At 38.0% G+C, this 57,671-nt stretch carries 55 protein-coding genes and 1 pseudogene (2 of these 56 cut by a window edge); 13 read left to right on the top strand and 43 right to left on the bottom strand.

Features of this window, described 5'->3' with window-relative positions:
- The 19 genes from ACEVFT_RS11085 to hemW form a co-directional block, all read right to left on the bottom strand.
- Positions 1-424, bottom strand: partial view of a PhoH family protein gene (locus ACEVFT_RS11085; RefSeq protein WP_205444466.1) — the 5' end (the start) only. The gene continues 533 nt to the left of window position 1, outside the view; only the first 424 of its 957 coding nucleotides appear in the window; the start codon lies at positions 422-424; the stop codon falls past the left edge of the window.
- A 2-nt stretch (positions 425-426) separates the two neighbouring features.
- Positions 427-1,539, bottom strand: coding sequence for a sporulation protein YqfD (locus ACEVFT_RS11080; protein WP_393949751.1), 1,113 nt, complete (start codon positions 1,537-1,539; stop codon positions 427-429).
- 1 nt (position 1,540) lies between these two features.
- Positions 1,541-1,789, bottom strand: a complete 249-nt coding sequence (locus ACEVFT_RS11075) for a hypothetical protein (RefSeq protein WP_393949749.1) — start codon at positions 1,787-1,789, stop codon at positions 1,541-1,543.
- 54 nt (positions 1,790-1,843) lie between these two features.
- Positions 1,844-2,320 (bottom strand): hypothetical protein, encoded by a 477-nt coding sequence (locus ACEVFT_RS11070; RefSeq protein ID WP_393949748.1) that lies wholly within the window; start codon positions 2,318-2,320, stop codon positions 1,844-1,846.
- Between the two features lie 25 nt (positions 2,321-2,345).
- Complete coding sequence (gene floA / locus ACEVFT_RS11065; RefSeq protein WP_342441012.1) at positions 2,346-3,350, bottom strand: flotillin-like protein FloA; 1,005 nt, start codon at positions 3,348-3,350, stop codon at positions 2,346-2,348.
- A gap of 3 nt (positions 3,351-3,353) precedes the next feature.
- Complete coding sequence (locus ACEVFT_RS11060; protein WP_393949746.1) at positions 3,354-4,682, bottom strand: NfeD family protein; 1,329 nt, start codon at positions 4,680-4,682, stop codon at positions 3,354-3,356.
- Between the two features lie 313 nt (positions 4,683-4,995).
- Positions 4,996-5,169: a 30S ribosomal protein S21 gene (gene rpsU, locus ACEVFT_RS11055; RefSeq protein WP_004227078.1), complete on the bottom strand. Its 174-nt coding sequence runs from the start codon at positions 5,167-5,169 to the stop codon at positions 4,996-4,998.
- Between the two features lie 263 nt (positions 5,170-5,432).
- Positions 5,433-6,002 (bottom strand): manganese catalase family protein, encoded by a 570-nt coding sequence (locus ACEVFT_RS11050; RefSeq protein WP_342441014.1) that lies wholly within the window; start codon positions 6,000-6,002, stop codon positions 5,433-5,435.
- A gap of 24 nt (positions 6,003-6,026) precedes the next feature.
- Positions 6,027-6,290 carry a spore coat protein CotJB gene (locus ACEVFT_RS11045; protein WP_393949745.1) on the bottom strand — a complete coding sequence of 88 codons (264 nt, stop codon included), beginning with the start codon at positions 6,288-6,290 and terminating at the stop codon, positions 6,027-6,029.
- On the bottom strand, positions 6,287-6,511 hold the full coding sequence (locus ACEVFT_RS24740; protein WP_205444478.1) for a spore coat associated protein CotJA: 225 nt from the start codon (positions 6,509-6,511) through the stop codon (positions 6,287-6,289). Before ACEVFT_RS24740 ends, ACEVFT_RS11045 begins: the two co-directional genes overlap by 4 nt.
- Before the next feature lie 137 nt (positions 6,512-6,648).
- On the bottom strand, positions 6,649-7,320 hold the full coding sequence (gene deoC, locus ACEVFT_RS11035; RefSeq protein WP_205444479.1) for a deoxyribose-phosphate aldolase: 672 nt from the start codon (positions 7,318-7,320) through the stop codon (positions 6,649-6,651).
- A gap of 198 nt (positions 7,321-7,518) precedes the next feature.
- Complete coding sequence (gene mtaB, locus ACEVFT_RS11030; RefSeq protein ID WP_393949744.1) at positions 7,519-8,853, bottom strand: tRNA (N(6)-L-threonylcarbamoyladenosine(37)-C(2))-methylthiotransferase MtaB; 1,335 nt, start codon at positions 8,851-8,853, stop codon at positions 7,519-7,521.
- Positions 8,854-8,868: 15 nt separating this feature from the next.
- On the bottom strand, positions 8,869-9,606 hold the full coding sequence (locus ACEVFT_RS11025; RefSeq protein ID WP_393949742.1) for a 16S rRNA (uracil(1498)-N(3))-methyltransferase: 738 nt from the start codon (positions 9,604-9,606) through the stop codon (positions 8,869-8,871).
- 81 nt (positions 9,607-9,687) lie between these two features.
- Positions 9,688-10,629 (bottom strand): 50S ribosomal protein L11 methyltransferase, encoded by a 942-nt coding sequence (gene prmA, locus ACEVFT_RS11020; protein WP_205444483.1) that lies wholly within the window; start codon positions 10,627-10,629, stop codon positions 9,688-9,690.
- A 21-nt stretch (positions 10,630-10,650) separates the two neighbouring features.
- Positions 10,651-11,769: a molecular chaperone DnaJ gene (gene dnaJ / locus ACEVFT_RS11015; protein ID WP_205444485.1), complete on the bottom strand. Its 1,119-nt coding sequence runs from the start codon at positions 11,767-11,769 to the stop codon at positions 10,651-10,653.
- A gap of 236 nt (positions 11,770-12,005) precedes the next feature.
- Complete coding sequence (gene dnaK, locus ACEVFT_RS11010; RefSeq protein ID WP_342441019.1) at positions 12,006-13,847, bottom strand: molecular chaperone DnaK; 1,842 nt, start codon at positions 13,845-13,847, stop codon at positions 12,006-12,008.
- Between the two features lie 75 nt (positions 13,848-13,922).
- The gene (grpE, locus tag ACEVFT_RS11005; protein WP_393949741.1) at positions 13,923-14,495 is read right to left on the bottom strand and encodes a nucleotide exchange factor GrpE; all 573 of its coding nucleotides are present in this window, start codon (positions 14,493-14,495) and stop codon (positions 13,923-13,925) included.
- A 17-nt stretch (positions 14,496-14,512) separates the two neighbouring features.
- Positions 14,513-15,541 carry a heat-inducible transcriptional repressor HrcA gene (gene hrcA / locus ACEVFT_RS11000; protein WP_205444489.1) on the bottom strand — a complete coding sequence of 343 codons (1,029 nt, stop codon included), beginning with the start codon at positions 15,539-15,541 and terminating at the stop codon, positions 14,513-14,515.
- Between the two features lie 89 nt (positions 15,542-15,630).
- Complete coding sequence (hemW, locus tag ACEVFT_RS10995; RefSeq protein WP_393949740.1) at positions 15,631-16,776, bottom strand: radical SAM family heme chaperone HemW; 1,146 nt, start codon at positions 16,774-16,776, stop codon at positions 15,631-15,633.
- A 184-nt stretch (positions 16,777-16,960) separates the two neighbouring features.
- Between hemW and rpoN the strand changes: the two genes are divergently transcribed.
- Positions 16,961-18,220, top strand: coding sequence for an RNA polymerase factor sigma-54 (rpoN, locus tag ACEVFT_RS10990; RefSeq protein ID WP_393949759.1), 1,260 nt, complete (start codon positions 16,961-16,963; stop codon positions 18,218-18,220).
- Positions 18,221-18,320: 100 nt separating this feature from the next.
- Here rpoN and hutH read toward each other — a convergent pair whose 3' ends face one another.
- From hutH to hutU, 6 genes are all read right to left on the bottom strand, one after another.
- Positions 18,321-19,826 (bottom strand): histidine ammonia-lyase, encoded by a 1,506-nt coding sequence (gene hutH, locus ACEVFT_RS10985; protein ID WP_393949739.1) that lies wholly within the window; start codon positions 19,824-19,826, stop codon positions 18,321-18,323.
- A gap of 29 nt (positions 19,827-19,855) precedes the next feature.
- Positions 19,856-21,172 (bottom strand): Na+/H+ antiporter family protein, encoded by a 1,317-nt coding sequence (locus ACEVFT_RS10980; RefSeq protein ID WP_393949738.1) that lies wholly within the window; start codon positions 21,170-21,172, stop codon positions 19,856-19,858.
- A gap of 339 nt (positions 21,173-21,511) precedes the next feature.
- Positions 21,512-22,675, bottom strand: coding sequence for a M20/M25/M40 family metallo-hydrolase (locus tag ACEVFT_RS10975; protein ID WP_393949735.1), 1,164 nt, complete (start codon positions 22,673-22,675; stop codon positions 21,512-21,514).
- A gap of 15 nt (positions 22,676-22,690) precedes the next feature.
- Entirely contained in the window at positions 22,691-23,956 is a 1,266-nt protein-coding gene (gene hutI, locus ACEVFT_RS10970) for an imidazolonepropionase (protein WP_393949733.1), read from the bottom strand.
- 12 nt (positions 23,957-23,968) lie between these two features.
- Complete coding sequence (locus ACEVFT_RS10965; protein ID WP_393949731.1) at positions 23,969-25,321, bottom strand: YjiH family protein; 1,353 nt, start codon at positions 25,319-25,321, stop codon at positions 23,969-23,971.
- A 76-nt stretch (positions 25,322-25,397) separates the two neighbouring features.
- Positions 25,398-27,113 carry a urocanate hydratase gene (hutU, locus tag ACEVFT_RS10960; RefSeq protein ID WP_393949730.1) on the bottom strand — a complete coding sequence of 572 codons (1,716 nt, stop codon included), beginning with the start codon at positions 27,111-27,113 and terminating at the stop codon, positions 25,398-25,400.
- Positions 27,114-27,403: 290 nt separating this feature from the next.
- On the opposite strand from hutU, the gene ACEVFT_RS10955 reads away from it, so the two are divergent.
- On the top strand, positions 27,404-29,086 hold the full coding sequence (locus ACEVFT_RS10955; protein WP_393949728.1) for a sigma-54 interaction domain-containing protein: 1,683 nt from the start codon (positions 27,404-27,406) through the stop codon (positions 29,084-29,086).
- Between the two features lie 53 nt (positions 29,087-29,139).
- On the opposite strand, the gene chrA is transcribed toward ACEVFT_RS10955, so the two are convergent.
- The 3 genes from chrA to ACEVFT_RS10940 form a co-directional block, all read right to left on the bottom strand.
- The gene (gene chrA, locus ACEVFT_RS10950) at positions 29,140-30,333 is read right to left on the bottom strand and encodes a chromate efflux transporter (protein ID WP_393949725.1); all 1,194 of its coding nucleotides are present in this window, start codon (positions 30,331-30,333) and stop codon (positions 29,140-29,142) included.
- Between the two features lie 55 nt (positions 30,334-30,388).
- Complete coding sequence (locus ACEVFT_RS10945; RefSeq protein WP_393949722.1) at positions 30,389-31,234, bottom strand: DUF4179 domain-containing protein; 846 nt, start codon at positions 31,232-31,234, stop codon at positions 30,389-30,391.
- A gap of 112 nt (positions 31,235-31,346) precedes the next feature.
- Entirely contained in the window at positions 31,347-32,546 is a 1,200-nt protein-coding gene (locus ACEVFT_RS10940; protein ID WP_393949721.1) for a DHH family phosphoesterase, read from the bottom strand.
- A 141-nt stretch (positions 32,547-32,687) separates the two neighbouring features.
- Between ACEVFT_RS10940 and ACEVFT_RS10935 the strand changes: the two genes are divergently transcribed.
- The 3 genes from ACEVFT_RS10935 to ACEVFT_RS10925 all read left to right on the top strand — a co-directional run bounded on the left by ACEVFT_RS10935 (position 32,688) and on the right by ACEVFT_RS10925 (position 37,063).
- Complete coding sequence (locus ACEVFT_RS10935; protein ID WP_205444497.1) at positions 32,688-33,392, top strand: polysaccharide deacetylase family protein; 705 nt, start codon at positions 32,688-32,690, stop codon at positions 33,390-33,392.
- Positions 33,393-33,738: 346 nt separating this feature from the next.
- Entirely contained in the window at positions 33,739-35,382 is a 1,644-nt protein-coding gene (locus tag ACEVFT_RS10930; protein WP_393949720.1) for a pyridoxal phosphate-dependent decarboxylase family protein, read from the top strand.
- Positions 35,366-37,063 (top strand): methyl-accepting chemotaxis protein, encoded by a 1,698-nt coding sequence (locus tag ACEVFT_RS10925; RefSeq protein ID WP_393949717.1) that lies wholly within the window; start codon positions 35,366-35,368, stop codon positions 37,061-37,063. Before ACEVFT_RS10930 ends, ACEVFT_RS10925 begins: the two co-directional genes overlap by 17 nt.
- A 112-nt stretch (positions 37,064-37,175) precedes the next feature.
- Here the strand turns inward: ACEVFT_RS10925 and ACEVFT_RS10920 are convergent, their stop codons facing one another.
- The 6 genes from ACEVFT_RS10920 to ACEVFT_RS10895 form a co-directional block, all read right to left on the bottom strand.
- Positions 37,176-37,604, bottom strand: coding sequence for a GatB/YqeY domain-containing protein (locus tag ACEVFT_RS10920; RefSeq protein WP_205444501.1), 429 nt, complete (start codon positions 37,602-37,604; stop codon positions 37,176-37,178).
- A 67-nt stretch (positions 37,605-37,671) separates the two neighbouring features.
- Complete coding sequence (locus ACEVFT_RS10915) at positions 37,672-38,679, bottom strand: DUF1835 domain-containing protein (RefSeq protein ID WP_393949714.1); 1,008 nt, start codon at positions 38,677-38,679, stop codon at positions 37,672-37,674.
- 153 nt (positions 38,680-38,832) lie between these two features.
- Positions 38,833-39,273: a hypothetical protein gene (locus ACEVFT_RS10910; RefSeq protein ID WP_393949711.1), complete on the bottom strand. Its 441-nt coding sequence runs from the start codon at positions 39,271-39,273 to the stop codon at positions 38,833-38,835.
- A gap of 213 nt (positions 39,274-39,486) precedes the next feature.
- Entirely contained in the window at positions 39,487-40,476 is a 990-nt protein-coding gene (locus tag ACEVFT_RS10905) for a zinc-dependent alcohol dehydrogenase family protein (protein WP_393949709.1), read from the bottom strand.
- A gap of 21 nt (positions 40,477-40,497) precedes the next feature.
- Positions 40,498-40,905, bottom strand: a complete 408-nt coding sequence (locus ACEVFT_RS10900) for a GNAT family N-acetyltransferase (protein WP_393949707.1) — start codon at positions 40,903-40,905, stop codon at positions 40,498-40,500.
- 70 nt (positions 40,906-40,975) lie between these two features.
- Entirely contained in the window at positions 40,976-41,659 is a 684-nt protein-coding gene (locus ACEVFT_RS10895) for a VOC family protein (protein WP_393949705.1), read from the bottom strand.
- A gap of 409 nt (positions 41,660-42,068) precedes the next feature.
- On the opposite strand from ACEVFT_RS10895, the gene ACEVFT_RS10890 reads away from it, so the two are divergent.
- Positions 42,069-43,802, top strand: a complete 1,734-nt coding sequence (locus ACEVFT_RS10890; protein WP_393949704.1) for a methyl-accepting chemotaxis protein — start codon at positions 42,069-42,071, stop codon at positions 43,800-43,802.
- Between the two features lie 47 nt (positions 43,803-43,849).
- Here ACEVFT_RS10890 and ACEVFT_RS10885 read toward each other — a convergent pair whose 3' ends face one another.
- Complete coding sequence (locus ACEVFT_RS10885; RefSeq protein WP_393949702.1) at positions 43,850-44,602, bottom strand: SMI1/KNR4 family protein; 753 nt, start codon at positions 44,600-44,602, stop codon at positions 43,850-43,852.
- Positions 44,603-44,752: 150 nt separating this feature from the next.
- Here ACEVFT_RS10885 and ACEVFT_RS10880 point away from each other — a divergent pair, with 150 nt between their 5' ends.
- From ACEVFT_RS10880 to ACEVFT_RS10865, 4 genes and pseudogenes are all read left to right on the top strand, one after another.
- The gene (locus ACEVFT_RS10880) at positions 44,753-45,091 is read left to right on the top strand and encodes a hypothetical protein (protein ID WP_393949699.1); all 339 of its coding nucleotides are present in this window, start codon (positions 44,753-44,755) and stop codon (positions 45,089-45,091) included.
- Positions 45,092-45,104: 13 nt separating this feature from the next.
- Positions 45,105-45,656 carry a GNAT family N-acetyltransferase gene (locus ACEVFT_RS10875; RefSeq protein ID WP_393949697.1) on the top strand — a complete coding sequence of 184 codons (552 nt, stop codon included), beginning with the start codon at positions 45,105-45,107 and terminating at the stop codon, positions 45,654-45,656.
- A 3-nt stretch (positions 45,657-45,659) separates the two neighbouring features.
- A pseudogene (locus ACEVFT_RS10870) lies at positions 45,660-45,986 on the top strand (GNAT family N-acetyltransferase).
- Between the two features lie 114 nt (positions 45,987-46,100).
- Complete coding sequence (locus ACEVFT_RS10865; RefSeq protein ID WP_342533015.1) at positions 46,101-46,235, top strand: hypothetical protein; 135 nt, start codon at positions 46,101-46,103, stop codon at positions 46,233-46,235.
- A gap of 403 nt (positions 46,236-46,638) precedes the next feature.
- Here the strand turns inward: ACEVFT_RS10865 and ACEVFT_RS10860 are convergent, their stop codons facing one another.
- The 3 genes from ACEVFT_RS10860 to lepA all read right to left on the bottom strand — a co-directional run bounded on the left by ACEVFT_RS10860 (position 46,639) and on the right by lepA (position 50,003).
- Positions 46,639-46,980: a DUF2834 domain-containing protein gene (locus tag ACEVFT_RS10860; protein ID WP_393949694.1), complete on the bottom strand. Its 342-nt coding sequence runs from the start codon at positions 46,978-46,980 to the stop codon at positions 46,639-46,641.
- A gap of 111 nt (positions 46,981-47,091) precedes the next feature.
- Entirely contained in the window at positions 47,092-47,370 is a 279-nt protein-coding gene (locus ACEVFT_RS10855; protein WP_393949691.1) for a hypothetical protein, read from the bottom strand.
- An 806-nt stretch (positions 47,371-48,176) separates the two neighbouring features.
- Positions 48,177-50,003 carry a translation elongation factor 4 gene (gene lepA, locus ACEVFT_RS10850; RefSeq protein WP_205444516.1) on the bottom strand — a complete coding sequence of 609 codons (1,827 nt, stop codon included), beginning with the start codon at positions 50,001-50,003 and terminating at the stop codon, positions 48,177-48,179.
- Between the two features lie 225 nt (positions 50,004-50,228).
- Here lepA and ACEVFT_RS10845 point away from each other — a divergent pair, with 225 nt between their 5' ends.
- Complete coding sequence (locus tag ACEVFT_RS10845) at positions 50,229-50,732, top strand: DUF3221 domain-containing protein (RefSeq protein WP_393949690.1); 504 nt, start codon at positions 50,229-50,231, stop codon at positions 50,730-50,732.
- 125 nt (positions 50,733-50,857) lie between these two features.
- Here the strand turns inward: ACEVFT_RS10845 and ACEVFT_RS10840 are convergent, their stop codons facing one another.
- The 3 genes from ACEVFT_RS10840 to gpr all read right to left on the bottom strand — a co-directional run bounded on the left by ACEVFT_RS10840 (position 50,858) and on the right by gpr (position 55,346).
- Entirely contained in the window at positions 50,858-52,753 is a 1,896-nt protein-coding gene (locus ACEVFT_RS10840) for an acyltransferase family protein (RefSeq protein ID WP_393949688.1), read from the bottom strand.
- 601 nt (positions 52,754-53,354) lie between these two features.
- Complete coding sequence (gene spoIIP / locus ACEVFT_RS10835; RefSeq protein ID WP_243456267.1) at positions 53,355-54,209, bottom strand: stage II sporulation protein P; 855 nt, start codon at positions 54,207-54,209, stop codon at positions 53,355-53,357.
- A 120-nt stretch (positions 54,210-54,329) separates the two neighbouring features.
- Positions 54,330-55,346: a GPR endopeptidase gene (gene gpr, locus ACEVFT_RS10830; RefSeq protein ID WP_393949685.1), complete on the bottom strand. Its 1,017-nt coding sequence runs from the start codon at positions 55,344-55,346 to the stop codon at positions 54,330-54,332.
- A 163-nt stretch (positions 55,347-55,509) separates the two neighbouring features.
- Between gpr and rpsT the strand changes: the two genes are divergently transcribed.
- Positions 55,510-55,758: a 30S ribosomal protein S20 gene (gene rpsT, locus ACEVFT_RS10825; RefSeq protein ID WP_004226906.1), complete on the top strand. Its 249-nt coding sequence runs from the start codon at positions 55,510-55,512 to the stop codon at positions 55,756-55,758.
- 95 nt (positions 55,759-55,853) lie between these two features.
- Here the strand turns inward: rpsT and holA are convergent, their stop codons facing one another.
- Positions 55,854-56,864: a DNA polymerase III subunit delta gene (gene holA / locus ACEVFT_RS10820; RefSeq protein WP_342533020.1), complete on the bottom strand. Its 1,011-nt coding sequence runs from the start codon at positions 56,862-56,864 to the stop codon at positions 55,854-55,856.
- Between the two features lie 165 nt (positions 56,865-57,029).
- On the opposite strand from holA, the gene ACEVFT_RS10815 reads away from it, so the two are divergent.
- The gene (locus ACEVFT_RS10815) at positions 57,030-57,167 is read left to right on the top strand and encodes a YqzM family protein (RefSeq protein ID WP_036121877.1); all 138 of its coding nucleotides are present in this window, start codon (positions 57,030-57,032) and stop codon (positions 57,165-57,167) included.
- Positions 57,168-57,214: 47 nt separating this feature from the next.
- Here the strand turns inward: ACEVFT_RS10815 and ACEVFT_RS10810 are convergent, their stop codons facing one another.
- A protein-coding gene (locus ACEVFT_RS10810; RefSeq protein ID WP_393949682.1) for a DNA internalization-related competence protein ComEC/Rec2 crosses the window boundary here: on the bottom strand, positions 57,215-57,671 show its end. The gene runs 1,799 nt beyond the window's last position; only the last 457 of its 2,256 coding nucleotides appear in the window; the start codon falls outside the window, past its right edge; its stop codon occupies positions 57,215-57,217.

The following is a 57,671-nucleotide window of genomic DNA, read 5'->3' as shown; positions in this document are numbered from 1 at the left end:
TTTTCCCAGTACCAGCTGGACCAATACCGAAAACAACGTCTTTATGACGGATTGCTTGTATGTATTCTCGTTGACCAATTGTTTTTGCACGAATCGGTTTGCCTTTCGTCGTGCGTGCTATTTCTTCATCATACAGTTCTGCAAAATATTCAATCGTTCCTTTTTGTGTCATTTCAATCGCAGTTGAGACATCACGTTGATCAATATTAATTCCTTTGCGAATGACCTTCAATAAAGCATGTAAAAGATAGGTTGCCTGTTCCTTAGCATTTTCTTCACCCGCCAGTTGAATTTGTTCACCACGCGTAATGATATGAACTTTGAGTGCTTCTTCAACTAATTTCATATTTGCATCGGAAATACCGAGTAGCATAACCGCTTCATTTGGATTATCCACCTGTAATACAGTTAACTGTTCTGACATAATCATTCTCCTTGTAGGCCTTGTATTGGACTTGCAATGTTTTCATTGACTAAAAATAGAACTTTCCCTTCAACTGTACCATTCCCCCACTTTGCCTGTAAAAGGTTTTCTTTCTTAATAATTGTTTTTGCAGGTAACGAACGCAATACTTTTTCATGCAATAAAGGAATCAACAATGACTCAATTTTCGATTCATCCAACTCCACTTGCATGGTTTTCGTCTGTTGCTCCTCCACAATCGAAACATAGGGGGCTAGCCAATTCGGTAAATCCTTCTTTTGTACATAATCTACCTTTTCCTGATGTATACCCTTTACCAATACCCGCCATTGTTTTTGTTGCAACGTTTCCACCGTAATTTTTGTTGGAATTTTAAACGAACATTCAAGCCAATAATCTGCAAAAACCTCACCCTTTGCCCCAACAAAAACTTGATCTTTACCACTTTCTAATACACCACTAACGAGGACATCCCCCTCATAGGCTGTGTCATTTACTGAAATTTTTCGCTCGCCATGTTGTATATTAAAGTGGGTAATGACACCACTTTTTGTGGCTACTATATGAGAGGCTAATTTGTCATTTGTTTGCTCTGTTTGTTTCGGTGATTCTTGTGGTCTCAGAATTACTCGTCCGCCGTGTTTATCAATATGCACCCATGATAGCTCTCGGTGTTGCTCTAACAGCTTTTGTCGTATGACCGTATTTGAAGGTAATTTTTTTTTTGATAGCGGGGTTTCTAGTTGAAAGGTATCTTGAAAGGTCTTGCCTAAACGCTGCTCCAGCTCTGGTGTCGCTGCTTCGATGTCCACTCGCCAAATGATTTGTGCACAGAGGATCGGAATAGCAATCATTAAGGCTAAGCCCAACAAAGTCCAAATTTGCGCTCGAAAAACTTGAAGCTCATCTGCATAAAAAACAGCCATTTTCAAACGAAAACGTCTTCGCACACGGCGAATTTTTGGTAGATAATGCATCGTCGTTTCAAAAGAAACTTCCTGCTCACGAAAGACTACACGCTTTAATGGAACATGTTGAGCGTGCAATGCTTGAATAAAAGGATGAACATTTTCATGGCGCTTTATACGTATAATAATAGGCCGATTATTCCACATTTTAGCTCACACCCATATTCTTTGTCATTTTCATATGAAGTTCCTGTAGATTGTCAACAGATAGATGTAGCATCTCTTTTTTGAGCGCATTGATTGTCACTGAATCCGCATTGACAGTAATATGATAATCTGCATAGACAAACGAACAGGTCGTAGCATCTGCATGAATAAAACGGTAGGGTCCAATAATTTTTAATGATTCGTATTCTAACAACTCAAGTAGTGGCGTTAATTGAAATAATTTTTTCATAAAAAATGCCTCCTTCTTCGGCAATATATGCATCGAAAAAGGAGGACATGCTAGTTATTTTCTTTTTGATTTCGGTGGCCCTAATATTTCAGCCATCACGATTGCTTGCACAAGATCATTTTTAGATTGAGGTAGTTGTATAGTCGAATGAGTGCCAACTGATTGCACTTCTTTTTTTCCAGCAGCTAAACGTCCTCGACTTTCTCGATTCGAAGTACGGCGAGGGACATCTGCTGGAGTGACTGTTGGGGCAATATAGCTTGGCATTTCCTTTTGCACTTTTTCTTCGACAAATTTTTTAGGCTCCTCGACTTTTTCATTTTCTGGAATCCAATCACCTATAAATTCTCGTGCAAAATCTTCAAAACTTTGTGCTTTCCCTGTACGATGTGGTGCTTTCTCCATAACTGGAGGCTCTGCCACTGTGTCTTTATTAAAAGGAGGCATCTGTTTCTGAGGCTTTTTATTTTTTGATTTTCCGAAAATAGAGCTGACTATGGCAATTATGGCAAAGAGTATTAACTGTTCCATATGTTAGTTCTGCTCCTTTCCGTTATTAAGCATTGGGTTCATTTTTTTCAGGCTTATCATTACTTACTTTTGAAATTGAGTCGCGCATTGCTGTATCCGCTTGGATATTACGATAGTTCATATAATCCATAATACCAAGATTACCAGAACGTAAGGCTTCAGCCATCGCTTGTGGTACTTCTGCCTCTGCTTCTACTACTTTCGCCTTCATCTCTTGAACACGTGCAATCATTTCTTGCTCATTTGCTACAGCCATTGCACGACGTTCCTCAGCTTTTGCTTGCGCAATGTTTTTATCCGCTTGTGCTTGTTCAATTTGTAATTCGGCCCCGATGTTTTTACCGATATCTACATCGGCAATATCAATGGATAAGATTTCAAAGGCTGTCCCTGAATCTAAACCTTTAGATAATACGGTTTGCGAAATCATATCCGGATTTTCTAATACTTCCGTATGACTAGTAGCGGAACCAATTGTAGAAACGATCCCTTCCCCTACACGTGCAATTACCGTTTCTTCACCAGCACCACCGACTAAACGCTCGATGTTGGCACGCACAGTAATACGGGCTTTTGCTTTAACCTCAATCCCGTTCATTGCTACACCTGAAATGAATGGTGTTTCAATAACCTTTGGATTAACAGACATTTGAACAGCTTCTAACACATCACGCCCAGCTAAATCAATTGCTGCACAACGTTCAAACGATAACTCAATATTAGCACGGTGAGCCGCAATTAAGGCATTCACGACGCGGTCGACATTACCACCTGCTAAATAGTGACTCTCTAACTGGTTTATCGTAACAGGTAAACCTGCTTTATGTGCTTTAATCAACGGATTAACAATTCGTGAAGGGATTACACGACGTAAGCGCATCCCAATTAATGTGAAAATACTCACACGTACACCTGCTGCTAATGCAGAAATCCACAGTGCTACGGGTACAAAGGTAAAGAATACCGCAAGAACAATGAATAAAATAACTAGTCCGGCAATAGGACCAATCAAACCTAAATCAAGACCCATTTTCTATTCCTCCATCTCTTTATCTGTTTGTCTCACAACAATGCGTGAGCCTTCAACTTTAATAATTTCTACATGTTGGTTGGCATCGATATAGCCACCTTCCGATACAATATCAATGCGTTCACTACCCAGTACCATTGTTCCAGATGGACGTAATGGCGTAAGCGTTTTCCCTATTTTCCCTAACAGTTCTGTGCGATTCACATTAGATACATACCCTTCTTCTGTCGTGGTTGCATCCATTAACACAAGCCTGTTTAAGACATGCAGTTTTTTTCCGAAAAATTTCATCAGAATCACCATTCCTATCATCGCTATCACAAGCGCAATGAGAATTGCTACTATCATTTGCATCATATTTGCACCTGCCAGTATCAGACTTAGTACTATTAATACACCACCTAAAATACCAACAATACCACCGGGGACAAAAAACTCTGCAATTAAAAGGGCTAAACCAATAATAAATAACAACAATGTTTCATATCCCGCAAAGCCCGCAACCATATGTCCAAAGAAAAATAAACCAAGTGCTGATAAACCCATTATACCTGGAACGCCGAATCCTGGCGAATAAAGCTCCATTACAAGTCCTAAACTTGCGATAGACAATAGAATAGGTACAATGATGGGATTTGTAATAAAACGAGCCAGTTTTTCAGAAAAGGTTGGTTCAATGGAAACAACATCACTACCATTTAGGTTAGTTACCTCTAAAAGCTCCTGAAAATTCCTAACCGTCCCCTCAGAGTACTTAACCTTTAATGCCTCTGAGGCTGATAAGGTTAACAAATTCTTTTCGCCAGCACGGTATTCTGGTAGTTCATAGTTGGTATCTGCCATGGCTAATGCATACTTAGGGTCGCGACCTGACGTTTCTGCCGCTGCTTTCATTTGAGCAAGCCAAGCACTATTGGCCTTTAAGTCGGCTGCATTCCCTGCTGAATCGATAACTGCCGCTGCACCGATTGTTCCATTTGGAACCATGTAGATCTTTTCCGCATGTAAGGCTAAAAAAGCTCCTGCTGAGTGTGCATCCTTATTAATATAAGCAATCGTTTTTAAGTCCGTTGCATCCATAAGCATGGCGATATCACTTGCCGCATTCACGAAACCGCCAGGCGTATTTATTTCTAAGATAATCGCCTCTGCCTTGTTTTCTTCAGCCTCTTTAAAAGCTCGTTCTAAAAATGCATGAAGTCCTCGCTCTACTTCATTATGAATCGGAACATGATAAACCTTATTACTGGCAAAAGCCGAAGTTAATGGAAACGCTAACAAAAAAGTCATCCATATCACTAGTAAATAGCTGAGGATTCTACGTTTTCGCACCTTTTTCCCTCCCTTCTAACATGCTTCTCCTCTGTATATACGGTCAATCATGCGAAAAGTTTCACAAATCTTAAAAATTTATTAATTTATACATCATGATCTTGAATCAAAATTACCCACATCATGAGGGTTGTAAAAAAGCCGAATGAATCAATGTGATTTCATTCGGCTTTTTCATATGTACGTAAAGTTGAGCAATGTAAAATACCTGAAATTAATCAAAAATGAGATTAATTTCAGGTATAACTTTGTCTGCTCAGTGAATCATACAATTGCGTGTTATGAACGTAGGGATTTTTAATGGGAAATTAAATTACCACTTACGTTTACGTGCAGCTTCTGATTTCTTTTTACGTTTTACGCTAGGTTTTTCGTAGAACTCGCGCTTTCTAACTTCTTGAATTGTACCACTTTTTGATACAGTACGTTTGAAGCGGCGAAGAGCATCTTCAAGCGATTCGTTTTTGCGAACGACAGTTTTTGACATCTCTCTTTCCCTCCCTCCGAACACACGTCAATACACAATTAGGCAAATAACCTTCTGTTGTGTACTAAAAAATTATATCGTATTGTCTAATAATGGTCAATAGAAAGTATACGAAATTATCAAGTGAATTTTTGGTTTTATTTTTGTTAACCTGCCCATTATACATTTAGCTAGCAATACATCCATTATTTATACTAATAAAAATGATAATTTTGACAAACTAAAAGGCTGTTTCAAGTTCCACTTGATACAGCCAGAAATTTTTAGAAAACCTTCTTCTGATCCTGATCATCTTTTAAAATTTCAACAGCCTCGCGAAAACGCTGAGAGTGAACAATTTCTCGTTCACGTAAAAACTTCAAGCTATCATTTAAATCCGTGTCATCGGATAAATCAATAATCCATTGATATGTGGCGCGTGCTTTTTCTTCAGCTGCTATATCCTCATATAAATCTGCAATAGGATCACCCTTTGCCTGAATATAGGTTGCTGTAAACGGTACCCCCGAGGCATTTTGATAAAATAAAGCCCGATCATGATTCACATAATGATCACCTAAACCAGCCTCTTTAAGCATTTCTGGTGTCGCATCTTTTGTTAGCTTATAAATCATCGTGGCAATCATTTCTAAGTGTGAAAATTCCTCTGTTGCGATATCAGTTAATAACCCCACTACTTTATCTGGAATCGTATAGCGCTGATTCATGTAGCGAAGAGCTGCAGCCAGTTCCCCATCAGCCCCTCCATATTGCTCAATTAAAAACTTAGCAAGCATTGGATTACATGTACTAACTTTTACTGGATACTGGAGCTTCTTTTCATAATACCACAAAGATTCTTCCTCCTAATCTTTTGATTAGACTTGCCATGGCCATGGTGTATCAATCCAGTTAAAAGGATAATTCGAATAGCTTCTCCCAAAATTCATGAGTGGTCCATATTTTTGTTCAAAGTCAATTTTGAGCTTCATACTTTTCTCAGTATTTTCATTAAATTGCTGAATGGCGTCATAATCGTGGGGATGCGTGTCTAAATAGAGATTTAATTCAACAATGACGAAATCGATTGCTTGTATTTCTTCTAACTGCTTATAAAAATCGGGCGGCATCTTTTTAGTCATTCTTCCTCCCTCCTTTTAGGGGGAAATGGGTATGGGCTAAATAACTGTGGCCATAGCGTACCTGCCATTAGCGCTTCTCTTGGGGTTTGGAATTGGGGTAGTCCAGGTGGTTGAAAACCCATATACAGTTGTGGGGGTGTGGCAAAATACTTTACTTCTATAGGCTTACAAGGGTCGAATGGGCTAATATAGGGCCTCCAAGACTTATACTGTGTAAACATGACATCCTCCTTTCAGTATTCACGTTCATCAGTGGAGTATATGTGAATAAAAAAATGATATGCTGATTAGACACAAAGAAGCCATAAGCTCCTACGAATAAACGCAAGAGCTTATGGCTTCTATAAAAAAGAAAAAATTAGTAGTTAGAATCAGCGATTAAGCCATTCATAATGGCTACACCAGAGCTTGCCCCAATACGAGTTGCACCAGCTTCCACCATTTTCTTCATGTCCTCTAAGCTACGAACGCCACCTGAAGCTTTTACACCAAGCTCAGGACCTACTGTTTTACGCATAAGCGCAATATCCTCTGCTGTTGCTCCACCAGTAGAAAAACCAGTAGATGTTTTCACATAATCAGCACCTGCTGCTACAGCTAACTCACAAGCTTTCACTTTTTCTTCGTCTGTTAGTAAGCATGCTTCAATAATAACTTTTACAAGTGCGCTACCTTTAGCCGCTTCTACAACTGCTGCGATATCCGCTTGTACAAGTTCATCGTTTTTATCTTTTAACGCACCGATATTAATGACCATATCCACTTCTTTTGCACCGTTAGCGATAGCATCTTTTGCTTCAAATGCTTTGACTGCTGGTGTATTAGCACCAAGCGGGAAGCCAATAACCGTACAAACTACAACTTCTGTACCTTGTAATAATTCACTGCTGCGCTTAACCCAAGTTGGATTTACACAAACAGAAGCAAAGTTAAATTGTTTAGCTTCTGCACATAATTTTTCAATTTGTTCCTTTGTTGCCTCAGCCTTTAATAATGTATGATCAATCATACGTGCGAAATTTTGTTCCATTGTTGAACGCTCCTTCATTAAGCAAGATGTACGTACCTCTTCGAATCATACCACTTTTTCATGTTGCCGTCTAATATCTTTCTATATTATTGATTTGGTTGATTTTAATTCGCATTATGACATCGATATTAGAATTTATTTTAGCATTTTCCAAGAACAAAAAAGGATTGCCTACAGATGCTGGCAATCCTTTTCATATTAATTAACTGTTTCTAAAACGCGAACAAATTGTCCTTGTGAGTGTGGATAGCCTGCTTGTGTAATTTTTATTTTTACAAGCTGTCCTATGAGACTTTCTGGCCCTTCAAACACTATTTTTAAGTAATTGTCTGTATAGCCAGTTAGAAGTCCTTCTTCTTCACTGCCATCATGGACAAATTCTTCAGGAATCACTTCTAATACTTGCTCTTCAAAACTAGATGCATATTCTTTTGCCAATTGATCATTTAAAGAAATAAGGCGATGTACACGCTCATTTTTAATATCTTCATCAATTTGATCTTCCATACGTGCAGCTGGCGTGCCTGTACGTGGAGAGAACGGGAAGACGTGTAGTTCAGAGAACTTATGATCACGAATAAAGTTGTACGTTTCCATAAACTCTTCCTCTGTCTCACCTGGGAAACCAACAATGACATCTGATGTGACAGCTAAATCAGGTAATGCTTCATGTAATTTCGTTAAACGTTCACCGAAAAATTCCATTGTATATTTACGACGCATACGTTTTAAAACCGTATCAGAACCTGATTGAATTGGAATGTGTAAATGGTTAACAACAATCTTTGATTCACGAAGAACTTCAATGACTTCATCTGTTAATTGACTAGCCTCAATAGATGAAATACGAAGGCGCTTTAAGCCTTTTACATTGGCTTCTAGATCACGCAGTAACTGTGCAAGATTATAATCTTTTAAGTCTTGTCCATAGCCACCCGTATGAATACCCGTTAAAACGATTTCTAGATAGCCAGCGTCAACTAGTTGCTGTGCTTGATGTAAAACTTCTTGTGGGTCACGAGAACGCATTAAGCCACGTGCCCATGGGATGATACAAAATGTACAGAAGTTGTTACAGCCTTCCTGTATTTTTAATGAAGCACGTGTACGGTCCGTAAATGCTGGTACATCTAGTTCCTCATATACACGATTTTTCATAATATTACGTACGGCATTAATCGGTTGACGTTCTGCACGATATTGGTCAATATAGCCCAACAATTTCGTACGATCCTGTGTTCCTACAACAATATCAACGCCAGGAATCGCCATGATTTCTGCTGGGGATGTCTGCGCATAGCATCCCGTTACACAAATAACGGCATCAGGATTTTGTCGCACTGCACGACGAATCACCTGACGAGATTTCTTATCTCCAGTATTGGTAACTGTACAAGTATTAATGACATATACGTCTGCTTGATGATCAAATTCTGTACGATCATAGCCTTCTTCCTTGAACAGTTGCCAGATTGCTTCTGTTTCGTAATGATTTACTTTACAGCCAAGTGTGTGAAAAGCCACTTTTGACAAGGCTGAACACCTCTTTCATTCAAATTCATAGGATATGGCAGACAGTGCGTATAATGGCGCTGTTTCTGCTCGTAAAATTCTCGGTCCTAATGACATCGTTTGAGCGCCTGCTTGTAATAGCGCTTCCGACTCGTGACGAGAAATGCCCCCCTCAGGACCAAATATTATAAGCATTGATTTCGACTTCTTATCATACACGTTTTTTAGCTTCTCCGCAAACCTTGTGCGTTTTTCTGCCTTTGCATCCTCTTCATCCGCAATAAAAACGGCGTCGAAATGATCTATTTGTTGTAACAGCTGTTTAAATGATATGGGTTCAAAAACTGTTGGAATATGCGTGCGATGGGCTTGTTCCGCAGCTTCCTTGGCAATTTTCTGTAATCTTTCTTGCTTTTTTGCTCCTTTTTTCTTGTCCCATTTTACAATGGAGCGTTCAGCTTCAAAGAGTAATAAAGCAAACATCCCAAGCTCTGTGGCTTTTTGAGTAATGAGCTCTAGCTTATCACCTTTTGGCAAACCACAAGCTACTGTTACTTGAATAGGTAGCTCTGGTGAAGGGATTATTTGATCAGTCGCTTCAATGACGACCTCATCTCCTTCAAATCCTTCAATAGTGCATATATGCGCAATGTTTTGTGCTACAACTACAATTTTGTCGCCTTGTTTCATACGCATCACTCGCTCAATATGCCGTGCATCTTCTCCACTAATACGTGCATTCTCTATTGCTGTTTCAATAAAATAACGTTGCATGCCACACAGTCCTTTCTAGCAAGAAACGAAAACGCCAAATCACAAGCACACGGCTCACGATTTGGCGCTTCCTTAGTCAAGTTATAGTGGACGACGGGCAATAATGGCTACCCAATCTTCCATTAATAATACTTCTTCGATCACAAAGCCTGAAGCTTCTAGTGCTACTTTAACATCATCACGTTTTGCACCGATGATGCCCGAAGTGACATATAATCCACCTGGTTTTACAATTGTATACGCGTCGTCAGTGAAGGACATGATGATTTCAGCCAAAATATTAGCGACTACTACATCTGCTGGCTCTTTTACAGTATCCAATAAGTTGCCATGGAACACTGCTACCTTATCTTCCACTTTATTCAATTCAACATTTTCTCGTGCTGAACGTACCGCTACCTCATCTAAATCGAGCGCATGCACACTTTTGGCACCAAGTAATGCTGCACCAATAGACAATACGCCTGATCCTGTACCGATATCAACAACCGTATCCCCTTCTTTAATGACTTTTTCAAGTCCTTGTAAACACATCACCGTCGTTGGGTGTGTGCCTGTACCAAAGGCCATACCAGGGTCTAATTCAATAATTAGTTCATCTGTTGAAACGGGTTTGTATTCCTCCCATGTTGGTACGATAGTAAAGCGTTCAGAAATCTTAACAGGATGGTAGTATTGCTTCCAGGCAGTTGCCCAATCTTCTTCATTAACTTCCACAATGGATACCACATTTTCACCAATATCAATGTTAAAGTTCGTTAAATTTGTGATAGCTGCTTTTATTTCTTCGACTGTTTCATTTAAAAAACTAGACTCGGATAAATAAGCTTTGACAATTACGCCATCTTTTGGAAAATCATCTTCATTTAGTGCATAAATTTCACCATATTGATCTTCACGTGGCTTCGCAAACTCTGCAGAATCTTCGATGACAACACCACTTGCACCTGCTTCATGCAAAATATTCGAAATTGCTTCTACCGCATCATTTTTTGTATGAATGGATAATTCTGACCACTTCACGTAGCTCTTCAGCTCCTCTAATTATTCACCTTGGAATTTTTTCTTGATTTTATCGAATAGTGAACTCCCTTGTTCTTCAGGGATATCGCCACTAATTTCTGCAAATTCTCGTAGTAATTGCTTTTGTCTTTCCGTTAATTTTTCTGGTGTCATAACTTTTACTGTTACATACTGATTACCCATACCATAACCATGAACATTTTTAACACCTTTATCTTTTAGGCGGAATTGAGCACCCGACTGTGTTCCAGCTGGAATACGTAATTTTACTTTACCATGAACTGTTGGTACTTCAATTTCATCTCCAAGAGCTGCTTGAGGGAATGTTAATTTCAGCTCAAAGTAAATATCGTCTCCATCTCGTTCGAAATCCTTGTGACCTTGAATGCGGAACATAATATATAAATCCCCTGCAGGTCCACCGTTTATACCTGGTTCACCTTGACCAGATACACGAATTTGTTGTCCATCATCCACACCAGCTGGAATCGTCACTTTAATTTTCTTACGTTTTTGGACTTTTCCTTCTCCACGACATGTCGAACATTTTTCTTTAATGATTTTACCTGTCCCATGACATGTTGAACATGTACGACGGTTCATCATACGACCAAATGGTGTATCCACTGCTTGATTGATTTGTCCAGCACCTTTACATGTTGAACATGTTTCAGGCTGCGTGCCTGGCTTTGCTCCTGAACCGTGACATGTTTCACACGTTTCATCTTTTGGGATTTCTATTTCTGTTTCTTTCCCAAAAATAGCTTCCTCAAATTGGATGTTCATACGATATTGCAGATCATCCCCTTTGCGTGGCGCATTTGGATCTTGACGGCGACCCCCACCGCCAAAGAATGAACTGAAAATATCCTCGAAGCCGCCAAAGCCGCTGCCTCCAAAGCCACCACCAAAACCAGCATTCGGGTCTTCATGACCAAATTGGTCGTAGCGTGCTTTTTTCTGGTCGTCACTTAAAACTTCATATGCTTCAGCGATTTCTTTGAATTTTTCATCTGCACCCGGCTCTTTATTAAGGTCAGGGTGATATTGTTTTGATAATTTACGGTATGCTTTTTTAATCTCATCTTTTGTAGCCGATTTTGTTAAACCAAGCACCTCGTAATAATCGCGTTTCTCCATGATTCACACTCCGCTCTGTTTGCATAAAATCTATTGTAACATGCAGTTAAAAAAACTGCCTCATTTTTTCGATTAAACATTCTATATGTTCCATAATAATGAAGATTCTCACTTCCTAGCAGCTAACGTATGCAATTACCCCATAAATGGTGCCATTTACGTGAAGTGACGTCACATCATGACAAAAGCCAAAGCCGCAAGCGGTCTTTGGCTTTTTCACTTAACTGTGTTACTTCTTATTTATCGTCTTTTACTTCTTCGAATTCAGCGTCTACAACACCATCATCTTTTTTACCAGCGCCAGTGTCTGCACCTGCATCGCCACCTTGAGCTGCTTGAGCAGCTGCTGCCGCTTGTTCGTAAACTTTCATCACTAGTGGCTGTAATACGCCTTCTAATTTTTCTTTAGCTGCTTTAATGCCTTCTAGCTCACCAGCTTCAAGTGCTTTTTTCAATTCATCACGAGCATCTTCAACAGATTTTTTCTCATCTTCTGTAATTTGCTCACCTAGGTCAGCAATTGTTTTGTCCACTTGGAATACTAATTGGTCAGCTTCGTTACGAAGATCTGCTTCTTCTTTACGTTTAGCGTCTGCTTCAGCATTAGATTCTGCGTCTTTTACCATGCGTTCAATTTCTGCCTCTGATAAACCAGAATCGGATTGAATCACAATTGTTTGCTCTTTGTTTGTACCAAGATCTTTTGCTTTTACAGATACGATACCGTTTTTATCAATATCGAATGTTACTTCGATTTGAGGTACACCACGTGGTGCTGGTGGAATATCTGCTAATTGGAAGCGACCTAATGTTTTATTGTCAGCTGCCATTGAACGCTCACCTTGTAGAACATGAATATCTACTGCTGGTTGGTTATCAGCTGCTGTAGAGAATACTTGTGATTTTGAAGTAGGGATTGTCGTGTTACGGTCAATTAATTTTGTGAACACGCCACCCATTGTTTCAATACCAAGTGAAAGCGGTGTTACGTCAAGTAATACAACGTCTTTTACATCACCTGTTAATACGCCACCTTGTACTGCAGCACCCATTGCAACAACTTCGTCAGGATTTACACCACGGTGAGGCTCTTTACTTGTTTCTTTACGTACTGCTTCTTGTACTGCTGGAATACGTGTAGAACCACCAACTAAAATAACTTGGTCAATTTCAGAAGTAGAAAGACCCGCATCAGATAATGCTTGACGTACTGGACCTACTGTACGATTTACTAATGGTAAAGTAATTTCGTCAAATTTCGCACGAGTTAAAGAAATTTCTAAGTGTAATGGACCTGCTTCGCCAGCTGTAATGAATGGTAAAGAGATTTGTGTTGATGTTACACCAGATAAATCCTTTTTCGCTTTTTCAGCTGCATCTTTTAAACGTTGCATCGCCATTTTATCTTTTGATAAGTCAATGCCGTTTTCTTTTTTGAATTCAGCTACTAGATACTCGATAATTGCGTCATCGAAATCATCCCCACCTAGTTTGTTATCACCAGCTGTAGCTAATACTTCAAAGACACCGTCACCTAACTCAAGGATGGACACGTCAAACGTACCGCCACCAAGGTCAAATACTAATACTTTTTGATCTTGATCTTGTTTATCTAAACCATAAGCAAGTGCAGCAGCTGTTGGTTCGTTGATGATACGTTCTACTTCTAGACCTGCGATTTTACCAGCATCTTTTGTCGCTTGACGTTGTGCATCATTAAAGTAAGCAGGAACTGTAATAACTGCTTTTGTCACTTTTTCCCCTAAGTAGTCTTCTGCGTAGCCTTTTAAGTATTGAAGAATCATAGCAGATACTTCTTGTGGTGTGTAGTCTTTATCTTCTACTGTTACTTTTTCAGCTGTACCCATTTTTGATTTAATAGAAATGATTGTGTTAGGATTTGTTACTGATTGACGTTTCGCTACTTCACCAACTTGGCGTTCTCCATTTTTAAATGCAACAACAGATGGTGTCGTACGGTTTCCTTCTGGATTTGGGATTACTTTTGGTTCTCCACCTTCAAGTACAGAAACGCAAGAGTTTGTTGTTCCTAAGTCAATACCAATAATTTTGCTCATTAAAATTTCCTCCTATTATGTCAACGCAAGGGATGCGTTTTCTAACTAATTTTAATTGACTAAATAGCACAAAGACTATTCGTTCACAGATACCATTGTTGGGCGTAATACACGATCTTTTAGGATATACCCTTTTTGTAACTCGCGTAAGACAACACCCGTCTCTTTTTCACTATCCTGTTCTTGCATAACAGCTTGGTGAATCGTTGGATCAAATTGCTCACCTTCAGCTTTAATCACTTGCAAACCTTCTTTTTCTGTCGCTTCAATTAAAGAGCGATATACCATTTCAATTCCTTTGATGATCGATGCTGTCTCTTCAGAAGTTGTCTCTACTTGGAGCGCACGTTCAAAATTATCAAGGACTGGTAATAGATCAGATAGTAAGCTTTGCGCGCGATACTTTTCAGCAGCCTCGCGATCTAACTGATTACGGCGACGCATATTATCGAAGTCAGCACGTAAGCGTAGGTGACGATTTTCCTCGTCAGCCAGCTTTGCTTGTAGTTCAGCCAGGTTAGCCTCATACTGTTCTTCAATTGATAATTCTACTTCTTCCTGAACGTCTGTTTGCTCTACTGCCTCTGTTGTCGTTTCAGCTTGTACATCTTCTTGTACTAAACCTTTGTTTTCCGTTGTTTCCGTCACTTGAATCCTCCTCATTATCATTCACTACGATTCTTCGTAAACGCCTGTGTTAAATCCAAGCGCATTACGTCTAATAAAGCCACGACACGCTTATAGTCCATGCGTGTTGGGCCGATAATAGCAATGGCTCCCTGTTGATCATCACCAATGGAATAGGTAGTGGTAATGACACTGCAATTTTCCATTTCTAGTTGTTTGTTTTCTGAGCCTATCCGAATATGAATACCTGATTCGTTCGGATGGAAAAGTGACTGCACTTGGCTAGTCGTCTCCATTAAGTCCAAAATCATGCGGACTTTATTTAAGTCATGGAATTCTGGTTGGTTGAACATATTCGTTTTCCCACCATAGAAAATTTTACTTTCCGAATTATGCATTGTTGCTGATACAAGTGCGCGAATAAAATCATCCGCTGATCGAACTTGTTGCTGTAACACGGCTAGCACTTCAGCTTCAAGGCTTTTATGGAGATCTTCTAATGACACACCCATGAGGCGGTCATTTAAGATATTCACCATTTTCTCTAAATCAGAAGCGGTAAAATCAGGCGGTAAATTAAACATGCGATTTTCTACATGCCCATTATTCGTCACGATAATTGCTACTGCTGTGTCGCTAGAAAGAGGTACAATCGAAAATCGTTTAACACGATGCCTTTGGACATCAGGTCCTAAAAGTATGGAAGTATACGATGTCAGCTCTGATAGAATGTTGGCTGACTTTCGGATAATATGCTCTACTTCTACTAGTCGATCATTAAAAATTGATTGAATTTGTTGGATGTCCTTGGAATTAATACCTTGAGGACTCAACAAATGATCTACATAAAATCTGTAACCCTTTTCCGAAGGCACTCGACCAGAGGAGGTATGCGTTTTTTCTAAAAAGCCTAATTCCTCTAAATCCGCCATTTCGTTTCGAATAGTGGCTGGACTAAATGTAATCCCTTGTTTTTTGGAGATTTGGCGAGAACCTACCGGCTGCGCAGACACAATAAAGTCGTCTACAATGACTTGCAATATCTGTAACTGCCGATTTGTTAGCATGATTATCACCTCTGTTAGCACTCGACTAAGAGGAGTGCTAATACTATTATTAAGTTATCAAATCCCACATTTTATGTCAACGATATCGCTCAATCTTCTAGCAAAAATTGTTGAAATACTTCATTGCCCACAAAACGTCCTTTTCTAGTCAAGCGCACACCCGCCTCATCTTGTTCTAAAAGACCTGTTGACACTAATTCTTTTATTACAGCATCATAATGGGCAGACATTGGTGCTTTAAATTTCTCTTCATATATAGTGTGCATAACACCCTCTGTTTTTCGTAGCCCTAAAAACATTTGTTCTTCTCTCTTCTCCGCTTGTGATACTTCATGTGCATGGACAATAGGTAACTCACTCGCAAAAACAGTTTCCATATATTTTTTTAATGGACCATGATTGGAATAGCGTATACCTGCTAGATACCCATGGGCCCCTGCACCAAACCCAGCATACTCATCATTATCCCAATAAATCTTGTTATGCTCTGAATGAAACCCAGGCTTTGCAAAATTGCTAATTTCGTATTGTTGAAGCCCATGTGTGGCCATTTGCTGCATCAGCACCTCATACATATCTGCTTCTAGATCTTCTGTCGGTAAATACAGTTTCCCTTTTGCGTATTGATTATAAAAAATCGTTTTGGGCTCTACAATAAGAGAATAAGCAGAGAAATGTGGCAAATCAAGAGCAAAAGCTTTGTCTAATGAATCCTTCCATTGAGCCATTGTTTGTCCAGGCAAACCATACATTAAATCAATGCTAATATTTTGGAAGCCAATTTTTCTAGCCAAAGCGATTGTTTCATAGACATGTTCATTACTATGAGTGCGTCCAATCTTCTGGAGCAGCCCTTGGTCAAAGGATTGAACACCCATGCTTAAACGATTGACGCCACCCTCAAACAGCACCTGCAATTTGGCCGCGGACAATTCATCTGGATTTGCCTCTGATGTAAATTCTGTCACACTATTCATTGGAATATACGTTTGTATATACGTTAGTAGCTTGTCCAATTGCTCAGGTGATAAAGCAGTCGGTGTCCCGCCACCAAGAAAAATTGTCTCGATGTTACGGAAATTTTCAGGATATTTTTCTGTTGCCAGAGCCATTTCTTTTCCAAGCGCTTCTATATATTCATCCACTGGTTGATTTTTAAAATAAAATTTATTGAAATCACAATAATTACAAATTTGATGACAGAAAGGAATATGAATGTAAACACCTCGTGCCATAGCAATCCCTTCTTTCGCGTTAAGTCTTTTCCATTTCTACATTATAACGAATCAATAGAAGGAACGCTATGAAACCATCTAGTAAGTTGAACAAAATCAATACACAAAAGTTTTAATTATCTGAAAATTAAGCAATTTATGATATGCTACTCTTAAGTGTGAAACAGGAGGGATCATGGTGGACATGTTTTTAAAGCAGCAACAACAACAGAAGATGATGATGACACCTCATTTGCAGCAATCTATTGAATTACTACAATATACAACACATGAGCTAGAGCAATTTCTTTATGAGCAACAATTAAATAATCCCTTAATAGACCTTCAATCATCGACATTTCAAGAGCGCATGTTTGGAAAACCTCATCATTCTGTTTTCAATTTGTCGAATGAGTTATATAGTAAAATTGCTGAACCTAGTCAGCGTGATGAATTAGTACAATTGGCTACATTAACTTTTGTAGGAGTTGAATTACATATTGTCCAAGTTTTAATTGCGAATCTAGATAACAAAGGCTATTCTCCAGCACAGCTTCCTACTATTTCAAAGGAACAGCACAATTATGGCATTCAGCTTTTGCAACAAATTGGACCAGCTGGAATAGGTGCACGTACCTTGCAAGAATGTCTATTATTACAATGTGAGGAACGCAATGATAATTTACAACAGCTTATCCAAAAAGGTTTAATTCTACTTGCTGAGCGTAAATTTACTGAGTTAATGAAATTACTCCAGATTTCAAAAGAGCAACTATCTTCACTAGTAGATCAGCTACTAGAGTTAAATCCTATACCTTGTGTTTTAAGTTCATTAAATGATATCGAATACGTAACACCTGATATTATCGTTTTTATTGAAAATGGCGAGTTGCAATTTAGCATAAATGATCATTCGCTGCCATCTGTTCAATTGCATAATCACTATCAAAGCTTGGCACCTTCCTTACCTAAATCTGAACAATCTTATGTAAAACAGCAATTTAAACATTATGAGTGGCTCATACATAGCTTGCAACAACGACGTCAAACCATTATTCGTATTATGGCCGTTGTCTTACAGCATCAACGGCAATTTTTTCTTCAGGGATTATCCTATATAAAACCTCTTACCTTAAAAGATGTCGCAACACAAATCGACATGCATGAATCAACAGTTAGTCGAGCAATAAGAAATAAAACAATCCAAACACCAGTTGGAACCTATTTAGGAAAGGATTTATTTTCTTCTAAAATTGAAAGTACTCAAGCTGCACATTCACAAACTTCTATTTTAGAGTTGATCAAGAAAATTATCACTTCTGAGGATAAGCAAAAGCCTTTATCCGATCAAAAGATTGCGGCAAGTCTTGCTAAGTTTTATCAAATTCAAATTGCACGTCGTACCATCAGTAAGTACCGTGAAGAATTAGGAATACCTGCAGCAAGCAAACGTAAGGAATTATAATTATTTCACGATACAATCCAATTTTAATTCCACAATAAAAGAGTATGCTAGAAGCGTCTTCTAGCATACTCTTTCAACTTTGACAGTTGCTACTTCTCTTTTACACTATACTAAAAATGTCATTACTACTTAATAAATATTGCGCAAGTGCTTCTGTCTCTTCTCCAATCGCCTTATCCCCTTCTAGTGGTGGGCAGAATGAACGTACTATGTCTAAAAATTTACGTGTAGCGGGCGCTAGTTGCTGCTCTGCTTTTTCTAAATAAATTGCTTGGGAAGCCGCAATTAGTTCAATAGCTAGGACTCGTGCGCAATTATGCACAATTTGACGGGCTTGTCTTGCCGCTGTCGTTCCCATACTTACATGATCCTCCTGATTGCCAGATGTGGGAATAGAATCCACACTGGAAGGGTGAGCAAGCACTTTATTTTCTGAAACGAGCGATGCAGCGACATATTGAATAACCATTAATCCGCATTCAAGTCCTGGATCTGTTGCTAGGAAAGGAGATAATCCACTTAATTGAGGATTCACTAAACGTTCCGTTCTCCTCTCCGAAATATTTGCCCACTCCGCTACGCCTACTTTTAAAAAATCCATAGCTAGTGCGATGGGTTGACCATGGAAATGACCACCAGATAATATCTCTCCATTTTCTAAAACGATCGGGTTATCAGTCGTCGCATTTGTCTCTGTGTGTAAGCGTTGTTCCACATATTGAAGGCATTGCCAGGAAGCTCCGTGTACTTGTGGTACACAGCGCAGTGAATAAGCATCCTGCATTCGTTTCTCACCCTGCATAGTGATGCGCTGGCTTCCTTTTAGCCACTTGCGAATACGCCTTCCCACTGTATCGATTTCAGCATGTGGACGCACTGCTAATAAATCAGCATCAAAGGCGCAAATAATTCCGCATAATCCTTCCATTGTTAGACAAGCAGCCATATCTGCTACATACCCAAGACGTTCTGCTTCATTAATGGTGATGATACCAATGCCTGTCATGGCTTGCGTCCCATTAATTAACGCGAGTCCCTCTTTAGCCTGTAAACGAACCGCTTTGAGTCCTGCCCTTTCTAACGCTTCTTTTCCTGACATAATTTGTCCTTGGTACTCAGCCATTCCTTCCCCAACAAGGACTATAGCGATATGTGATAATGGTGCCAGGTCACCACTAGCGCCAACTGAACCTTGTGATGGTACAATTGGATGCACATTTTTATTAATCAATTCCACTAATAATTGAAGTGTTTCTTGACGTATGCCTGAATATCCCCTTGCTAATGCATTCGCACGTAAAACCATCATAGCTCGCACAATCATAGTTTCCAGAGGTACACCTACTCCTACTGCGTCTGCCCGTAGCAAATTAAGTTGCAATAGTTCATAGTCTTTTTCTGCAATTTGTACATCGCTTAGTTTACCGAAACCTGTATTAACCCCATATATTGCTTGACCTTCCGCTAATCTTTTTTCAATACGCGCACGACTCTTCCTAACTTTTTCCAAGGCAGTTGGTGCTATGGCAACTTGTGCATCCGCTCTAGCAATTTTATCTATTTGTGCTCTTGTTAATGTAAGACCATCTAAATAAATTGTTTCCATCACTAACCCTCTCTTTTTTACGTTTATTTCTATAACACCATTGCGGCTATAATGCCAAATATAAATAAAGGAATATTATAATGAATAAAAGTTGGTACACATGTATCCCAAATATGATTATGCTGTCCGTCTGCATTTAAGCCTGACGTAGGTCCTAACGTACTATCGGATGCAGGAGAACCAGCATCACCTAGAGCTCCAGCCGTTCCAATAAGAGCTGCTGTAGCAAGTGGGCTAAATCCGACTGTCGCACATAATGGTACGAAAACAACCGCTAAGATAGGTATTGTGCCGAAGGATGTACCAATGCCCATTGTGACAAGTAGGCCTATAAATAACAATAATGTGGCTGTAATGAGTTTACTTTGTCCCGTCATACCAGTCATAGCCTCTACTAATTCTGTTATCGCATTAGTTTCTTTTAAAATCGTTGCATAACCGGAAGCAATCAGCATAATAAACGCTATAGTGCCCATCAGCTTGACACCATTCTGTACTACTTCCTCACTGTCCTTAATGAATACTACACGTCCAATGAACATAATAATAATCCCTGATAATGCACCTAACACGAGTGAACTTAATGATAACTGGATGGCAAGTGCTGCAAAAATGGCTACGATGGCCATCCACCCTTTACGATCCAATGTTGCCTTTATATTATCTGTCTTGGCTTTTTCATAGTCTTGAATGTCTTCTTTAAGCTGTTGATAGTCTCTAGGCTTTCTATAAGAAATAAAAATAGCGATCGCTAAGCCTACAAACATCCCTACTGCGGGAATTGCCATTGCCTTCGGAATTTGACTTTGTACAATAGTCATTCCATTGACTGTCATCTCTTGTGCAATAATTCCTTGAAATATCAATCCATAGCCAACCGGAATCCATAAATAAGGCATTTTCAAACCAAATGTTAATGCCGATGCTAAAGCACGACGATCTATTTTTAATTTATTAAAGAAAAACAAAAGCGGCGGTATCAATATTGGAATGAACGCAATATGTACCGGGATAAGTGTCCCTGACAAACACGCAATAATCGCCAACGCAAAAATTAAAATATACTTATTTGGTTTTTCGAGTGACAGGAGTTTTTGAATAAGTATATTTGCTAAGCCCGAATGTGCAATTAACGCAGCAAAAATCCCTAGTAATATATAACTTAAAGCAGTTTCAGATTGACCTCCCATCCCCCCTATAAAAATGGACACAGTTTCAGTAAGTGATAAATCAGCAACTAGGCCAGCGACAATCGCCGCAATTAATAAAGCGAATAGCACATGAATGCCACATAAACTTAAAATGGACAAAACAATCACTGAGATTAAAACAGGATTATCTAACATTTACATCCCCACTGTCTGTTTTATATAGTTTTAATCAAAATACTTGCAATGATAACGCTTCCTAAAGTCACAGTCGTAAATCCATCCACCAACATTGTTGTTAATATTTCATTGAAAATCTTTTTTTGTTCATCTTCTGTTTTTCCAATACGCCTACTAACTTCCTCACATACAATGTAATCACCTGGAAAACCAGATGTAGATGTTAATGCAACAGTAGTTACTAGGAATGGATTGTCTTTAAATTTACTTCGATCCTCTATTAATCAACATAAAGATACCAAGCATTTTTACTATATTTAATACGTTTAAAATGCTTGGCATTTCCTTTCCTCCTCCTTAAGATTTATGTCGTACATACCATTGCTCGATTAAAGCAGCAGTTAATCTACCTGTGTTGACTAAGTTTTCAATACTAATACTCTCTCCAAAAGAGTGAATATTCTGAAATCCATTCCCAAGGGTAATACAAGTCAATCCATTTTCATTTAAAACATTCGTATCTGCTCCGCCTAATGTTTTAGTTAAATAAGAAGAAACACCAATGCTATCTGTTGCTTCTTTTACGGTTTTTACTAGGTCATCATCTTCTAAAACATTAAACCCTAAATATTTCTCGTCAATTTTCACTTCCACATTCCCATTGTTTTTCTGTGCTGCTGCTTCCATCTTCTCCTGCATATGCGTCAATTGAGCCGCTAATTTCTCTTTGGAAAAACTTCTTACTTCGCCACCTAGCGTGACCGAACCAGGTATTATGGAGGTCAGCTCTCCCCCATGAATAATACCGATATTTGCAAGTGTTTCACTATCAATCTCACCTAACTTCATAGATAGTAGCCCTTCCGATGCGATTAAAATGGCACTATTTCCCACTTCTGCATTTAACGCTATATGAGCCGCATTGCCATTGACCGTGAACCAAATTCTACTACTATACGGCCCTTGTAAAATGATTTGCCCAACATCTCCACTACTATCAAAAATATAGCCCTGTTTACTCTTAATTTTTTGATAATCCATAAATTTCGCACCAACTAATCCCGCTTGTTCATTTACAGTTAAAATGAGCTCAATCGGTCCATGTGGAATGCCACTTTCAGTAACGGCACGCATCGCTTCAATATAGGAAGCAAGTGCCGCTCGATCATCAGCACCTAAAATCGTTGTCCCATCTGAATAAATAATATCGTCCTTAATTACAGGCTTGAGAAACTCTGTTGGTAATACAGTATCCATATGGGTAGAAAAAAATAAGGGGGGGATATTATTATCGGTACCTGGATGCCAGGCAATTAAATTTCCAACTTCACCATTAAAATGGATATGCGCCTCATCAAACGCTAATTGAAAACCTAATTTCGGTAATTTTTCCTTTAAAAATTCAGCTACTTGACTTTCCTTTCTACTAGGACCATTAATTTTAGCCATTTCTAAAAATAAATTTACTAACCTCTCTTCATTTACGTGTAATGCTGCTGTTGATGCATACTCAATTCCCATCTCTATTTCAACCTCCTAAATAAATACGTTTTCCTTTATCTGTAACCCTTCCTTTATCACGACGCTGCCTCGCTTTATAACTGTATCGACGATATTCGTTCCTAACTCATAAGCTACATGTTTATAATTGGTCACATCCCATATTTGAATATCTGCTATTTTACCAATTTCCAAGGTTCCTCTATCGGTTAAATTTAATGCTTTAGCAGCCACTTGTGTGGTAGCTTTTATCGCCTCTTCTACTGAAAATTGATAGAGTCGACAAGCCAAATTAATAACAAAAGACATGGAAGATGTATAGCAAGCAGGGCACATATCTGTTGCTAATGCAATTTGCATACCTCTATCTAACATTGCACGAGCATCAAATGGCCTTTTATGAGCCACTGCAAAATCTAACGCAGGCATTAAGACACCCACAACACCCACTTTTGCTAGCTTTGTCATTAAATCTTCAGGTGTGTAATTGAGATGATCGATGGAAATCATTTTCATACGGGCTGCTAAATCTGATCCCCCGATATAAGAATAGGCATCTGCATGAATTTTAGGTAATAATCCGTGTGCTAAACCTGCTTGCAGGATACGCTCGGATTCTTGCTCACTGAAATAGCCTTCATCACACCAGACATCGCAGAATTCTGCTAGCCTGTTCTGGGCTACTTGTGGAATCATGACATCCACAATTTCATTGATGTATTGTTCCTTCGATAAGTGATCTGGTATTCCATGAGCTCCTAAAAATGTATTTACTACATCCAGCGGGGTACTTTCTTGAAGTCGTCGTCCTATTCGTAAAATCTTCAGTTCACTTTCAGGCGTTAAGCCGTAGCCACTTTTACTTTCAACAGTTGTTGTGCCATGCTTAAGCATCGTCATAATACGCTTCTTAGATTGCTCAAAAAGCACATCCTCTGGTGTATCACGCGTCAGTTCAATGGTACGATTAGGCCCAGTAGTCATTGCTAGCTTCTTCAGGTTATCTTCAATATTTCCAGATAGTTTAGCAGCGTATTCTTCTACCCTACTTCCACAAAAAACCAAATGTGTATGGGCATCAATATAGCCTGGAGCTACCACTTTCCCCTTTGCATTTATAGTATTCAGGCTATCTATTTCATAACGTTTTGTTAGTTCCTCATGACTGCAAATATCAAGGATTCGTTGTTCTTCAATAACAATTGCTGTATCGGTTAATACTTGAAAATCCTGCATGTTGTCACCTGTACAGGGTAAAATTTGCGTTGCATTCAAAATAACAATATCTGGTCTTTTTATCACAGGATCACTCCTTTACAATAATAAATAGGCGATTGGAGTAACGATAATTAAAGTTAACACTGTTCGTACAAACCATATCGCTATCATTCTGCCTAAAGAAATCGGAATTTCAGTTGATAAAATACATGGAATTAACGCAGAGAAAAAGAGAATGGATGAAATAGATAGTGTACCGACTATAAAACGGGTTTCTATCGTACTTTCCATCACGACAAGTGACGGTAAAAACATATCGATTAAATTGACGACTGCTGCTTTTGCCACAATTAACGGCTCAGATATTTGTAGTAAATAGGTTAACGGCACAAACAAATAAGCTGCATAATCAAAAATAGCTGTATGATTCACAAGCCATAAACCAATAAGACCTATCGACATTATGGTTGGTAAAATACCCATTGCTATTATTAAGCCATCTTTAACATTTTCCTTTACGCTCTTCCAAAGATTTGGCGCACTTTCAGCCGTCAGCATCGCTTCTCTCCAAGCGTTTTGTAAGCGATTTTCATTGACTATCTTCTCCACATCACCATCCATATTGTCATAATAGCTATTACTTAGATTACGAATTGGCCAAATCCGTACACTAATAGCCGTTACTAAAAATGTCACGAAGAATGTAATCCAAAAATAGAGATTCCAAATGTCCATCAAATCAAGGGTGGTGGCCACAACGATCATAAAGGTCACTGAAACAGTGGAAAACCCCGTAGCAATAATAACGGCTTCTTTTGTTGTATACTTTCCTTCTTTATAAATACGATTAGTAATTAATAACCCAATCGAATAGCTACCAACAAAGGAAGCAACTGCATCAATAGCCGATCGGCCTGGCGTTTTCCAGATTGGTCGCATGATTGATTGCACAAGTATTCCTATAAACTCAAGTAATCCATAGCCGACAAGCATTGCTAAAAATATGGCGCCTATCGGGACTAATACGCCAATTGGAGTTAGAAGTGAATTATACCAATACGGCCCCATATCCTCAGCTAATAACCAACTCGGGCCAATTTGAAAGACAACTAGAATAGAAGCAATTGCTCCAATCACTTTTAAAAGTGATATGACAATCTCCATAATAAATTTATTCCAAGTCTTTTTATAAAAAGGATAGATGGCTCCAGCTATGACGATGATCAAAATGTAATAGACAATAGCTGACGAAAACTGGGTGCGAATAAACGTCACTAAATGATCTAGTGGTATAGTCTTTTTACCGTTAAGTGTGATAGAGATAAAGAACATGAAAATACCAAATAAGCTAAAGCCAAAAAATTTGTAGATAGCTGATTTTTGATATATGCGAGATGTATCCTCTAAAACATTGTTAAAATTTATAGGTGTTGTATCAGCTTTTTTCATGTACATGCCTCCTTTTAAACATCAAGAGGCCAGATACTTTGTTTACTAATTACACTGGCCTCTTGGCTTGAAATTTTTATACCTGTTCTTTTACTAAATCTTTCGGGCCAAAAGTAGCTGTTGGTTCCCACCATAATGGAATTTTAATGCTTTCATCTGTTAATTTCCCTTTACCGTTTGCTACATCTTTTGCTGTTTCATAGCCTGCTTGTGCATGACGCACAACACCAATACCTGAATCCACGGTCATTGCTACTTCTAAGCGCATATCAGATTCCTCTGTGCCATCTGCAATCATCGTAACACCAGTATGAACTGCTTCTCCCATCGAGTAGTTAGCTTGAAGAGCAATTAAGTCACACATCCCAACTGCGTTAAGCAAGCCATTTAAGACTGGCCAGTCAGAAATTAAATCTCCACCATCCTTCATATTTTCGGATTCAAATGTTGGATTGACGATTGAACCAGAATCTAAATTATCGCGGGAAAATGCGACAGGTCCACTCAATTCTCCTCTACGAATCATGTCATTGACCTCTAATGCAAACTTTTTACGTTGACCAAAGCCCATATAACAAATACGAGCTGGTAAAGCTTCAATTGGGATATGTTCTTTCGCCAGCTTAATCCAACGTGTTACAAGTAAATCATCGCTAAATTTTTCTAAAATCATATCATCGATTTTTCGTAAATCTTCAGGATCCCCGGACATACAAATCCAACGGAATGGCCCTCGTCCTTCACAGAATAGAGGACGTATATATTCAGCGACAAACCCTGGTAAACGTTTCGCCTCTTTTTCATCAAATCCTGCATCAATACATTCTTTTCGAATACTCGTTCCATATTCAAATGAATGTACCCCTTTATCTAACATGGCAATTAATGCTTTGAGCTCACGAATCATTGTTTGGCGTGCCTTATCTAAGTATTCAAGACGATTTCGATCACGCAGTTCCTCCGCTTCTTCAACGGTATAGCCTGCTGGTAAATAGGCAATCGGATCGTGTGCGGGTGTCATGGATGTTGCAATATCAGGTAAAAAACCGATTTTTAATGCTTGCTCAAAGATATCTGCAGCATTTCCTACTACTGCAATCCCAAGCGGTTCTCCTGCAGCAGCCTTGTTCTTAGCTAGTTCAATTGCTTCTTCTAATGAATTAACCACTACATCGATAAAGCCCTTTTCAATGCGACGGTTAATGATCTCAATATTAGAATCACATAGAATTGCAACACCACCATGCATTGTCATTGCACGTGTTTGATTGCCACCCATCCCTCCTGCTCCAGCCGTTAATAATATTTTTCCTACAAGGGAATCATTGTAATGAAGTCTTGCGATCGCAGATAGTGTTTCAAATGTTCCTTGAATTACCCCCTGTGTCCCGATATATTCCCAAGGTGCAGCAGTATAATTCGCATACATCGTTAGGTTCTTTTCTTGTAAATCATAAAATGTCGGCCAATCCGCCTTCATAATATTTGTTGTTGCCATAACTACTGTAGGTGCATACTTATGGGTTTTAAAGACAGCTACTGGCATACCAGACTGTACAACGAGTGTCTCATCGTCTTCTAAATTTTTTAAAGAATCTACAATTGCATGATAAGACTCCCAGTTACGTGCTGCTTTACCAATACCACCGTAAATGACTAACTCTTCGGGTTTTTCCGCATTTTCCATATTATTTTCTAACATTCTTAAAATAACTTCCTGACGCCACCCTTTGCATCGTAATGTATTTCCTCGTTGGGCTTTTACTGAATATAAAATTTCTGGTTTTGTCATTTAAAATTCCTCCTTTTTTGTGACTACACACTTTTATAATGCAATTACCGTGCCAACTTTTTAAAAACATTAAAAAATTTAATTTCAGAGTGCTTTTATAGCTGTTTATAGATAGAATGGCAGAAATAATATGCCGATGAAAAATAATGCCAGCTTTTTTATACGCAGATAAATTTTGCACAAGTTTTATTTTCTGTATATTGTTTCAATTCAGAAAATAGTTGTGGTACGATTTAGGGCAAAGCAGATAATTTTTGCATGCAAAATAACGAGAGAAAGAAGGTTTTTGTATGAATGAGGAATTAAAACGCTTAACCACTTTTTTTGGAGCAAATATCATTGCATTAGATAGTTCTTTTCGTGTGAAATGGTGGCATCTTAATGAAAGTATCTCGTTACAATTAGAAGTTGATATGCCTATTAGTATAATTGCTGATATGGATGTCACATTATTTCATCATCCACAACAGCATCTAACGCAAAACCAGCATTTATCTTTTACCATAGAACCTTTCTATTTTTCTGAGCAGACTTATTTTGTTTTAGTAGAAAATTTAGTAGATATTCAACATTCATTACAAAATAAAATTTTTGTTTTAGAAGAAATTATTGAGCATTTAGATGAAGGAATTATCGTTAGTAATGAAGATGGGGATATTATCTATTACAATGAGGCTCTCGCGAAAATGGAGGAGCGTAAAAAGGAGGACATGCTTGGTAGGAAGCTTTGGGATGCATACAATTATCAAGATCGTCGATTATCTGAACATAATCATATATTAAAAACGGCAAAGCCAATCTATACAAAATACCGAGCCCACGCCTATTCGGAAAATGAGCCAAAGTTTGTCGGCTATAGCTCTTTCCCAGTTCAAAAGGATAATAAAACAATCGGCGTATTTTCTATCACACACACTGAAACAAGCCTACGCAATCAATTACGACAAACGATGGATTCTAAGCGGGAGACAATGGAAGTACATGAAGTTGTAAAAAGGAATAACGGAACCATCTATACATTCCAAGATATAAAAGGTAACAGCCAAGAAATCCTACACACCCTTGAGGAAGCAAAAAATATCGCGAGTTATAATACTGATACACTTATCGTCGGTGAAACAGGTACAGGTAAAGAGTTATTTGCCCAAAGTATGCATAACTTAAGCCCTCGCGTAGCCAAACCTTTTGTTGCAATAAATTGCGCTGCTATTCCACCTACTCTTTTAGAGAGCACATTATTCGGTTCAGTGAAGGGCGCTTTCACAGGTGCTACCAATCAAGAGGGGCTTTTTGAATATGCGAAAGATGGCACACTATTTCTTGATGAAATAAACTCGCTCCCGATGGATCTGCAACCTAAATTAATGCGTGTTTTACAAGAAAGAGCTGTCAGACGTGTAGGCAGTAATACACTCATCCCTATTGAATGTACCGTCATAAGTGCATCCAATGAAGATCCTGAGCTCCTTACTGCAGGCGATCGAATGCGCTTAGACTTATTTTACCGTATTGCTCATTCAAGCGTATACATCCCTCCATTACGAGAGCGACCAAATGATATACTTTTCTTTATACAACATTTTTTGCATAAAAATGTGCTAAAGTACATGAAAGCTGATATTACGATCCATCCAGAACTTTATCAATTACTGGTGGAATATGATTGGCCAGGGAATGTACGTGAACTCGAACATTTAATTGAAAACCTTGTAATTCAAACCAGCACAGATAATCAAATTACAGAAGATATGCTTCCACGTTATTTAAAAAATAAATTATCAATTAAAACGATACCATCTAAAAAAAGACCTTTAAAATCATTGATGCAAACGAATGAGGAGCAATATATTCGAAAGGTTTTACAGCAATGCGGAGGAAATATTTCCGCAGCAGCTAAGCAATTAAATATATCACGTCAATCTTTACAATATCATATGAAAAAGCTAGCTATTCGAAAAGAAGAGCTCATCTAAACTAAAAAAATCAAAACCACCGCAATAAGTGGTTTTGATTTTTGGTTTATCCCTTAAAAACAGAGAATACCTATGCCAATTCCCATAAATACAAGTAAGTAAGGCTGTATTTCCCATCGAATTAAACACCATAAAAAGACAGCGACTATGAAAATATCTAACGTGCTGAGGATGGTTTGTGTCACAATGGGATGAATAAAAGCTGCAGCGAGTATACCAACGACCGCCGCATTGGCGCCTGCCATCGCACCTCTAAGTCGAGCAATACGACTTAGGCTAATCCAAAATGGTAGCGCTCCGATCACTAATAAAAATGCTGGTAAAAATATCGCGAAAGTAGCAATAATCGCCCCTGGGACGCCAGCAATGACCATACCGATATACGCAGCAAATGTAAATAAAGGTCCCGGAACTGCCTGTGTCATACCATAGCCCGCTAGAAAATCGGAGGTACTTATTTGACCACTCTGAACAAATTGTGTTTCTAGTAAAGGTAAAACAACGTGACCGCCACCAAATACTAAGGCACCTGCAAGATAAAACTTCTCCATCATGGCAATCCATTCATGTTGCCATAAAGCGCTTATTATAGGTAAACCTAGGAGTAATATGAAAAAAAGCGCTAGTAAAACAATGCCGGTGGTTTTTGAAATAGGTATATGAACCAATGTTGACGTATTACCCTCGTCGCCATTTTTTAGCAGTTGAAAACCTAAAAACGCAGCTATCAATATTGCTGCGATTTGTGCAAATGGATGTATCCATGTTAACACTGTTATCAATGTCAATAAAGCAATCGACCAATGCCATTTTGTCGAGAGTATTTTTTTGCTCATATCAAAAATAGCATGGGCAACAATCGCCACTGCTACTAACTTCAAACCATGAATCCAACCCATCTTAAGCTCTGTATATATGGAGAAATAGGCAAAAAGGATAAGTATCAACACAGAGGGTAAAGTAAAACCAAGAAATGATAGAAAGCTTCCTAATACTCCGCCTCTAAGTAAACCAACCCCCATCCCCACCTGACTGGATGCAGGACCAGGCAAAAATTGACTTAACATAACGAGTTGACCATAATCATGTGTGGAAAGCCATTTGCGCTTCTGTACATATTCCTGTTGAAAATAACCGAGATGAGCTGTTGGCCCCCCGAACGAGGTGCAGCCCAATTTTAAAGCAACGAAAAAAATCTCCCATAGCGTTCGCAAACTATCCACTACTTTCCATATCTTTTCTTTCATCTTACACGGAAAGGAGATTTTTTCAGATTAAGAGTTTGTAAAATTTACTTTCCCATTAATCTTTCTTTATTTTTATCGCCGAATCCACTTTCTTGCCCTCTTTATTGATTGGAATTAATGTATAATTTCTTTCTGTTAGATACAGTGCATCTACACGGCTCCCCCACCTTGTACCCTCTTTATTTAATGGATAGGGTGTTGCAAAGGTCCATGATTGTCCTGCTTTTGATTGGATTTTAAAGTGTAATGCCTCATTGACAACACTTTGTTCAGCATGAAAATAAATCGTTGTCGAAATGGGTGTGGAGACTATTTTGTCAATCGTTATTTCCTGCTGATCGACATGCTTCACTTTTTTATCAATGGAAAAGATTTCACGATCCTCTTGTAATTGCTCTTGAGAAGCATCTACCTGAAATTCCCACGGCTTCTCAATTGGTGTTTCCACATTCCAATCTTTATAACGAATAACTAATTCTAAATGCTCATCTGTCGGAAAATCATCCATTTTAATGCTATTGTATATCGTATAGACGTTGGCAGACTTTGCAATGGACTGGCCTCCATTACGAACCATATAATCTTGACCATTGACGAGTATTTGTGGAAAGAAAAATACTTGATGATCTGGCGAAAATTCTTTTACAGGTTCGTATGTTGCATTCAGTAAAATTTGATTGTCATCTATTATCACTTCATTTAATGTTAACCGCCCTAAGCTATTGTTAGCTGTTTCCCCTACCACTGTTTTATAGGCTTCAAAATCCACATCCTGATCCCACCATAAATACAGTACCAATCCACTAGCAACCATTAATAAAAGGATCAAAACAATAAGCCATTTCTTACTTCTCCGATTTTCCTTATCCAAATCCACAACTCGAAGTATATCATTGGACAACAGTACACCTCATTTTTATAAAAATCGTTATGATTCATTGTAGTGCTCAATAAAGCATTATATAACCTTGATTACAAGCTAGGCCGAAGATTCATTATGTATAAAAGGAATATTACATCCCTTTATGTAGATGACGAACTTTATTGACTTCCTGCATTAAATGGTCCACAAAGAGATCATCTCTTACTAGCCATGCTTGATTGTTTCGTTTTAAATACCACTCCGCTTCATTATAGCTTGCAAAGGTTTGTGGCAGTGGCGTGTTATTTTTTTCAATTATCCAGTCAACCTCATCGTTTGAATAGAGCCTATACATTTCATCTTGCTGATTTTTATAGTAAGTTCCAAACGTAGACCCCTTTACGTTATAACGATTTCTTTTTGCATCCTCTGGAATAGGCTCTATATGGAATGTGTCCACCACAAACCGCTTGTAAGCTTCCACCGTTAATGAGCAGCCAGCAGCCTTTTGATGCCCACCTCCGCCATATGTGGCAGCAATAGCTGACACATCGATATGATCATGGACTGTTCGAAAGGATATTTTTTTACTACCCATATTGATCATCGCAATATAATCAAGATGCGTATTTTCCTTTCCCAATTCATTGCCAAGCTCAGAAAGATAGGATTCTGCATAGACAACCCCAGCATAGAAATCGCCCAAATTGGTTTGAATAAGTTCACGTTTCTTACGCCGAATGTAACGCTCTGTTTTTTCTTCTTCCATGCTTAAAATTTTCTTTTCAAATTCATCAAAGTCAAAATGATCACTTATTTTTAAACGTTCAAGCATTTTCTCTTCAAACTCTTCAATAGACACTAGAAAAAACAGTGCATTTAATCTTTGCGCTTGAAAATTCCCGTTCTTTTCCCATTCCCATGTATCGTATTGTCTTACTAACTCTACAAATTCTGAAATGGCTTCTGTTTTTTCTAATAGTCCATGGGTCACCAGGTATTGATAAAATAAAGATGTAGCTGACGTTAAAAAGCCTTGCTCATCCTCAACTACTACCTTTCCCCATTCATATTGATTAAAATGGAGTGCTGTCTTATGATGATCCAGCAATTGCACATTACCAGTCGCCTGATAATAATCATGAATCCTTTTTTCATTCGCTTCATTTGGAGAAAGATCTGTAATAAACAAAAATGTTTTCTGTTGGTCGTTCTCCAAAAAGAATTCGATTTCGCGATCAAGTGCTGTAATGGAGTTGTAGCGTATCTTTACCTTATCGTTAAAAGCAAGCTTGGCTAAAATTCCACACCCTACTCCGTCTAAATCATTATGTGTTAATAATTTATACATGTTTTCACCTCCACTGTAGTATGGTTATTTTTTTGGTGTTCAAACAGCTAATGACGATCAAGAAGTAACAACATTGATATTGTATTCGAGATAACATACATTAAAACCATATATCCTTTATGGTGAGAGAGGAGACAGTGAATGAAAAGGAAACTAGCTTATATCAGCATCGGACTTATCTTAATCTTTACTTTAGCATTTTCAGCCTATAAATTAATGAATGCTCGTGACTTTCAATTGTTTGGTCCTATTACGTCTCGGGTGGATACTCAGGAAAAGGTCGTTGCATTGACATTTGATGACGGACCAACTGACAATACTGGCGCTATTTTATCGTTACTAGACGACTACCAAGTAAAAGCCACGTTTTTTCTAATTGGACAGGACATTGAGCAACATCCAGAAGAAGCTAAAAAAATAGTGGAGGCAGGACATCAACTAGGTAATCATACGTATTCGCATAAACGTATGGTCTTAAAAAGCCCTTCCTTTATTAAAAATGAAATAGAAAAAACGGATGCCCTTATTGCCAATACCGGCTATCAAGAAACACCCGTTGTAAGACCACCATATGGTAAAAAGTTGATTGGCTTTCCCTATTACTTAAATAAACATCAACGCGAGACCATTACATGGAACCTAGAGCCTGATACCTTCTTTACAAAGGCAGCGGATAAAATAAATTATGTAAAAGAAACTATTCAACCAGGCTCCATCATTTTAATGCACCCTATGTATGATCAAACTGACAATGAACTACAGGCAATAGAAGGAATTCTTCAATCCCTTACAGATGAGGGCTATACATTCGTCACGGTAGATGAGCTTCTCAACTATTCCGAATGATACACGCCGCTAAGAATCTGCACCTCCTTTTGTGCAGATTCTTACTATATAAAAAGCAGCAGTTCTTCCCACTTTTTATATAGTCTTATCATTATAATTTGTATAACTTTCTCACTCTCTTCAAATTTTGCTTTCCACATCGCATAAAGCCTACTACTCCATAATTAAAACAATACAGTTATATAATGTCATTAGATGTTTAATTTTTCAGAAATGTCTATAAATATTTTTTCAGTAAAATATAATCACCATCTCTGCTAAAATATGCTATTATACCTTTAGTATAATGTCCTATTTTTATTTAGGTAAAAATAGAGGAAATATGAACTATAAAAGGATGATGAATATGCAAAATATCCAACAATTATTCCAGAGCGAAGATGGAAATATCCAACAAAGAGAGAATTTTTTATCCCTATTAGAGAAAATTGTTTCCTCATTAGATGAATTAAAGAATCCAAATAAGACAACTCTTGGCCCAATAAAAGAACGATCTGCTAATTTTTATCAAGAGCTTATGCAAGAACATCAAGTGCCAACAACTGGTATTGGGCTAGAACAAGTTGTAAAAGAATTGACACATTTAATGCAAGGACATCCTTATCATACACGTAACTTTGTTACCAATGTTTTACCAATGGCAAGTATTCCTGGTGTGTTAGGCCAGTTTACGAATGCGCTATTGAATGGCAATAATTTATGGGATGTTTATGGTCCTGCTGCCGCTGAGTGTGAGGTTAAAGTAGTAGCCATGATGTCTAAATTAGTAGGCTATGATTATACAAAAAGCTTTGGCTATACAACATGGGGTGGACAAGGTGCCGTTTTCAGTGGACTTCGTCTTGCCATTGCAAAACAATTCCCTCAAGCAAAAGAAGATGGTGTTCCTAATAATTTATATTGCTTTGCTTCAGAGAATGCCCATTACAGTCTTTTAAAATCGGTAGAAGCAGTAGGGATTGGTAGTAAACACTTAGTGCGTGTAAAAGCAGGCAAAGATCACTCGATGGATGTGGAAGACTTACGTGCACGTATGACAGAAGTCATCGAAAATGGCGGCATTCCCGTCTATGTAGTAGCGACAACAGGTGCAACTGATCAATTTGGTATTGATGATGTACAAGCCATCAAAGAAGTCACAACAACGCTTGAAAAGAAATACAACTTACAACCAGTACATATTCATGCTGATTCGGCTTTAGGTGGTTTTTATGCCTTCTTCAATGATTATGATTTTAATAAAAATCCACTCCAATTCGAGGTGGAGGTTTTACAAGGTTTAGTACAAATCCATGAACGTATGCAACATCTAGCCATTGCAGATAGCCTGTGCTTTGACTTCCAAAAGCTTGGACAAACACCTTATTTAACTAGCCTATTCTTAATTAAGGAAGGTAAAAGTTTACAGCTACTGGATATTGAAGACTTTGATACGCCATATGTCGGCAATCGTGGTTATGGCTCTTATCATACTGGTTATACATTAGAATGCTCTCGTATGGGTAGCTCCATCGCTATTTTTGCTGCATTGCAGGCGTTTGGTAAAGAAGGCTATCAACAACTATTAGCTAATTATGTACGGGTGAATTTAGCATTCCGTGCACAATTAACTGAGAAAACCCCTATGCTACAGGTAGTTAATGAAGCCAATATTGGGCCAGTCACAGCGTTTCGTTTATATCCAGACGGCATGAATTGGCAAGCTGAACAGGCTGGTCATTATACACAAGACCAAATTGAACACATAAACGGCATGAACGCTTCATTTTTTGAAATTATCGGAGAAGGTCGAGACGAAGTATTCTATGGTGACACAACGCGTGTCTGCACGGTTAGCACGAGTGATACAACACAACAGGTTCCGGTTGCAGCGGCAAAATTCTTCTCCATTTCACCTTATACGGAGACAGACCATATCCCTAATATGATTCATTTCTTACAGCAAAAGCTTAAAGTACTGGAGGCGTCACACATTGCGTATCGTCACTAAATTTAAGAGTTCTTTACTCTATAAATATATTGCTAGTTTCACTATTCCAATAGCGATTATTTCCTTGCTCTTTAGTGTTGTGTTATTTGCAGTTTCTTACCGCATTATTGACAATTTTGTTATTAAACAATTCGAATCTACTTTAGAGATTACATCGAATACGATTTTTGAAGATATTGAGAAAAATGATGTAAAAGCAGCGGATAACGGTAGCCCTGACAAATATAAAAAACTTTTAGATCAATTGAATGCTACGGTTAAAAAATATGATGTCGAAAACGCCTATGTCCTTTCTAAAGCAAATGGTAAAGAGCATATCATCGCTCTAAGTAATACCGACAATCATCAGCAAGATTATGTATTTAGTAAAGAAATGCATGAAGCCGTAGCCACTGGCACCACTCAAACGAGTGATATTTACAAGGATGAATACGGTATCCATAAGTCCATTTTTATCCCTTTTAAAGATACGGATATTATTTTCGGTTTAGATATGGATGCTTCCTTCATTTCTAAGCTACAAACGGAAACACTTTGGATTTGTATTATTTTAACGATTGTCTTTGTGATTTTTGGTATAATCGTTGCTTACTTTATTAGTGTGGGCATTACGAAGCCAATCAAAAAAATGACGCGCTATGTTGGTCAAGTTGCACAGGGTGATTTAGCTGTCGAACCACTTCAAATAAAAGGTTCCAATGAAATTGCCCAGCTTTCATCAGGCATTGAAAATATGACGGAAGATTTGCGTTCATTAATTAAACAAATCGCCCAAAACGCTGAACAAGTAGCCGCAATGTCGGAGGAATTAACAGCAAGCTCCGAACAAACAAGTGCATCCATTCAGCAAATTACCTCTTCTATGCAAGAGGTGGCAGCGGGTTCTGAGAAGCAAACCTCTTCGATTGAGGAAGTGGAAAATCATATTACAACCATTTCAAGCAAAATGTCAGAGGTTGTGACAAGTGTAACTGATGTTACAGATAAGGCATTCCAAGCATCTGCTATATCAGAAAAAGGCAATACAACGATCCAAGATGCAACTGAAAAAATGGCCGTGACATCCCAAGCCATCCAAGAATCAGCAACTGTCGTAGAACGATTAAGCACGTACACAAATGAAATTGGTGATATTGTGACATTGATTACGCAAATTACGGATCAAACCAATTTACTTGCTTTAAATGCTTCGATTGAGGCAGCGCGTGCAGGCGAACACGGTAAAGGCTTTGCAGTTGTAGCGGAGGAAGTGCGTAAGTTAGCTGATCAATCATTAGAGGCAACAAACAGTATTCGTACTCGAATTGAAACGATTAAAGAAGAATCTGCACAAGCCGTCAAATCTATGGCTATCAGTAGCAGTAATCTTGCCGAAAGCTCAACAACTTTCAATGCATCTGGAGAGGCATTTGCTGATATCTATTCCCAAGTCACTGCACTGACGAGAGAAATGGACCATGTCAATAACGTGATGTCCAATATCAATGAAGGTGTTAGCAGTATCGCTAGTTCTGTTGAACAAGTTGGCGTTGTAGCTGTACAAGCTTCGGGCAATATTCAAAACGTAGCAGCTGCCTCTGAGGAACAATCCGCAAGTATCGAAGAAATAACTGCTTCTTCTAATAACTTAGCTGAAATGGCTCAACAACTCCGCAATATCATTCAAAAATTCAAGTTATAAAATGAACAAATCCGCAATGCCATAATCGGGCATTGCGGATTTCTTTGTGTGATTTTAAAATATAGAATTATACTGCAAAACTTTAAAAAGCTCCTAACAAAATGGTAGAAGATTAGGCAATAATGCTTTTCACAACTTTTGAAATAACGGCACCTTCAGCTTGACCTGTAAGCAATGGTTTAGCAATTTTCATGGCTTCGCCCATGTTCATTCCTTTTTCAACACCCGCTGCCACTAATTTCTCTGCAATTTCTTCTTCTGATAATTGCTTTGGTAAAAAAGATTTCAAAAGTGTCAATTTGGCTTCCTCTTTTTCAATCAGGTCTGCTCGCCCAGCCGTTTGTGCACCTTCTAAAGCCTGATTCGTTTGTTTGACCTCACGATTAATAATGGCCATTTCTTCCTCAGGTGTCAATGTCTCTCCCTTTTCTTTTTCAGCAGAATCTAATGCTGACTTTAAAAGAGATAATACACCCTTCGCTAAAGTATCTTTCTCTCTCATTGCCGTTTTTAATTGTTCAAATACTTCTGTTTTTAACAATGATCTCACTCCTTCTAACCGTCTATATCAGAAAAATTATAGCATAAAAATCATGAAGGATTACAGTTCATTGCATTTCTGCTAATTTTACTTTGTAATGTAGCATTCCTTGTAGCTCGCCTTGATAAGAAAAAACCCCTTGCTGAATTAATTGGCGCAGACGATATTCAATCCATTCAACCTCTCTCAATTCTTCCATATGACCCAGTACCTCTCCAATTAACCTAGCTGCAACTTGATAGTGGACTTCCTCTTGCTCTTCCTGTAAACGTCTAGCACAGGCAATAATAAAGTCATCCTCTCTATCTTCATTGTTATTGCCCCAAAGTTCATGATATTGCCAGGTGTGTATGCAATGGTAATCATCCATTAACAAATTTAAACCTTCTTTGCATAAGGACTCCCGCAATGCTTTTTTTAATGGCCGTCCTTGAGATTGTTCATAAAAATAAAGTAAATTCTCTGTGCTGACCTCTCCAGTGGATCTTGGATAATTATCCTCTGCTAACTGTGGTAAAGTATACAACTCATGAAATAACTGAAAAGTGTCTAATACATAGATATCATTTATTTTTTGTTCGAGCATCGCCAAAACCAGTCGAAGGCCTATTTGTTCATGAGCATTTTGACAAGTCCAAATCATTATTTCCTGATGAGGTGGTATATTTTTTATTTTCTCTACAGCTGCCTTCATCTCTCGCTCAAAAATGATCAATCCGTCATCATCCATTACATAACGCTCTTCCAACCATTGAAAACGAGCTTCAATCCCGCCCCATGTATGTACATCTTTCAAAGGACCAACAGAAAAATTACCTGGCATAACAATGATTTCCTCGGTCTTAGCATAGTCAGTATGACGAAAGGCTGCTTTCAAGCTCCCCCCAGGTGAATGACCGAATACAATATGAACCGTTTGTACCTTTGAAAGATCCCGCTCCTCAGCCTGCTGTAATAAAAACTGTAGCATGCTGTCCCTTGACTGTTCATTTATTAAAGTTAAAAGAAGCATCGTCTTCGCATCAGCTTCACTCAATTGTTTTATCGACTTTTTTAATTGGTTGATCTTCTCCATATTCTGTACTCCTTTATATAAAAACAGCTAATCTTATCATACCTTTTATTACCTCGAATTACCAATTTAGTAATTTTATAAAATTATATGTTACTACTATTGCAAGTGATTTTTTTGGTCTGAGCGGGGGCTTGCTTACTTTGAGCGGCTTTCTTATTTTTGGAGCGGGGGCTCGCTTCTTTTGAGCGGCTTTCTTACCTTTTGGAGCGGGTATTCACTTCTTTTGAGCGCCTTTCTTACTTTTTGGAGCGGGTATTCGCTTCTTTTGAGCGACTTTCTTACTTTTTGGAGCGGGGCTTCACTTCTTTTGAGCGCCTTTCTTACTTTTGGGAGCGGGGGCTCACTTCTTTTGAGCGGCTTTCTCTCTTTTTCGAGCGGGGCTTCGCTTCTTTTGAGCGGCTTTCTTACTTTTTGGAGCGGGTATTCACTTCTTTTGAGCGGCTCTCTCTTTTTGGAGCGGGGGCTCGCTTCTTTTGAGCGGCTTTCTCTCTTTTTGGAGCGGGTATTCACTTCTTTTGAGCGGCTACCTCTCTTTTTGGAGCGGGGCTTCACTTCTTTTGAGCGGCTCTCTCTCTTTTTGGAGCGGGTATTCACTTCTTTTGAGCGGCTCCCTCTCTTTTTGGAGCGGGGCTTCGCTTCTTTTGAGCGGCTCTCTCTCTTTTTGGAGCGAGGGCTTGCTTTCTACGCAGGTTCTCTCTCTTTGAGCGGTTACCCCTTCACAATTAAAGGAAACATACACTTCCTTATAAAAAAACATACTACCAGTAGCAGCTCATCCATAGTGGGCCTACTACAGTAGTATGTTACTTAGTCAACGTTCGTTAAAAATACTTTTCCTTTTTTAGCCCCCTCAACAGCATCAATTGCCTTATGAATGTCCAGTAATGGATAATGGGCATGTACTTTCATCATTTTTAGTGAACCGTTATGTACAAGATTTACAAGATGTTGCATCGTTTGTTGCCATTTTTCTATTGACGTCTGATGTTGCCAATGACGCAAATGGAACATCCTCGCTTGTACCTGTGCTTCCTTCACAATGTTTGTCCAATTTACCTGAATACCCGATAAAAGACCAATGGCTAAAAAAATTCCACCGGGCTTTACGCAGAACGCCAGTTGATTGCCAGCCTCTCCTCCAATGGAATCAATTGCTGCATCTGCCCCCTTACCATTTGTTAATGCCATAACGGTTTCATAGAGTGACATTCGAGAGGTATCGATGACAAAAGTTGCACCAAGTTGCTGCAATTCTTCAGTATGCTGATTACTTCGTGTCACTGCAATAAGTTGAAATCCTAGCAATTTCGCAAGCTGAGCATAGAGATGTCCAATGGCTGAGCCACATGCATTTACTAATAAAACATCGTTTGATTGTAAATGGAGAACCTCTGAACAAGTTACGAAAGCTGTGATCGGATTAATATACATTTGCGCTGCAGTAAAATCATCCATTATGGCAGGAATAGACACTGCAAAATCAGCTTGAGTTCTCACTATTTCCTGCCAAGTTCCCTCTCCCCGTAATGGTAATACGCGCTGGCCAATAAGCTTGGGTGAAACAAGTGGTCCAACATCTTCAATAATTCCTACGCCTTCATAGCCAGGCACTGTTGGTAAAGTGATTCTATGAGCATATTTCCCCCATATCGGTATTAAATCAGAGGGATTGATGGGTCTTGCTAGCATGCGAACAAGAATTTCTTGACCTTGTGGAGGTGCAATGGTTTTATTCTCTAGCCTTACCACCTCTTGCGGATTTCCAAATTCATAAATTTTTAAGCATTTTGCTTTCAACGATTCTAGCTCCTTTATTCATTACGTATAAAACAACATCATACCAGGAGCATTTATTTCACGTTCCTTAAATCCAAGCTTCTGATAGAAAGGTTGTTTACCTTCAGCACAAAATAATTGAACCCATTTTATATTTTCTTTCTGACATTGCTCTAAAAGAGTATCCATCACCATAGTGCCAACTCCTTTTCGCTGATAATCAGGGTGCACCATCACATCACAGATAATGGTTTGATAGATACCATCAGAAATAATACGTCCATATCCAATTAGATTGTCGTCATCATAAATAGACGTACTGAACCAGCTATTGCAAATAGCCTTGTATAATTGTTCATACGTATACAGCCCTTTTGCATTCCAGCCCGTTGTTTGGTGCAATGCTTTATACGACTCTATCGTCGGGTTTGTTTCTTTAATTACATACATCTAATACCCCTCCTTATATTGAATAAATATACAAAATAACACATATTTAATCCACAATAAGTTTATGATGTTAGAGTTGGACAAGGGTTAGTTGACCTTTTTCATCCATATTTAATTGTAAAGCTTTGTCTAGTTCAATACAAATCGGGCTGATTACCGCTTTCTTATCAGAAAAATACCAAAGACGTTCACTCGGCCCTAATAGTATATTGGCTCCGTCTTCATAGTTGCCTAGAAAATTAAGACCATCTAGTTGGATTTTCTTGTTTGCTATAGGCTTTATAGCATATTTTTTTAACTTTTCAGCTATTGCTAGAATGTCATCTGTCGTTAAATTGATTTCCCCAATATGTAACACTTGCTCAACAGAAAAATTGGCTGCATCATGTTTTGAATTTATTTCTTGTCTTGCAATAAACTCCACTATATTGCCTTCAGGATCGTAAAAATAACATGAATAAGCTTTTAAAAATTCAAAATAGACTTCATCCTGCCCCTCTGAATCCAGCAAACCTACATGCTCTTTTGCCCAAATTTTTGCCTGTTGAAATAAGTTACTAGGAATATTTAATGCAAAATGATACTGCTTTGGAATATAAGAGTAAATTTTTTCAAATGTCATCCTACTTTCACCCACGGCTATTGTAAAATGGTCAGCTGTTCTTTCTAGCAAAGCAAAGCCTAACAGATCAACATAAAACTGCTCCATTTTTTGCACATCGTGAACATATAATTTTACCTTCGTAATCTTCATCTTTAAGCACCCCTTTACACTCCCTACTATACAAGCAGCTGATAAGAATAGCTTCATGCGAAAGAATGAAATTCAATGTAGAACAATTCAAGCAGCTCTCGGTCTCCCCTGCTATTCGGTTGCGAAATCACGAGGAATTCTACATCTTCCTGTGAATCGTTTCGCATTGGTTGTTGTAAACGCGGAGGAAATTCAATTCCCTCGTGTTGTTTCTAATGTTCTATTAATTTTCATCCTTTCTTCATTTCATATTACAACTATTTATAAGTATTTTTACCTCTTTTTTAAATATTTTTACCTATGTTTACCTTGTAAGTAAAAGGAACTAAACTTTAAATATCCCTTCCCGATATATCTTCTATAAATTAGACAGTCTATTTTTTATCTTTACTATGAAAGGGAGCTATTTATGAAGTCGATCAAACAAAAAATCATTAGTATATCATTGATTTTATTTGCATTACCTTCTTTTATTATTGGGTACGTTGGATATAGCCAATCAAAGGAACACCTTACAAACTCAGGTGAAATTACCTTGAAAAATAGTGTAGAAATGACCATTCGCATGATCGATAGCTTGAATAAGGAAGTTGAAAAAGGAAGAATGACGCTTGAAGAAGCACAAGAACAAGCAAAAGTTGCTTTAATCGGTTCAAGAAAGTCTGATGGCACACGAGAAATTGAAAACCCTGTGGATCTAGGAGAAAATGGTTATTTTTTCATTTTAGATAAACAAGGGCTTGAAGTAGCAAGTCCTCTTTTTGAAAATGAAAATACTTGGGATATGGAAGATGCAAAAGGTAAGCTTTACATCCAGAATATCATCCAGCATTCACAATCGGAGGGCACCTTTACAACATATTATTGGCAGCACCCAACAAATGAAGAAAAAATCGAAGAAAAGATTGCTTATAGTAAAATGGAACCTGATTGGGGTTGGATCATTGTTGCTACAACCTATACAATGGATTTCTATAAACCTGTTGATTCCATACTTTCTACCATGCTGATGACAATAGGTATTTTTTTAATCATTGGTACCATTATCACCCTATTATTTTCAAAGCATTTGGCATCACCCATCAAAACTATTGCAGGCCAACTTAGTGAGATTGCAGAAGGAAATCTTCAAATTGACACTATAAATGTCAACAGAAAGGATGAAATTGGTCAATTAAACAATTCATTAATTCAACTAAAAGGAAATCTTGCTACAATGATTAGCAACATTGTAAATGTCTCTAAACAGGTGACCGTTCAAAGTGAAGAAATGACATATACCGCTGAGGAAGTTGGAATAGGTTCAAGACAAATCGCTCTTACAATGAACGACCTTTCCAATGGTGTCGAAGAGCAAGCACATTCTTCCACATCGTTGCTGGAACAAATAAGTGCTTTCTCTAAAACCATACATGTTGTTGCAACAGAAGGGGACAACATTAAAGATCAATCTCAAAAAATGTTGACCATCACCAATGAGGGAAACCAACATATGACTTCCTCCATTGAACAGATGACAATTATTGATAGGCAAATTAAAAATTCTTTAGAAATGGTACAAGGACTTGATCGTAAGGCTAATCAAATTACGGAGCTTGTGAACGTTATTAAGGATATTTCCGAACAAACGAATTTACTCGCTCTAAATGCTGCCATTGAAGCAGCGAGAGCTGGTGAACATGGTCGGGGTTTTGCGGTTGTAGCAGGTGAAGTACGGAAGCTAGCAGATCAGGTTAATTTCTCCATCACGAATATTACCTCTATTGTGATAGATATTCAATCAGCGTCCAAGCAAGTTGTCGCAACATTAGAGGATAGCTATCAAAAAGTAGCATTTGGTACGCACCAAATTGATGTAATGGGTGGGGCCTTCCATCATCTAAAAGAGATAATTGAAGCCATTAGTATCAAAGTAGATTCAATGGCGAACTCCATGACGGCTGTTTTAGAGAATACGCACGTTATTAACGCTTCAATTGATACGATTGCCGCTGTATCGGAAGAAACGGCAGCTGGAATTGAACAAGTGACTGCCACAACTGAACAATCTAGCAGTTCCATGGAAAGTGTGGAGGTTAGTGCAAAATTATTAAAAGAGCAAGCGACTACATTAAATGACTTAGTACAACAATTTAAACTTTAGCTGTCCAAAGGAATCACGTCTATGTTCGTGATTCCTTTTGATTTTCCTCATCCAATAAATTCCGCTAAGTTGATTTTCTTTTTTTGAAAGTCTGCACGGATATGCTGTAACTCGGCCTCTAACTTTAAGGCACCTGCTTCAACTCCCCTATAAATTACTAATGGGGGCTGCTCTAAAGCCTTTCTCGCTTGTGAATAATCATAAGATAATAATTTTTTTAGCAACAATAATGTCTTTAGCTTATCTTTTCCTTCTCCAGTAATAGTTAGTTCATAGTACGCTACAGAACTTTCTACTGGCAGCATATCCTCTAAACCAGGTGGAATCAGTACACTTTCAAGGAATAAAATTAGATTGTCATAAGCCATTGAAAAATGCCAACTGCCTGTCCCATGAGAAGCGGTAAAAATAGCTGTATCTCCTCTTGATAAATCCAGACAATAGGGATCGCCTTCATCTGTTGCGATGACTAAATAATCATGTGGCCAATCCACAATCGCCTCATCTGTCACCGGATTATAATTATAGCCATCCTGCCCACGTATTAAATCTCTTGCTCCATAGATTTTTAGATTAATATAATCGCCTGTAGCCCATGTGACCCTTTCAACGGCATAATGTCTCAAAAAATAAACATACTCTGCTGGCAATGACCATCCACTATCCATAAAATGGCTAATATCCTCTTCGGCTTGATGATGAAAAACCATTGGATAGGCTGATTCCCGCTCTTGAAACTCTTCGATAAAATCACGCATTTGCTCTAATACTGCATCGAGTTTCTTTTGTAAATCTTTCAATGGTATTTCCTCCTTTTAGTTGCCAAATGTCTTTCTTTGCATTTTAACACATTCCATCATTAACCAATTAAGGGGAACATGTTATAATCATAAAAATAGACTGGTAGTATGCATAACGGGCACAAAAATAACGGATGGGAGCGATCTGTCATGTCACAACATACGAATGAACAGACAATACAGCAAGCCAACACGGAATTTTTGAAAGCACTTCGCTATTTGGATTATGGCAAGGTAACACAAGGGGAACAATGTCTCAAACAAGCCACCCATTTAGCAAATCTGGTGGATGACCATCTCACATTTATTCGAGCCGCCATTTGCTATGGAGAGTTGCTATGGCATGCTGAAAAATATGATGCCTCCGATCATTGGTTACAGCTTGCACTAGATCGATTGCCCACAGTACAGCAAGATATAAATGGTTTACTAGATGTGGATGTGCAACGAGCTCGATCCCTACTAAACCTTAGACGACACCCATCATAAGGAGCAAGCAATCATGAAATTACTTATTAGACGTCCAGACCAATCGGACATCCAGGCGTTACACCAATTCTTTTCTCTTGTCATTCAAGATACTTTTGCAAAAGAAGGTATTGCCGAGCTAGTGGACGATCAACAGCATGAATGGGAAACGAAAAAACAGTATGTAGCAATGGACTTAGAGAGTCAGGGCAAAAAAAGATTTTTCTGGTTAGCATTGAACGCAGAAACCGATGAAATAATAGGCACTATCGAATACGGTGAAGCCAACGAAATCATCCAACAAACAATCAAAGAAGATCTATCCCAATGTCCAGAAATCGGTACCATATTTGTTCATCCGAACTATCAAAATCGTGGTATTGGCACCATGCTATTAGAGAAAATGCTAATGACATTAAAAAATCGAAGGGTTCTTGGTTTTTGTTTAGATAGTGGGTATAAACAAGCCCAAATCATCTGGCAGAAAAAATTTGGCCAGCCAGATTTTGTCCTTGAAAACTATTGGGGAACAAATAATCACCATATGATTTGGAAACGAACATTGCCATTTCGACTAAAGGAGTAAAAAATGTCCTATCAGATTCCACCAGAACTACATGTAAACAAATCTTATGTCAATAACATGCTCTATGCATACAATGTAAAACACTTTCCAAAAGATTTATAAGGTCGATATTAGGAAATACACACACTAATGATAAATGAAAAGCTTTATGGTTTAGGGCATGGATCTAACCTATTGATAACAATTGAACAAATTGCAATGGATACTCAGTGTGATTTCATTAAAGTTGACACAATTAGCTTTCAAGCGCTAACATTTTATGAAAATCATCATTATAAAATATATGGGACTCTTAATCGCGTGGGAAGAGACTTTAAACATTATTATTAAAAAAAGACATTAGGATAGATTTTAAATAAACCATTACGATGGGTCAGTATCTTTATTGGTAAGTAATAAAGAGATTATTAATGCCAATACTTATTATGTTTGGAGGGAAATGAAATGTTAAAATTCATTGATGATTTAGCCGGTGCGGTTTTCGATGTTTTTATGTTGTTTTGTTATTTCTTTGCAGGCGTAATAATTGTAGGAGTCCCCATTTTTTTATTGGCTAAGTTTTTTCTATTGTTTTACTAAATTCCAAAAACAGGTGTCACTAAAAAAGGAATCACTCAAAATAGTGATTCCTTTTTTTGGTTGGTTACTGGAAATCAATAGTACTATAATAAACTTTTGGAATTATTTCGTTACCACTTCCATGTGCAATTATGAATGGAACATAATATTCTGTTTGTACACAGCAGAAAAGTTTCCATTTCTTTCATCAACAATTCTTCTATACGTTATCTAAAAAAACGCATAAATTAAGGGGTCACTACCATACCGAACTCATTTTACTCAAGCTGCCTAAGGAAATAACCATGTCTAACTTTTAGGGGTCACTTCAATTATGGAGTGGTCTTTTTACGAATTATTAAAGCTCCCGTTTGCCATCCATGTAACGCAAAATCAACACTACATCCCAAAAATGCAATATTTTTTACTTTCTTTCATTGGAGTTTAACAACACGTCTTTCTTTATGTACGGCTGTCTGAAAAACAAAAATAACGGTAATGCCAATGATAAACCAACTGTAAACAAAGCTAATAGACATATCCACTTTTCTTTAATGTTATACTTTCTTGACTCATTGAACATAAAGATTATAAAAACAAAGCATGAAATAAAAAAGTCAACAGCGAAGAAGGTCGATATCGAGTTTGTAAATAATAAATCTATTAATAACCCTAAATCAAATCCGTTTTCTTTCAAGAATTTCACCAAAAAATAATACGGAAATACTGTGCCGATAATCGCAAATAATAAGTACACTTTTCTCATTTAAAATTAATTCCCCTCTCTATGATTTTCACAAATATTATACTTCTTAATGAAACTCTTTTAGTTTACTAATACCTATAAATAATTAATTTTAATAAATATTTCCATTTATCATTCCAGCCAATTTTCTAACGGGGGTTCATCATGCACTATTAATTGTGGAATGCTATCACGTTCATTCAACCAGTTATAGAAAGGCATTGGACGTTCATTAGCAGGAGTTTCTTCTATAGACAGGGATTTACTTTGCTTCATATTAGAACGCTCGACAGCCTTGTTATATGCGCCTGTGAATACGGCTCTTAATGTGCTTGTAACTGTCAGAATACCCTCTTTAATATCCATAGCGATTTTAAATAGCACGTTCTTAGCTTTTATAAATTCATCCAAAGAATTTACTTGTACAGCGAATACAACCTTGTGTAGTTCTTGCTAGATTTGTTGAAAATGAAGGAACTACTAAAGATGAAACAGCGAAAGCTGATAAAATCTTCTTTGATACCATAATAAATGCTTTTTTTCTTTTTATTCTTAATATGCTAATTAATTACATCTTAACATTTAAGATATTAATATAAAAACTATATATTTCAAGAGAATATTGTAAAATTATTTCTAATACAGAGAAAAGGTGGATTGATTATGAATTCAATATATAAACCATTAATTTTAGCAGTGGTAGTAGGATTATACGTATATATAGCTAGTAAAAGTGAAAATAGTGTGATACTAAATTTTGTCATACTTTATATTATAATTACAATAGTTTATTTATTATTTAGAAAAATTGAAAAGAAAAGAAAAAGAGTAAGGAGAAGATAACTTAATTAACAGTAGGAGATTCGAGACTCTGTGAAAACTGAAAAAAAGCAGCTGATAGTAGCCAAAACAAAAAATGCCCAGGTACTCAATAAAAACGAGTATCTCGGCATTATTATTAACTATGCTAATTGAAAGTGGACACCCATAAAAACTGTTCAAAAAAGATTAGGACACAGCAGATCAGCAATTACTGAAGACCGCTATGTCCATTTAACACAGAAGATGGCAAGAGATGCTGCCGATATTTTTGATTCCATCGCTAAAGATTTATAAATTGCTAGACAATTTAAATGCGGTGGCAAATCGGTGGCAATCTCCACCCAACTGATACAAAATAATTTGCTTAAACCCTTATAAACGCTGTTATATCAATGTTACTTCGAATCATCCATCTTCAGCACAGCCATGAATGCCTCTTGAGGGACTTCGACTGATCCTACTTGTTTCATACGTTTTTTACCTTCTTTTTGTTTATCAAGAAGTTTTCGTTTACGAGAAATATCTCCACCGTAACATTTCGCTAATACGTTTTTACGGATGGCTTTAATTGTTGAACGTGCCACGATTTTTTGTCCAACTGCTGCTTGAATTGGTACTTCAAATTGTTGACGTGGGATTAATTCTTTTAATTTTTCTACGATGATTTTGCCACGATCATAGGCAAAATCACGGTGTACGATGAAGCTTAATGCATCGACTTGCTCACCATTTAGTAAAATATCCATCTTCACTAATTTCGATGGCTGGTAACCAATAAGTTCATAGTCGAATGATGCATAGCCCTTTGTATTTGATTTTAAATAGTCAAAGAAATCATAGACAATTTCGGATAATGGCATTTCATAAATAATACTTACACGTGATGTATCAATATAGTCCATCGTCATGAAATTACCACGCTTCATTTGACAAAGTTCCATAACCGCTCCCACATAATCATTTGGTACCATGATTGTTGCTTTCACATAGGGTTCCTCAACACGATCAATTTTTTGCGGGTCTGGCATAAAGGATGGATTATCGACTTTAAGTTCAGAACCATCTGTCATATGAACCTTGTAAATTACGGAAGGTGCTGTTGTAATTAAGTCGATATTAAATTCACGCTCAATACGCTCTTGAATAATTTCCATATGTAGTAATCCTAAGAATCCACAGCGGAAACCAAAACCAAGTGCTTGCGATGTCTCTGGCTCATATTGTAGAGCAGAGTCATTTAACTCTAGCTTTTCTAACGCTTCACGTAAATCATTATATTTGGCTGTATCAATTGGATACAAACCACAGTAAACCATTGGGTTCAAGCGACGATAACCAGCTAATGGCTCAGTTGCAGGACGATTCGCATAGGTTACAGTGTCCCCTACACGTGTGTCACCTACATTTTTGATAGATGCTGTTAAATAACCTACATCACCCACTGTTAATTCAGCCTGTGGCACAACCTTTGGTGTATGTACCCCAACTTCAATAACCTCGAATTCTGCACCTGTTGCCATCATGCGAATTTTATCGCCAGGCTTGACAGTACCATTGATGACACGAATCGAAATGATAACACCTTTATAGGCATCGTAAACCGAGTCAAAAATTAAAGCTTGTAGTGGCGCGTCCGGATCACCTGTTGGCGCTGGTACCTTCTCTACGATTTGCTCTAGAATATCCTCGATACCAATACCTGCTTTTGCAGAAGCTAAAACTGCTTCAGAAGCATCTAATCCGATTACATCTTCTACTTCTTGACGTACACGCTCAGGGTCAGCTGCAGGTAAATCAATTTTATTTATTACAGGTAAAATTTCTAAGTCATTGTCAAGTGCTAAGTAAACATTTGCTAGTGTTTGTGCTTCAATACCTTGAGCTGCGTCCACAACTAAAATGGCACCCTCACAAGCAGCTAAACTACGTGATACTTCATATGTGAAATCGACGTGTCCCGGTGTGTCGATTAAATGGAATGTATACACTTCGCCGTCTTTTGCTTCGTACTTTAATTGAACTGCATTTAACTTAATTGTAATGCCTCGCTCACGCTCTAAATCCATTGAGTCGAGGAGCTGTGCCTTCATCTCACGGGAAGTTAAAGATTTTGTTTGCTCTAAAATACGGTCAGCAAGCGTTGATTTCCCATGGTCAATATGTGCAATAATAGAGAAATTTCTTATATTCTCTTGTCGTTTTAAACGTGCTTCTCGGTTCATCTTTTCCACTCCTAATTAAACTATAATGAATTATACTATGAACGTTATGCAAAGTACAACAGCAACTAGACTAGAAAGCCTATAATATCAATACTTTCAGTGTTTCATGTCGTTTTTAAATTTTACAGTATTAAGTATATAAATACAGAGAAATCAACTGTGGTAGCACACGATGTGTAACAGTTTAGATGGAAATGCGTCTACTGGACAAGAGGAGGAATTGCGTTGAAAAAATTCATAGTAGGTTGGTTGGTGCTTCTTGTCTTAACTGGATGTGGCACGACAAAAGACCATGTAAACGGTAAAGAGACGGCCACAATTGAAGGATATGTGACAGCCGCTCAAGCAAGCAGCTTTCTCGTTGTAAGCAATGAACCTGTCCCTTCAAATGATTCCAACACACAATTTGTAGATGCACTATGGGTAACAACAACCAAAACGTTAGAAATAGGGGATTATGTTCAAGTATGGGCGGATACGATTGATGAATCTTACCCTGGTCAAACAAAGACAGAGAAGATTGAGGTTTTACCCACAACCGTGAAAAGCACGCTTTCTACAAAAGATATCATCATCCATGTAGCAAAAAAACTTGAACACAATCCCCTTATTACAAACATAAACTATAATAGTAAAAAGAAAGAATGGACATTGTACTATTTTCCACGTACTGAAGGAACAGATCAATTGGTCAAGCTTACTATACAGGATCGACAACCAATAGAATAAATATAGGCAGAGCGAATAGTCTGAAGGTCAACTTTTTTGAAATCGTAACTCTCCAAGAAAAGATGTCAGATATAGAAAAAGTCAGCTACGCAGGTAAAACTGTGTATACTGACTTTTTCTTTATTTTAATTGTTTAAGGATTGTTGAATGAGCTTTGTTAAAACTTCTACCCCTTTTTTCTCTAAATGTACTCCGTCAGGGGCAAAGTATTCAGGGTGATTGATTGCAGCTGCATGCCAGTCAATTAGTGTGATTCGCTCATGTTCCTGTGCTTTTTGCAGTAAAGCTTCATTCACTTTTGCTTCCCATGAACGCGGCACACGTGTATTCACTAAATAAATATCGGCATTTGAAAATGCTCCAAGGAGTGCATCCATTTGGTTAGTTGTAAAATAACCATTTGTCCCCAATTGTAGAATGACTGCATAATTAGGCTGATTAAAACTTGCATAATTTGGTGCAAGTTTGACAGCTTGCGAAACTTGTCGGCCTATTTTTCCATCGATTGTAATCGTCGGATACATAGTATGTAAGCTCGGTGCAATATCAATCATTAAGGAATCGCCAATCGCTAGTATGCCACGATAAAATTCATCCTTTTCAGGCTCTGTCATTGTGTTATTTTCTTCTTGCTTAGGCGTTTCAATCTCCTGAACATCTTCTACTCCCTCTTCCTTGTTTGGAGAAGGCTTGTCGGTTGAGGTTTCAGCTTGTTTGTCATGCTTGTTCAGATCGGCTGTAGGCTCATCGCCATTAATTTTTATCGTTGTTGGAAACGTTTTAGATGGGTTTTGCTGACTTTCGCCTACTACGCCTGTTATTCCTGTGAAAAATACAAGCAGGAAAAGCGGAACCATAACTGTTGATATTTTTCGTGGAAAAGAAAGGCTTCCCCATTTATTTTTATTACAAACCAGATATTTTTGACAATAGACTCGGAATCCATCTTTCCGGATGGGCATCTCAATGAAGCGATAGGATAGCTCTGCAATCAGCAAGATTAGTAAAAGCTGCAGGAAGATGCGCCAATAGGAGGGGTTCCCGATTTCATGAATGGGTGTCCCTAAAACCATGACAGGATAATGCCATAGATAAATGCCGTAGGAACGAGAGCCTAGCCAACATAGTGGCTTCCATGCCAATATTTTTCCTAGTATGCTAACAGGATGACAAATACATGCAATCAAAACAGCAGCATTCAAGCAAAATAAAAACATCCCCCCTCTATAAAGAAAGGACTGATACTCATCAACATACACTATGCTTACTAAAAAAATAGTAAGTGCAATGAAGCTCATAGTATTTAGTTTCTTCACATGGTTTGCTGATAATTTTTGAGAAGATAGTCTTTTCATTGGCCAAACAAGGGCTAGCCAACAGCCCATTAACAATTCAAAACAGCGTGTGTCCGTCCCATAATAGACGCGACTTGGATCAGTACCTGGCTGATAGAGTATCGCCATTACGAACGCTGAACAAAGGGCGCCACAAAAGACGATATATGCTAGTTTACTTTGTTTTTTAACAACAAAAAGCCCAATCATTAAAAGCAATGGCCAAATCAAATAAAACTGTTCTTCAATGGCTAATGACCATAAATTTTTTAAAGGTGACGGAGAACCGAAACTATCAAAATAAGAGAGTTTATGAAAAATGAACCACCAGTTACTTGAATAAAAAATAGAGGACAAAGCATCCCCACGCAAAGTATGGAGAAGCTCTTTATGAAAGAGCATTGCCCAAACAAATGATGTAACAATCATAACGTAGGCTGCTGGAAGTAGCCTTCTCAATCGTCCGACCCAAAATTTCTTTAGGCTGACTGTTAATTGATTGCCCTTTAAAGGTAAAATGGTAGAGGTGATTAAATAGCCCGATAATACAAAAAAGATATCTACTCCTAAAAAGCCACCTCTAGCCCAACTGAAGTTAAAATGATAAGCAATAACTGCTAATACGGCTAATGCTCGAATCCCGTCTAGTCCAGGAATATAACGATGATTTAATGGCTTGCCTGACATACTATTCCTTCCTTCAATAATCTCTCAATTTCGTTTCGGTATAAGGGTGTTGGGTTTTTTCTAGCTGTCCAGTGAGAAGTTAATCTAAAAGTCGTCACGACCTCTGACAACCGCCTGAGGCTTTGGATAAATGATGTTAGTTACATCCTTATGCCACAAGAAGTAACGCTTTTTGATGCTATTCCCTTCTGCATCAAGATAAAACCTATTGTCGCGTAATAGAAACTTTTGATTGAAAATCATCCCCTCTCTATTATTTTTTCTTTGTTCACTTATATGTTTGACGTTTGAAATACGATAAAAGTTTGAGAGAAAAATGAAACATTATCACTTTTTGTCTTCTAAAAAATTCATATGTATGTTTGCTATTGACTTGAAAAGGCATTACCAAAAATGGTATATACTTCAAAAGTAAACTTGCTTTACTTGCATATGCCTTCATTTAACGTTTTATCATGAAAATCGAGAGCCAACTTGAAAATTATAAGACAAGAATGAAGTGATGGAAAGACAAATAAAGAGAATTTTTTCTGGAAATTTTATTATCATACAATATTAAAAAAGTGAGCCTACAAGAGTCCCACTTTTTAATATGATTGGTTTATTTTTTTGAATCATTTACAAAAGCTTTTGATATGGCTTTACCTATGACAGCAATCGTACGATTAACCTCTTCCTCTGTGTTGCCAATTCCGCCAATCTCAATAATCATCATTTGCTTTGCTAAATCTTGATTGTATCGTCCATCAACACCATCACCACTTTTAGAAATAACCCCTTTAGAGATTTTTGGTACGATGGCATTTAATGTGGATGATAGACTTTCAGCATAGGCTGTATTCCAGCGATAATTGGCATGTTCTGCCCCAACAACAATAGCGATTTTCGCATAGTTTTCCCCATTATATGAGATCGTTGTAAGATCATGTTTTAATGAGTCACGATGTAAATCAAGTATTAAATCATAATTATTTGTTTCTAAATGCTTACTTAGGTAAGGCCTCATCACATTATAAGATTCGTGATATCCTTTACCTTCTTCTTGTAATTTCTTCATAATATCTACATCAAGAACATCCGTCTTTAAACCATTTACATTAAAATGATTCACAATCTTATCCTTCAGGCTCATAATATTGACCGTTTCATGAGAAGTCGCTACCTTACCACTCACGGCTTTCACTATCGGTTCGTATGCTTCATGCGTATGAGTAAATAACACTAACACTTTAAATGGGTCCGGGTCTAGGGCTTGATCTGGTTCAGGCTCTTGCGTTTGTTCCAGTACACTTTGTTCAGCTAAATTGGTAGCGGCAAACACGACTTGCTTATCTTCTGATTGTTTGATCGGAGTCGATGCTTGCTTGTTGAACGGAAGTTGCCCAGCAATGACAGGTAATACGAAAAAGAACAATAATATACCAAATGACCATTGTAGTTTTTTTAGCAAAGTCACACCCTCCTCCCCATATCGTATGGAGGGGGGGTGTTAATTAGAACGAAAATAATTTTCTTGTTTTACGCATAAATAAGCGTGTTTTAGAAGGACTTTTATAAGCATTGTTTTTTGATTTTTTTATAAATCACTTGCCCAATCCATTAGCATAGAAGCCACTAATTTTGCATAGCGATCAATCCAATAGTCTGCTTCTTTTGGTGTCACCATTAATTGGGTGTGGGAGCCAGCGAAGGTTTCCTCAAACAGCTGCTGCCGTTGCTCTTTTGTCCATGTCGCCCATTCTCCAAAAATAGGTTGTACTAACGTCATATCCAGTTCCTTGTTGATATCTGGTTGCCACGAGGATAAGGAAAGCTTCGATGACGGTTTACCGCGTTCAGCCACACGGGCAGCTATCGAACGAAGCATTGTTTCTACCGCATCCGCAATTAATACGGGTGCATCTACTACTGTCGGTATACCAATCGCTGTTACTGGAATGCCAAGCATCTCATAAGAAATTTCTTGCCGTTGGTTGCCAACCCCTGAACCTGGATGTATACCCGTGTCAGTTAATTGAATCGTTTTACAGAGTCGATTACTCGCTCTTGTTGCAAGTGCATCCACTACAATGATCAATTTCGGTTGTAGACGCTCTGCAATAGCAGCCACAAACTCTCCTGTTTCGTAGCCTGTTTGTCCTGTTACACCAGGAGCATACATGACAAATTTTTCATCAATGACATCTAAACTATGCAGATGGTCAATTAAATAGGGGCCTATTGCATCCGGTGTAATGGTACGATTTCCTAAACCAACTATTAAAATTTTATCGTTTTCTTGCCAAGCAAGATCAGCATGCATTTTTTTGAAATTTACAAGCAATTCTTGCTCAAGTTGTGTAAAACCTTCTTGATCTTCTAATGTCAGCGTCGGGACAGAAAGTGTAATATACTGCCCTTCTTTTTTACCAATTTGCTTTTCCCCTTCAGCGTCTACAAGAACATCTGTAATTTTTACTCTACCAGCATTCCGATCTTCAATTTGAATGCCACTTGATTGTTCAAGCTTTTCTTTTTGCTCTTTCGTCTGATGGACAACTACCTCTTCTGATTCATCGATTAAATCTGTTCGTTGCCAATTAAAATTTTGCATACAGTTCACCTCAAGCTGTAGTTTGTTCAAACTGTCAAGTAAATATTCTTTGCATTTATCTATTGCAATTTGGCCAAGCGTTTGTTAAAATGATTTTTGTTGTATTGACACAAGAAATCAATGAGAAGATATCATCTCGTACCTAATTTAGGAGGTGAAATATATGCCAAACATTAAATCTGCGATTAAACGCGTAAAAGTTAACGAAAAAGCTAACATTGCTAATTCTCAAGCTAAATCTGCAATGCGTACTACAGTGAAAAAAGCTGAAAACGCTGTTGCTGCTAACGCTGAAAACAAACAAGAACTTTTACAAGCAGCTTTCAAATCTTTAGATAAAGCAGCTTCAAAAGGACTTATCCACAAAAACGCGGCGGCTCGTAAAAAGTCTCGCCTTGCTAAAAAAGCGTAATTGTTTAAAGGATCAGGTACTCTATTAGGAGTAGCTGATCTTTTTAATTTTATAGAGAACTTAAAAAGCTGCCCCTTATGGGACAGCTTTCTTTGTTATAGTTGGCGCAATAAAAATAGCTCTAAATAGCGCTCTCGATTCCCACCAGTCGATTTTAGCTGTAAATCAACTTCTGCTAATTGATATAATGCTCGCAGCAAATTTTCTTCTGATGGGCGATGACGTTGCTCAATCATAAGTTTGACGCGATATGGATGAATTTTTAGATTTTTAGCGATTTGCTGTGGATGATATCCTTTCTTCAACAAATAAAAAACATTTGACATGGTACGAACATTGGATGCGAGCAAGCCCACTAACATAATAGGCTCTTGTTTTTGTCGCAATAAATCATGATAGATGGACAAGGCTCCGACAGAATCATTAGCCAGATAAGCATTGAGCATTTTAAAGGCATCTTGCTCCAATGTTTTTGCCACCAAATCCTCCACTAACGAAGTTGTAATTTCGCCACCTTCACCTAAATAAAGGGTTAGCTTGTCAATTTCCATCTGTAATTGTAGCATGTTGGCTCCGACCATCGAAACAAGCAGTTCAATAGCATCTTGTGCAATGCTATTACTCTTTGCCTTGACAATGCCCTGAATCCAGACAGCTAAATCCTGCTCTTTTGGTGTCTCAGCCTGTACAAATAATGCATGCTCTTTCATCATTTTGGTCACTTTTTTGCGTTCATCTAATTTTTCATAAGGAGCAATAAAAACCGTTACGGAGAAATCAGACGGATTGGACAGCCATGTTTCCAATCGTTTCACATCATGATCGATTTTTTCCTTCCCTTTCTCGGTGGCCTTTAAAAACGAAGCGTTTTTAGCAATAATGAGCTTACGTTCTGAGAAAAAAGGAATGGTATCTGCTTCATCCATGACCGCATCTACTGGCACTTCCTCTAAGTCAAATGTGGTCATCTCCAGATCTTCTTCTGGACCCATAGCCTCTTTTAAGCGTTTAATGGTTTCATCTATAAAATAGCTTTCTTCACCAACAAGCAAATATACTGGTGCAAGCTCTCCTTTTTTTATTGTATTCCAAACCGTTGAAATCATAATTTCCCCTCCATCTAGCAATACTATTAGTATACATGATTTTATAGCCATTTGTGTCTTTGACCGAATTGTGTCGATTCCTTGCCAGACGGGGAAATCACCTTTTCGATATAGCTTTTATGACCATGTTGTCTTATAATAAATAACAGAATTGGAGGGATAACAATGAATCCATTTGAAGGAAAGAACATACAATGTCGACGTAACGATGCCATCGATTCTGGTGTTGGTTTCGGTGTATCATTTGGCGTTTTCACAATTATGTTTATTATTGCAACTATAGTAGAATTCGTATCACAGTAATTGGACTTATGCAGGAAAAGGGCCTTGGTCATTGGACAAGGCCTTTTTCATTTACTGACTGACCAGCGATTATCCCAAATACGTATTTCGATTGTTCCATCCAATCCTGTTGTCCATGTCGCTAAATTTCGACTGACAAAACGTTCTACTACTTCTTCATGTGGATGACCATAGCGATTATGGAGACCTGCACTAAAAACTGTTAATTGGGGCTGTAGCAGCTCAACAAAGGCTTCTATGCTCGATGTCTTACTCCCATGATGTCCTGCCTTCAGCAATGTGAGATTGGTCAATAAAGGCCCATAGCGCTTGATCAGCTGTTGTTCACCATATTGCTCCAAATCCCCTGTAAACAACGCTGTAAACGCCTTTTGTTGCATGTACAGGACAAGGGAGTCATCATTTCCCCCATAAAAGGTGTCATCAGGCCATAAGTAATAAAAATCTGTCACTCCTACACGCCACGCATTCCCCTTTATCTTTTCTTTAATAGGAATATTTCGC

It is taken from the genome of Lysinibacillus sp. PWR01, assembly GCF_043359455.1.
GTDB lineage: Bacteria > Bacillota > Bacilli > Bacillales_A > Planococcaceae > Lysinibacillus > Lysinibacillus fusiformis_F.
The sequence above is the reverse complement of the archived record's forward strand: the minus strand, read 5'-3'. Positions and strand labels throughout refer to the sequence as shown.

What these genes read in the sequence shown, in the direction of transcription:
- ACEVFT_RS10815 (WP_036121877.1), top strand. Translation starts at nt 57,030, where the DNA reads ATGAATCCATTTGAAGGAAAGAACATACAATGTCGACGTAACGATGCC.
- ACEVFT_RS11080 (WP_393949751.1), bottom strand. Translation starts at nt 1,539, where the DNA reads ATGTGGAATAATCGGCCTATTATTATACGTATAAAGCGCCATGAAAAT.
- chrA (WP_393949725.1), bottom strand. Translation starts at nt 30,333, where the DNA reads ATGAAAGAAAAGATATGGAAAGTAGTGGATAGTTTGCGAACGCTATGG.
- ACEVFT_RS10890 (WP_393949704.1), top strand. Translation starts at nt 42,069, where the DNA reads ATGAAGTCGATCAAACAAAAAATCATTAGTATATCATTGATTTTATTT.
- ACEVFT_RS10840 (WP_393949688.1), bottom strand. Translation starts at nt 52,753, where the DNA reads ATGTCAGGCAAGCCATTAAATCATCGTTATATTCCTGGACTAGACGGG.
- rpsT (WP_004226906.1), top strand. Translation starts at nt 55,510, where the DNA reads ATGCCAAACATTAAATCTGCGATTAAACGCGTAAAAGTTAACGAAAAA.
- ACEVFT_RS11075 (WP_393949749.1), bottom strand. Translation starts at nt 1,789, where the DNA reads ATGAAAAAATTATTTCAATTAACGCCACTACTTGAGTTGTTAGAATAC.
- ACEVFT_RS10880 (WP_393949699.1), top strand. Translation starts at nt 44,753, where the DNA reads ATGTCACAACATACGAATGAACAGACAATACAGCAAGCCAACACGGAA.
- holA (WP_342533020.1), bottom strand. Translation starts at nt 56,864, where the DNA reads ATGATTTCAACGGTTTGGAATACAATAAAAAAAGGAGAGCTTGCACCA.
- rpoN (WP_393949759.1), top strand. Translation starts at nt 16,961, where the DNA reads ATGTTTTTAAAGCAGCAACAACAACAGAAGATGATGATGACACCTCAT.
- hrcA (WP_205444489.1), bottom strand. Translation starts at nt 15,541, where the DNA reads ATGCTAACAAATCGGCAGTTACAGATATTGCAAGTCATTGTAGACGAC.
- ACEVFT_RS11045 (WP_393949745.1), bottom strand. Translation starts at nt 6,290, where the DNA reads ATGACTAAAAAGATGCCGCCCGATTTTTATAAGCAGTTAGAAGAAATA.
- ACEVFT_RS10875 (WP_393949697.1), top strand. Translation starts at nt 45,105, where the DNA reads ATGAAATTACTTATTAGACGTCCAGACCAATCGGACATCCAGGCGTTA.
- ACEVFT_RS10930 (WP_393949720.1), top strand. Translation starts at nt 33,739, where the DNA reads ATGCAAAATATCCAACAATTATTCCAGAGCGAAGATGGAAATATCCAA.
- ACEVFT_RS10940 (WP_393949721.1), bottom strand. Translation starts at nt 32,546, where the DNA reads ATGTATAAATTATTAACACATAATGATTTAGACGGAGTAGGGTGTGGA.
- ACEVFT_RS10860 (WP_393949694.1), bottom strand. Translation starts at nt 46,980, where the DNA reads ATGAGAAAAGTGTACTTATTATTTGCGATTATCGGCACAGTATTTCCG.
- gpr (WP_393949685.1), bottom strand. Translation starts at nt 55,346, where the DNA reads ATGCAAAATTTTAATTGGCAACGAACAGATTTAATCGATGAATCAGAA.
- dnaK (WP_342441019.1), bottom strand. Translation starts at nt 13,847, where the DNA reads ATGAGCAAAATTATTGGTATTGACTTAGGAACAACAAACTCTTGCGTT.
- floA (WP_342441012.1), bottom strand. Translation starts at nt 3,350, where the DNA reads ATGGGTCTTGATTTAGGTTTGATTGGTCCTATTGCCGGACTAGTTATT.
- lepA (WP_205444516.1), bottom strand. Translation starts at nt 50,003, where the DNA reads ATGAACCGAGAAGCACGTTTAAAACGACAAGAGAATATAAGAAATTTC.
- rpsU (WP_004227078.1), bottom strand. Translation starts at nt 5,169, where the DNA reads ATGTCAAAAACTGTCGTTCGCAAAAACGAATCGCTTGAAGATGCTCTT.
- dnaJ (WP_205444485.1), bottom strand. Translation starts at nt 11,769, where the DNA reads ATGGAGAAACGCGATTATTACGAGGTGCTTGGTTTAACAAAATCGGCT.
- ACEVFT_RS11070 (WP_393949748.1), bottom strand. Translation starts at nt 2,320, where the DNA reads ATGGAACAGTTAATACTCTTTGCCATAATTGCCATAGTCAGCTCTATT.
- ACEVFT_RS10975 (WP_393949735.1), bottom strand. Translation starts at nt 22,675, where the DNA reads ATGGGAATTGAGTATGCATCAACAGCAGCATTACACGTAAATGAAGAG.
- ACEVFT_RS10935 (WP_205444497.1), top strand. Translation starts at nt 32,688, where the DNA reads ATGAAAAGGAAACTAGCTTATATCAGCATCGGACTTATCTTAATCTTT.
- ACEVFT_RS10895 (WP_393949705.1), bottom strand. Translation starts at nt 41,659, where the DNA reads ATGAAGATTACGAAGGTAAAATTATATGTTCACGATGTGCAAAAAATG.
- hemW (WP_393949740.1), bottom strand. Translation starts at nt 16,776, where the DNA reads ATGGCACGAGGTGTTTACATTCATATTCCTTTCTGTCATCAAATTTGT.
- ACEVFT_RS10965 (WP_393949731.1), bottom strand. Translation starts at nt 25,321, where the DNA reads ATGAAAAAAGCTGATACAACACCTATAAATTTTAACAATGTTTTAGAG.
- ACEVFT_RS10865 (WP_342533015.1), top strand. Translation starts at nt 46,101, where the DNA reads ATGTTAAAATTCATTGATGATTTAGCCGGTGCGGTTTTCGATGTTTTT.
- ACEVFT_RS10980 (WP_393949738.1), bottom strand. Translation starts at nt 21,172, where the DNA reads ATGTTAGATAATCCTGTTTTAATCTCAGTGATTGTTTTGTCCATTTTA.
- ACEVFT_RS10900 (WP_393949707.1), bottom strand. Translation starts at nt 40,905, where the DNA reads ATGTATGTAATTAAAGAAACAAACCCGACGATAGAGTCGTATAAAGCA.
- hutH (WP_393949739.1), bottom strand. Translation starts at nt 19,826, where the DNA reads ATGGAAACAATTTATTTAGATGGTCTTACATTAACAAGAGCACAAATA.
- hutU (WP_393949730.1), bottom strand. Translation starts at nt 27,113, where the DNA reads ATGACAAAACCAGAAATTTTATATTCAGTAAAAGCCCAACGAGGAAAT.
- ACEVFT_RS10915 (WP_393949714.1), bottom strand. Translation starts at nt 38,679, where the DNA reads ATGGAGAAGATCAACCAATTAAAAAAGTCGATAAAACAATTGAGTGAA.
- ACEVFT_RS10955 (WP_393949728.1), top strand. Translation starts at nt 27,404, where the DNA reads ATGAATGAGGAATTAAAACGCTTAACCACTTTTTTTGGAGCAAATATC.
- ACEVFT_RS24740 (WP_205444478.1), bottom strand. Translation starts at nt 6,511, where the DNA reads ATGTTTACACAGTATAAGTCTTGGAGGCCCTATATTAGCCCATTCGAC.
- deoC (WP_205444479.1), bottom strand. Translation starts at nt 7,320, where the DNA reads ATGGAACAAAATTTCGCACGTATGATTGATCATACATTATTAAAGGCT.
- ACEVFT_RS11025 (WP_393949742.1), bottom strand. Translation starts at nt 9,606, where the DNA reads ATGCAACGTTATTTTATTGAAACAGCAATAGAGAATGCACGTATTAGT.